General features: G+C 43.9%; 49 protein-coding genes, 3 rRNA genes and 2 riboswitches (2 of these 54 cut by a window edge). Of the genes, 3 read left to right on the forward strand and 49 right to left on the reverse strand.

Going from position 1 to position 57,671, the window contains the following annotated elements:
* From MKY93_RS16505 to MKY93_RS16540, 8 genes are all read right to left on the reverse strand, one after another.
* Positions 1 to 154: the 5' portion of an ImmA/IrrE family metallo-endopeptidase gene (locus MKY93_RS16505; RefSeq protein ID WP_155554846.1), read on the reverse strand. It extends 983 nt beyond the left edge of the window; the window shows 154 of its 1,137 coding nt (coding positions 1-154); it begins with the start codon at positions 152 to 154; its stop codon lies off the left edge, out of view.
* Between the two features lie 23 nt (positions 155 to 177).
* Positions 178 to 897, reverse strand: a complete 720-nt coding sequence (locus MKY93_RS16510; RefSeq protein WP_155554845.1) for a DUF5986 family protein — start codon at positions 895 to 897, stop codon at positions 178 to 180.
* Between the two features lie 283 nt (positions 898 to 1,180).
* On the reverse strand, positions 1,181 to 1,375 hold the full coding sequence (locus tag MKY93_RS16515; RefSeq protein WP_196406332.1) for a hypothetical protein: 195 nt from the start codon (positions 1,373 to 1,375) through the stop codon (positions 1,181 to 1,183).
* Between the two features lie 179 nt (positions 1,376 to 1,554).
* Positions 1,555 to 2,505 (reverse strand): DNA cytosine methyltransferase, encoded by a 951-nt coding sequence (locus MKY93_RS16520; protein WP_340760314.1) that lies wholly within the window; start codon positions 2,503 to 2,505, stop codon positions 1,555 to 1,557.
* Positions 2,506 to 2,713: 208 nt separating this feature from the next.
* The gene (gene rlmD, locus MKY93_RS16525) at positions 2,714 to 4,084 is read right to left on the reverse strand and encodes a 23S rRNA (uracil(1939)-C(5))-methyltransferase RlmD (protein ID WP_340760315.1); all 1,371 of its coding nucleotides are present in this window, start codon (positions 4,082 to 4,084) and stop codon (positions 2,714 to 2,716) included.
* Positions 4,085 to 4,151: 67 nt separating this feature from the next.
* Positions 4,152 to 4,286 (reverse strand): cytochrome bd oxidase small subunit CydS, encoded by a 135-nt coding sequence (gene cydS / locus MKY93_RS16530; protein WP_009498611.1) that lies wholly within the window; start codon positions 4,284 to 4,286, stop codon positions 4,152 to 4,154.
* A gap of 12 nt (positions 4,287 to 4,298) precedes the next feature.
* On the reverse strand, positions 4,299 to 5,324 hold the full coding sequence (locus tag MKY93_RS16535; RefSeq protein WP_009498612.1) for a cytochrome d ubiquinol oxidase subunit II: 1,026 nt from the start codon (positions 5,322 to 5,324) through the stop codon (positions 4,299 to 4,301).
* Positions 5,321 to 6,658 carry a cytochrome ubiquinol oxidase subunit I gene (locus MKY93_RS16540; protein ID WP_246602924.1) on the reverse strand — a complete coding sequence of 446 codons (1,338 nt, stop codon included), beginning with the start codon at positions 6,656 to 6,658 and terminating at the stop codon, positions 5,321 to 5,323. Before MKY93_RS16540 ends, MKY93_RS16535 begins: the two co-directional genes overlap by 4 nt.
* A 307-nt stretch (positions 6,659 to 6,965) precedes the next feature.
* Here MKY93_RS16540 and MKY93_RS16545 point away from each other — a divergent pair, with 307 nt between their 5' ends.
* Positions 6,966 to 7,397 (forward strand): NUDIX hydrolase, encoded by a 432-nt coding sequence (locus MKY93_RS16545; RefSeq protein ID WP_009498614.1) that lies wholly within the window; start codon positions 6,966 to 6,968, stop codon positions 7,395 to 7,397.
* Positions 7,398 to 7,508: 111 nt separating this feature from the next.
* Here the strand turns inward: MKY93_RS16545 and MKY93_RS16550 are convergent, their stop codons facing one another.
* The 35 genes from MKY93_RS16550 to MKY93_RS16720 form a co-directional block, all read right to left on the reverse strand.
* The gene (locus tag MKY93_RS16550; protein WP_221837310.1) at positions 7,509 to 8,432 is read right to left on the reverse strand and encodes a diacylglycerol kinase; all 924 of its coding nucleotides are present in this window, start codon (positions 8,430 to 8,432) and stop codon (positions 7,509 to 7,511) included.
* An 84-nt stretch (positions 8,433 to 8,516) separates the two neighbouring features.
* A complete protein-coding gene (locus MKY93_RS16555; protein WP_221837308.1) occupies positions 8,517 to 9,086 on the reverse strand; it encodes a thioredoxin family protein in 570 nt (189 codons plus the stop codon).
* Between the two features lie 107 nt (positions 9,087 to 9,193).
* Positions 9,194 to 10,624, reverse strand: coding sequence for an Asp-tRNA(Asn)/Glu-tRNA(Gln) amidotransferase subunit GatB (gatB, locus tag MKY93_RS16560; RefSeq protein WP_221837307.1), 1,431 nt, complete (start codon positions 10,622 to 10,624; stop codon positions 9,194 to 9,196).
* A 2-nt stretch (positions 10,625 to 10,626) separates the two neighbouring features.
* Entirely contained in the window at positions 10,627 to 12,090 is a 1,464-nt protein-coding gene (gatA, locus tag MKY93_RS16565) for an Asp-tRNA(Asn)/Glu-tRNA(Gln) amidotransferase subunit GatA (RefSeq protein ID WP_078818472.1), read from the reverse strand.
* 57 nt (positions 12,091 to 12,147) lie between these two features.
* Entirely contained in the window at positions 12,148 to 12,435 is a 288-nt protein-coding gene (gene gatC, locus MKY93_RS16570; RefSeq protein WP_078818473.1) for an Asp-tRNA(Asn)/Glu-tRNA(Gln) amidotransferase subunit GatC, read from the reverse strand.
* 89 nt (positions 12,436 to 12,524) lie between these two features.
* Positions 12,525 to 13,658, reverse strand: a complete 1,134-nt coding sequence (locus MKY93_RS16575; RefSeq protein ID WP_340760319.1) for a CamS family sex pheromone protein — start codon at positions 13,656 to 13,658, stop codon at positions 12,525 to 12,527.
* Positions 13,642 to 15,669 (reverse strand): NAD-dependent DNA ligase LigA, encoded by a 2,028-nt coding sequence (gene ligA / locus MKY93_RS16580; protein WP_445683496.1) that lies wholly within the window; start codon positions 15,667 to 15,669, stop codon positions 13,642 to 13,644. Before ligA ends, MKY93_RS16575 begins: the two co-directional genes overlap by 17 nt.
* A 28-nt stretch (positions 15,670 to 15,697) precedes the next feature.
* Positions 15,698 to 17,935 carry a DNA helicase PcrA gene (pcrA, locus tag MKY93_RS16585; protein ID WP_340760321.1) on the reverse strand — a complete coding sequence of 746 codons (2,238 nt, stop codon included), beginning with the start codon at positions 17,933 to 17,935 and terminating at the stop codon, positions 15,698 to 15,700.
* Between the two features lie 44 nt (positions 17,936 to 17,979).
* The gene (locus MKY93_RS16590; protein WP_340760323.1) at positions 17,980 to 18,678 is read right to left on the reverse strand and encodes a heptaprenylglyceryl phosphate synthase; all 699 of its coding nucleotides are present in this window, start codon (positions 18,676 to 18,678) and stop codon (positions 17,980 to 17,982) included.
* A 106-nt stretch (positions 18,679 to 18,784) separates the two neighbouring features.
* Positions 18,785 to 19,102 carry a YerC/YecD family TrpR-related protein gene (locus MKY93_RS16595; RefSeq protein WP_009498624.1) on the reverse strand — a complete coding sequence of 106 codons (318 nt, stop codon included), beginning with the start codon at positions 19,100 to 19,102 and terminating at the stop codon, positions 18,785 to 18,787.
* A 24-nt stretch (positions 19,103 to 19,126) separates the two neighbouring features.
* Positions 19,127 to 20,164 carry a DUF3048 domain-containing protein gene (locus MKY93_RS16600; RefSeq protein WP_340760327.1) on the reverse strand — a complete coding sequence of 346 codons (1,038 nt, stop codon included), beginning with the start codon at positions 20,162 to 20,164 and terminating at the stop codon, positions 19,127 to 19,129.
* A 9-nt stretch (positions 20,165 to 20,173) separates the two neighbouring features.
* On the reverse strand, positions 20,174 to 21,889 hold the full coding sequence (locus MKY93_RS16605; RefSeq protein ID WP_009498626.1) for an adenine deaminase C-terminal domain-containing protein: 1,716 nt from the start codon (positions 21,887 to 21,889) through the stop codon (positions 20,174 to 20,176).
* A gap of 422 nt (positions 21,890 to 22,311) precedes the next feature.
* On the reverse strand, positions 22,312 to 23,571 hold the full coding sequence (gene purD, locus MKY93_RS16610; protein WP_078818478.1) for a phosphoribosylamine--glycine ligase: 1,260 nt from the start codon (positions 23,569 to 23,571) through the stop codon (positions 22,312 to 22,314).
* Positions 23,572 to 23,592: 21 nt separating this feature from the next.
* Positions 23,593 to 25,128, reverse strand: a complete 1,536-nt coding sequence (gene purH / locus MKY93_RS16615; RefSeq protein ID WP_340760331.1) for a bifunctional phosphoribosylaminoimidazolecarboxamide formyltransferase/IMP cyclohydrolase — start codon at positions 25,126 to 25,128, stop codon at positions 23,593 to 23,595.
* 48 nt (positions 25,129 to 25,176) lie between these two features.
* Positions 25,177 to 25,749, reverse strand: coding sequence for a phosphoribosylglycinamide formyltransferase (gene purN / locus MKY93_RS16620; protein ID WP_009498630.1), 573 nt, complete (start codon positions 25,747 to 25,749; stop codon positions 25,177 to 25,179).
* Positions 25,749 to 26,804, reverse strand: coding sequence for a phosphoribosylformylglycinamidine cyclo-ligase (purM, locus tag MKY93_RS16625; RefSeq protein WP_009498631.1), 1,056 nt, complete (start codon positions 26,802 to 26,804; stop codon positions 25,749 to 25,751). The genes purN and purM overlap by 1 nt, the downstream gene beginning before the upstream one ends.
* An 11-nt stretch (positions 26,805 to 26,815) precedes the next feature.
* Positions 26,816 to 28,240, reverse strand: coding sequence for an amidophosphoribosyltransferase (gene purF, locus MKY93_RS16630; protein ID WP_009498632.1), 1,425 nt, complete (start codon positions 28,238 to 28,240; stop codon positions 26,816 to 26,818).
* Positions 28,216 to 30,447 (reverse strand): phosphoribosylformylglycinamidine synthase subunit PurL, encoded by a 2,232-nt coding sequence (gene purL, locus MKY93_RS16635; RefSeq protein ID WP_009498633.1) that lies wholly within the window; start codon positions 30,445 to 30,447, stop codon positions 28,216 to 28,218. Before purL ends, purF begins: the two co-directional genes overlap by 25 nt.
* On the reverse strand, positions 30,437 to 31,120 hold the full coding sequence (gene purQ, locus MKY93_RS16640) for a phosphoribosylformylglycinamidine synthase subunit PurQ (protein WP_009498634.1): 684 nt from the start codon (positions 31,118 to 31,120) through the stop codon (positions 30,437 to 30,439). The genes purL and purQ overlap by 11 nt, the downstream gene beginning before the upstream one ends.
* Positions 31,117 to 31,371, reverse strand: a complete 255-nt coding sequence (purS, locus tag MKY93_RS16645; RefSeq protein ID WP_009498635.1) for a phosphoribosylformylglycinamidine synthase subunit PurS — start codon at positions 31,369 to 31,371, stop codon at positions 31,117 to 31,119. Before purS ends, purQ begins: the two co-directional genes overlap by 4 nt.
* Before the next feature lie 45 nt (positions 31,372 to 31,416).
* A complete protein-coding gene (purK, locus tag MKY93_RS16650) occupies positions 31,417 to 32,538 on the reverse strand; it encodes a 5-(carboxyamino)imidazole ribonucleotide synthase (RefSeq protein ID WP_009498636.1) in 1,122 nt (373 codons plus the stop codon).
* Positions 32,535 to 33,023 (reverse strand): 5-(carboxyamino)imidazole ribonucleotide mutase, encoded by a 489-nt coding sequence (gene purE / locus MKY93_RS16655; protein WP_221837301.1) that lies wholly within the window; start codon positions 33,021 to 33,023, stop codon positions 32,535 to 32,537. Before purE ends, purK begins: the two co-directional genes overlap by 4 nt.
* 162 nt (positions 33,024 to 33,185) lie before the next feature.
* Positions 33,186 to 33,286, reverse strand: a riboswitch (purine riboswitch).
* Between the two features lie 128 nt (positions 33,287 to 33,414).
* Positions 33,415 to 33,600, reverse strand: coding sequence for an NETI motif-containing protein (locus tag MKY93_RS16660; protein ID WP_340760339.1), 186 nt, complete (start codon positions 33,598 to 33,600; stop codon positions 33,415 to 33,417).
* Entirely contained in the window at positions 33,597 to 34,124 is a 528-nt protein-coding gene (locus tag MKY93_RS16665) for a DUF2179 domain-containing protein (protein WP_009498639.1), read from the reverse strand. Before MKY93_RS16665 ends, MKY93_RS16660 begins: the two co-directional genes overlap by 4 nt.
* Before the next feature lie 381 nt (positions 34,125 to 34,505).
* Positions 34,506 to 34,621, reverse strand: a 5S ribosomal RNA gene (gene rrf / locus MKY93_RS16670).
* 71 nt (positions 34,622 to 34,692) lie between these two features.
* Positions 34,693 to 37,618, reverse strand: a 23S ribosomal RNA gene (locus tag MKY93_RS16675).
* A 253-nt stretch (positions 37,619 to 37,871) separates the two neighbouring features.
* A 16S ribosomal RNA gene (locus MKY93_RS16680) occupies positions 37,872 to 39,423 on the reverse strand.
* Together the 16S, 23S and 5S rRNA genes form the textbook arrangement of a ribosomal RNA operon.
* A gap of 342 nt (positions 39,424 to 39,765) precedes the next feature.
* Entirely contained in the window at positions 39,766 to 41,100 is a 1,335-nt protein-coding gene (locus MKY93_RS16685) for an NCS2 family permease (protein ID WP_040759841.1), read from the reverse strand.
* An 81-nt stretch (positions 41,101 to 41,181) separates the two neighbouring features.
* Positions 41,182 to 41,283: riboswitch (purine riboswitch) on the reverse strand.
* 241 nt (positions 41,284 to 41,524) lie between these two features.
* The gene (locus MKY93_RS16690) at positions 41,525 to 42,118 is read right to left on the reverse strand and encodes a hypothetical protein (protein WP_009498642.1); all 594 of its coding nucleotides are present in this window, start codon (positions 42,116 to 42,118) and stop codon (positions 41,525 to 41,527) included.
* Positions 42,119 to 42,260: 142 nt separating this feature from the next.
* Positions 42,261 to 43,814, reverse strand: a complete 1,554-nt coding sequence (gene guaA, locus MKY93_RS16695) for a glutamine-hydrolyzing GMP synthase (protein ID WP_040759842.1) — start codon at positions 43,812 to 43,814, stop codon at positions 42,261 to 42,263.
* Between the two features lie 203 nt (positions 43,815 to 44,017).
* Positions 44,018 to 46,183, reverse strand: coding sequence for a DUF4129 domain-containing transglutaminase family protein (locus tag MKY93_RS16700; RefSeq protein ID WP_340760344.1), 2,166 nt, complete (start codon positions 46,181 to 46,183; stop codon positions 44,018 to 44,020).
* Positions 46,180 to 47,364 (reverse strand): DUF58 domain-containing protein, encoded by a 1,185-nt coding sequence (locus MKY93_RS16705; protein WP_340760346.1) that lies wholly within the window; start codon positions 47,362 to 47,364, stop codon positions 46,180 to 46,182. The genes MKY93_RS16700 and MKY93_RS16705 overlap by 4 nt, the downstream gene beginning before the upstream one ends.
* Positions 47,361 to 48,308 (reverse strand): AAA family ATPase, encoded by a 948-nt coding sequence (locus MKY93_RS16710; RefSeq protein ID WP_009498647.1) that lies wholly within the window; start codon positions 48,306 to 48,308, stop codon positions 47,361 to 47,363. The genes MKY93_RS16705 and MKY93_RS16710 overlap by 4 nt, the downstream gene beginning before the upstream one ends.
* A gap of 256 nt (positions 48,309 to 48,564) precedes the next feature.
* A complete protein-coding gene (gene nadE, locus MKY93_RS16715; RefSeq protein ID WP_340760348.1) occupies positions 48,565 to 49,389 on the reverse strand; it encodes an ammonia-dependent NAD(+) synthetase in 825 nt (274 codons plus the stop codon).
* 18 nt (positions 49,390 to 49,407) lie between these two features.
* Positions 49,408 to 50,871, reverse strand: a complete 1,464-nt coding sequence (locus tag MKY93_RS16720) for a nicotinate phosphoribosyltransferase (protein WP_078818619.1) — start codon at positions 50,869 to 50,871, stop codon at positions 49,408 to 49,410.
* A 142-nt stretch (positions 50,872 to 51,013) separates the two neighbouring features.
* Between MKY93_RS16720 and MKY93_RS16725 the strand changes: the two genes are divergently transcribed.
* The gene (locus MKY93_RS16725) at positions 51,014 to 51,283 is read left to right on the forward strand and encodes a hypothetical protein (RefSeq protein WP_040759845.1); all 270 of its coding nucleotides are present in this window, start codon (positions 51,014 to 51,016) and stop codon (positions 51,281 to 51,283) included.
* A gap of 39 nt (positions 51,284 to 51,322) precedes the next feature.
* On the opposite strand, the gene MKY93_RS16730 is transcribed toward MKY93_RS16725, so the two are convergent.
* The 4 genes from MKY93_RS16730 to MKY93_RS16745 form a co-directional block, all read right to left on the reverse strand.
* Positions 51,323 to 52,039 carry a LutC/YkgG family protein gene (locus MKY93_RS16730; RefSeq protein WP_009498651.1) on the reverse strand — a complete coding sequence of 239 codons (717 nt, stop codon included), beginning with the start codon at positions 52,037 to 52,039 and terminating at the stop codon, positions 51,323 to 51,325.
* Positions 52,040 to 52,041: 2 nt separating this feature from the next.
* Complete coding sequence (locus MKY93_RS16735; RefSeq protein ID WP_078818501.1) at positions 52,042 to 53,463, reverse strand: LutB/LldF family L-lactate oxidation iron-sulfur protein; 1,422 nt, start codon at positions 53,461 to 53,463, stop codon at positions 52,042 to 52,044.
* Between the two features lie 22 nt (positions 53,464 to 53,485).
* The gene (locus MKY93_RS16740) at positions 53,486 to 54,205 is read right to left on the reverse strand and encodes a (Fe-S)-binding protein (RefSeq protein WP_078818502.1); all 720 of its coding nucleotides are present in this window, start codon (positions 54,203 to 54,205) and stop codon (positions 53,486 to 53,488) included.
* A 157-nt stretch (positions 54,206 to 54,362) separates the two neighbouring features.
* The gene (locus tag MKY93_RS16745; RefSeq protein ID WP_009498656.1) at positions 54,363 to 55,085 is read right to left on the reverse strand and encodes a FadR/GntR family transcriptional regulator; all 723 of its coding nucleotides are present in this window, start codon (positions 55,083 to 55,085) and stop codon (positions 54,363 to 54,365) included.
* 233 nt (positions 55,086 to 55,318) lie between these two features.
* On the opposite strand from MKY93_RS16745, the gene MKY93_RS16750 reads away from it, so the two are divergent.
* Positions 55,319 to 57,145 (forward strand): L-lactate permease, encoded by a 1,827-nt coding sequence (locus MKY93_RS16750; protein ID WP_340760353.1) that lies wholly within the window; start codon positions 55,319 to 55,321, stop codon positions 57,143 to 57,145.
* A gap of 110 nt (positions 57,146 to 57,255) precedes the next feature.
* Here MKY93_RS16750 and MKY93_RS16755 read toward each other — a convergent pair whose 3' ends face one another.
* Positions 57,256 to 57,426, reverse strand: a complete 171-nt coding sequence (locus tag MKY93_RS16755) for a hypothetical protein (protein ID WP_009498658.1) — start codon at positions 57,424 to 57,426, stop codon at positions 57,256 to 57,258.
* A gap of 15 nt (positions 57,427 to 57,441) precedes the next feature.
* Positions 57,442 to 57,671, reverse strand: partial view of a phosphomethylpyrimidine synthase ThiC gene (gene thiC / locus MKY93_RS16760; RefSeq protein ID WP_009498660.1) — the final stretch only. 1,546 nt of this gene lie beyond the right edge of the window; 230 of the gene's 1,776 nt are visible here — the last part of the coding sequence; its start codon lies off the right edge, out of view — the gene reads right to left on this strand; its stop codon occupies positions 57,442 to 57,444.

Consider the following 57,671-nt stretch of genomic DNA (forward strand, 5'->3'; position numbering starts at 1 on the left):
TTTGATATGTTTTAGCACTTGGCTGAGCATCGTTATGCTCATATTTCGAAATCATTTGTTTTGACACTCCAACTCTATCTGCTAGTTGGGGTATAGACATTTGTCTAAAACGACGCGCTTCCTTCAATCTATCTCCATTGAAAGATATTGTCATTGTATACCACTCTCTCTAATTACTTAATCATCTATAGTTTTAGTTATATCTTTTAATGTTACTAGTGACTGTGTTGACTCAACAGAATCACTTGTATTATCACTCATAATGTTATCGCCAAAATATTGAGTATCCAATAGATCAGAAATATCCCTCTCACTAGACAGTAAAAAATCAGAAGTATATTCTTGCAATAACGCTGCGATTGCTTCATCTTCATGGTAAGTGACGCTTACCATTTTCACCTTTTTTATATTCGCAGCATCTTTTCCAATCATTTTCTCAATATCTTTTTGTCTTTTGAGATTTAGTTCTTCTCTCTCCTCATCAGCAATCGGAATAAGCTCCAATTGTTCATTATCCATTGGCAGTAAACCTATGTTTTTCAGTAAAAAACTAACAGAATAATGGGAGCTTTCTCCTTTCTTTATATATTTATTTCTGACTTGAGACAAATTATTTTCGGAAAATAATAGATATAAGACTCCATTACTACGATCAAAAACAGGGTCAATTTGCCAAAGACTCGTCCTTTTAATATGAAAAACTTCGATTTCATCGAACTTACTAAATTGAGCATCCAAGTCATCACTTCTTCTTGCCCATACACTAGCATATAACCCATTTTTATTGCTTTTAGAAATTGCTTCTTCAAAATCATCTACAACATCTTTGCCAGTAATAGACATTGCATGTAAAATACCTTCTATAACGATTTGTTCCATATCGGTAGCGATAGCCAATAGAGACACTCCTAACTATGTAGTTTAGAAGTATCATACCATTAAGGTTGACTTTTCGCAATGTTTTTCTGATGCAAACTTACTATTAATAGGATTTAACACAAAAACGTCCCTGCATTTCAGCTTAAATAAAACTTATACAATAGAAATATTTATCTTCATAACAAACAATATTAATAGTATTGTATTTAAGACTGTATCAAAATTTTTATATTTTGAATGGCCTAATTCCACTTATCAATTAAGGCGGAGAACGAGAGTTATTCATTTAACATCACACTCCTTACGCTTCTTGAAAACGATAATCCACACGTCCATAAATCACACACCAAAAGACAACCATGGTTTCTCCATTTATATCACGTATCAATTTCCCATGAAGAAAAAACGGAAAGTCTTCAATCTCTATCTCATTTAAAACAAAATGATCGTCAATCCAATCCATCACTTTTGCTTCATTTTCTTCCAAAGAAATCACACTCCCCCTTGATTTAGACAATAAAAAAAGCATGACAGATAGAATTTGTCACACGGTAGTTGATTTATCTATAAAGCTTCTGCAATACCGGCCATGATATATTCTGCACACGGTACAGCAATCGCATTTCCAAGCGCTTTATATCTTGCATGATCACTAATTGTTTCATCTTTGTGTCCTTAAGCTGTCCAGCCTTCAGGTAATCCCATCAAACGTTCACATTCTAATGGGGTAAGCTGACGAATAAATCCTTCTTTTTCTTCTCCTTCGTACCAAAATGAAAAGTAATTTACAGCTCCTGCGAGCAAAGTTGGAAAAGGGTCATCGGTCCGTCCAAAACTTCCAATGAATCCTGTTTTGTTTTTGTCTTTTGCGGCACTTCGCATGCGTCTTTCTTGAAAGGGACGGACGATGGGTATTTTCCCCCTTGCTTTTTGAGTAGATATTCCACTTGTAATGGTGGAGGACAGCCTGCCCTTTCCGCAAGACGTAGGAAACGATTGCAAATCGCGGGCTTTAAATAATATTTCTTTGGCACGTTTTCCTCTAAAATCTGCCACGAGAAAGATACGTCTTCTTCTTTGAGCAAGTGTGGGCTTTCCCCAATATTGGGCGTCCAACAATCGCCAAGAGATATCAACATTATTCCCTCGGACCATTCCAGCGGTTGCCCAGATTCCAGAAGCAGGCATTGGAATTTCGGCATTTGTGAACGATTCAAGCACGACCTTAAAATCCAGCCGGTCATTTGATGAAAAAGCTCCCATGACGTTTTCCCAAACAGCGATAACTGGATATGTTCCATTTGTTGCACACCTCATTTCTTCAATAATTCGGATTGCATGAAAAAATAAACTGGATTGACTTCCTGCAAGACCCTCTCTTTTTCCGATATTGGATAAGTTCTGACAAGGTGAACCAAATGTAATAATATGAACAGGTGGTATTTCTCCGCCATTAACTTTTGTAATATCTCCCAAATGAAGTATTTCGGGAAAGTGTCGCTTCGTAATAGAAATAGGAGCCTGCTCAACCTCACTTGCCCATATTGGTGTAATACCGTAACAAAACGCTGCCAATGGAAATACCCCAATTCCATCGAATAAACTTCCTAAAGTTAGTTCCGTCATATTTCACCTCTATCCTACACTTTCTGGCATAAAAAAAGACGATCATTTTAATTGAACGTCTTAAAAAGTTTTTATTTTATTGTGTTCCCACACCCCAGATCAATTACCACTGAAACGGTAATGTGGTTTTTCAGTACTTTATTTCTGATTTTTTCACCTTCTCCTACAAACACGAAATGCTTGTGAAAGTGTTTAAAACTAAGGATTTCTATATAGTTTTTCTTTGTAGCAACGATACACACTCCACATGACTACTATGCGGAAACATATCCACCGGTTGCACTTCCTTCGTCCGATACCCGCCATCTTCCAAAATCCGTAAATCCCGAGCGAGCGTCCCTGGATTACAAGACACATACACAACTTTCCCCGGCTTGTACTTCAAAATCGTTTCCAACAGTTTCTCATCGCAGCCTTTACGCGGCGGATCAACGACCAGAACGTCAAAAAGTTTGCCTTCCGCATACCATTTCGGAATCACGTCTTCCGCCGCGCCTGCCTCAAAATGCGTATTCGTGATGCCATTCAATTCCGCGTTACGCTTCGCATCTTGTATGGCTTGTGGAACAATTTCGACGCCATATACTTCTTTCGCTTGTTTAGCCAAAAACAATGAAATCGTGCCGATTCCGCAATACGCATCGATCACTGTTTCATCTCCAGTAAGGCCTGCATAGTCCAGTGCTTGCTGATACAGCACTTCTGTCTGGACAGGGTTCACTTGGTAAAATGAACGCGCTGAAATCTCGAACTCGATATCTCCAATCCGATCGATAATGACGTCGGCACCATATAGGTTGATCGTTTCATTGCCCATAATGACATTCGTATTTGCTGTGTTGATATTTTGCATGACCGATGTGACATTCGGGATTTCTTGCTGGATCAATTCAACAACTTCTTGCTTCTGCGGGAACTTTTTATGGCGTGTCACGAGAACGACCATCACTTGATCTGTTTGCCGTGCCTTCCGGACAATCAAATGCCGCAACATGCCTTTATGTGTTCGTTCGTCATACGTCTCGATTCCAAGCTGCTGAATCTTACGCTTTAGCATCGCCATCAATTCATCCGCTTCTGTCGTTTGAATTATACAGACATCGGTATCAACGATTTGATGTGTGCGTGTTTTATAGAAACCTGCAATGACACGTCCATCTTCCGTGTCAAATGGAATCTGCGATTTATTGCGGTAACGCCATGGATCCTCCATGCCTTTGACTGCATGCACAGGAACATCCGGAAGTTTCGCGATACGATCCATGACATCACGGACAGACTTTCTTTTTTGGGTAAGCTGCGCTTCATAAGAGAGATGCTGCAACTGACACCCCCCACATGTCGGGAATACGTGGCACGGCGCTACAATCCGCTCCGAAGATGGTTCAATGACATCCAGCTTTTTAGCAAATCCATACTTCTTTAATGTCTTCAGCACATGGACTTTGACCGTCTCACCTGGTAAAGCACCTGGAATAAACAGTGGATAGCCATCTACTTTCGCTACCCCTGCTCCGTCATGTGTTAAATCCTCTATTTTCACTTGTAATTGATCGTTTTTATTGACTGCAAAGCTCATGTTTTTTCCTCCATCTTTCAGATACTCCTAGTGTACCATGCGGGGCAAATGAAAAAACAGACGAAAATCACACGTCTGTTTTTTCACTTTCTTTATATTCACTTCTCGTTACAGCATCATCTTTCAAGACGACAAAGAACGAGAGTACAATGCCTGCTATGACGACTAGAAATGGAGCGTAGAATATCAAAAACTCATTCATTCGAATGCCTCCTTACGCATGATGATCTTCCTTGCCTTTAACATAATCTTTATTGAATAAGAACATCCGCAACAGCAAGTAGAGTGATGGGATGAGCAGCAACAGGCCAAATACGAAAGCAATGATTAATGCAATCGCCATTGCATGATTCGTAAAACTATCGTAAATGGTCAAATAGGGGTAAAGCAAATATGGATAATGGGACGCCCCGTATCCGAAGAAGGCGAAGACGAACTGACCTGCAAGCATTCCGAATGCCGCTCCATATTGACGACGTTTCCAAATAAGGAATACTGTACCGAGAAACAGCAAGAACGACAGCAGGAACATCGGCCAGAAGCGCTGGATATTTTCGTAATGAAGCGGATTGTGTTTCCGCAGTTCGAAAATGATGCCTCCTGCCGTGATGATCGTCGGCAACGCCCAAATGAGCGCATACTTCCTTAATAAATCCGTCGCCTCCCGGTCACCTGCTTTATTGGCATACCACGTCAAGAATGCCGCCGAAATATATAGGGTAGCTGCAATACTCAAGACGACGATCGACCAAGTAAGCGGACTGGTGAACAACTTCCAGTAATCAAGCACCGGCTGTCCGTCTACTAATTCAACAAATCCACCCTCGGAAATGGTCAGTACGATGGATAACGATGCAGGCAACAATAGACCCGCTGCACCGTAGGCAAAGGAGTATCCCTTATGACCACGGGCACCGTAAGTTTCAAAAGCATAATATGAACCCCGTATTGCCAGCAGGATAATCCCGAAACTCACCGGAACGAGCAAGGTCGTTCCATAATAGAATGCAGTTTTCGGGAAGAAACCGATGATTCCAACGAAGAAGAACACGAGAAATACATTGGTGACTTCCCATACAGGTGACAGATAGCGTTGGATGACATTCGTCAAAATCCGTTGCTTACCAGTTAATACACTATAGGCATTGAAAAATCCTGCTCCAAAGTCGATCGCACCGATCATGATATAACCGAATAAGAACACCCACAATACTGTGATTCCAAGAATCTCGATATTCATTGAATATCACCGCCCTTCACTTGCTGCCGGTCAGCGATTTCCTGTTCTACAGGGTTCCGGATGAACATGCGGCGGAGCACGACAACGCTGCCGATGCCAAGTACTAAGTAAAGAAGTGCGAAGAGTACTAACATCGTAGGTACTTGCCCACTGCTTGTGGCACCTTCAGATGTGCGCATGATATTGCGCAAAATCCATGGCTGACGTCCAACTTCAGCTAACCACCATCCTGCTTCGAGTGAAATGAAAACCAGTGGACCACTTATGACAATAAGCCATCTGAATAACCGCGACTCAACAAATGACCATTTTCTCCACATACCGATCCAGAAAATAGCGGATAATGCGAGCAGCGTCATGCCAATCGTCACCATAATATCGAATAGATAATGGATGTAAAGCGGCGGTGTGTCTTCTTCAGGGAATTGATCCAACCCAATGACTTCAGCTGTCGGAGAGCCGTGTGCCAAGATTGACAAGGCGTATGGGATTTTAATGGCATATTTGACTTCACCATCGTCCAGCACACCATACAGCATCAATGGCGCATTTTCTTCTGTTTCAAAATGCCATTCTGCAGCCGCCAACTTTTCCGGCTGATATTCTGCTAAATACTTTCCTGACAAGTCGCCGACAAGTGCTGCACTTACACTGAATATGAAACCAACTTTCAACGTCAGATACAATGCTTTCTTGTGATAAATATGGTTCGACCCACGTAACAGACGAAATGCAGCGATCGCAGCCAATAAAAAAGCAGAAGTCATATAAGCCGTTCCAACTACGTGTGCCACTTTCGTCGGCATCGCCGGGTTAAACATTGCTACAAGTGGATTCACATTAATGAGCTCATTATTTACCAAGTTAAAACCTTGCGGCGCATTCATGAACGCATTCACTATTGTAATGAATACAGCCGAGAATGATGCCCCAAGTGCAACTGGAATGAGCAACAGGAAATGCTTCTTCTGATTTTCGAATCGATCCCATGTGTATAAATAAATACCGAGAAAAATTGCTTCAAAAAAGAAAGCGAATGTCTCCATGAATAATGGCAATGCAATAACATTCCCTGCAAGCTCCATAAAATTCGGCCATAGAAGCGACAGCTGTAAACCGATTGCCGTCCCCGTTACGACACCAACAGCTACAGTAATGACAAAGCCGCGAGCCCAACGTCTTGCAAGTAAAATATAATGTTCATCGTTTTTCTTAATACCAACCCATTGAGCCAACATGATCATGAGCGGCACCCCAACGCCAATCGTTGCATAGATAATATGGAATGAAAGCGTTAGTTCCGTTAACACCCTTGAATAAAAAACCGAATCCAAAAAACTCACCTCCAGAATTTACGAAAATAACCTTCCAATAATTGATATCAGCATAATACCGGCTACGCCAAATGCTAACCACATTAGCCGTCTTTCCTGTTTTTTATACATGAATTATCACTTCCTCGCACAGTCCTTCTATAGTCTTTCCCGCAAAGCCACTCTTCTTAACCTATTTGTTGAAATTTAGACGAAATTTTTCTCCTACAGTTCACGAAGTTGTTGTATACTGATTGATTAATACATTTTACTTGTCAATAGTTAAAATTTACAGTATAATGGATTAACTATAGAGAGGTGAAATATATTGAAAAAAGTCAAGAGAAAAGTATTAGCTTATATTACAAAAGGGGAAGGAAGACACCGGAAACTGCTAGTATATGAGCAGAAGGATCAGCCGGAGGCAGGTCTGCAAGTTCCAGGTGGCACGATTGAACGGAACGAACTTTTATTGGATGCATTATATCGAGAAATTGAAGAAGAATCCGGTATCCTTCGAGATGAACTTGTATTGGAAGGGAAAGTGAAAGCTTCGAAATTTTTCCCCGAAGACAAAAACGTCATTTATCAACGTACTATTTTCCATTTTTCTTATTTAGGAGAAGACAAAAACGAATGGGAATATCGTGTTGAAGGTGAAGGTAAAGACGCAGGTCTATTATTCAGCTATCGTTGGTTGCCATTGAATGCGGTTCCAAAACTAGCTGCTAAACAAGGAGAAGCAATTGAATACATCTGATATTGACCTGATACTTTGCTTAGTGCATAGTTCACGACAACTTAATCTTATGCAATAAAAGACTATTCCATCCGAACTTACGTCGATAATTGGAATAGTCTTTTGCTTTTTTTATTCGATTTCTTGTACTTTATCTTGTGGACGCAATCTCTGCAGCGGTACAAACATCTCGATGTGACGGTATAAGTTCTCAAAGGTAGCCGGTAACACTCCACCATACTCTCCATCCAAATTCAAAAGCACTTCATTTTTCGAAGTAACGACAACTTTCTTTGCTTTCGCTTGGATCACGAGTGGGTCATCCAAATGTTCTCCTCTGGAAGCAAGCGTCACCACTCGAATAAATTCCGCTATGTTACATTTTTTCAAAATGAGCAATGTAAAATATCCATCATTTATGCTAGAATCAGGAGCCAACTTTTCAAATCCGCCAACAGAATTTGTTAACCCGATCAAAAACATCATAGCTTCATCATCAAATACTTGCCCATCATACTCTATCCGCAAATGACTCGAGTGAATGGACGGCAACATTTCGATTCCTTTTAAATAATAGGCGAGTTGCCCTAGCACTGTCTTCAGTCGACTCGGCACTTCATAGGTCAGTTCCGTCATACGACCCCCGCCGGCAATATTAATAAAATAACGGTCATTCATAAGTCCAACATCCACTGGAGTCGTATCCCCATCACAGATAATATCGACAGCTTGATCAATATCTCTCGGAATACGTAAAGCCCTAGCAAAGTCATTGGTCGTTCCCATTGGGATCAATCCAATTTGCGGACGTTTTTCAAAATGTCCTACTCCCTCTACCACTTCGTTGAGCGTGCCATCACCACCTGCCGCAATCACGATATCAAAGCCTCTACGGACTGCTTCTTTCGCCGCTTCCGTCGCATCGCCTTCACAAGTCGTTGCATGGGCGGAAGTTTCATAACCGGCTTTCTCCAGTTTTTCGAGGACTTCTGCCAAATGCTTACGGAAGGCTTCTCTTCCTGCAGTCGGATTATAAATGATACGTGCACGTTTCATACACTTTCCCCTCGATCCTTTCATGTCTGAAAATACAGATAAAATTCAGACCTTTACCATCATCGTATGAATTGATATTTCTACTTAATTCGTTTGTTGTAAAACAGGCAACCATGTAGAGCGGATATCATCATAGACCGCTAGCCAGTTTGTCGGCTTCGCTGTATATTCTGACATCAACTGCGAATAAAACGCCTTTTGCTTCTCTTCAAAGTCAGCTGCATCTTTGTTCGGCAATTGAGCACGGCCCTTCATCACATACTCTTGAAGTATCGGTGCTCGCGGCCCCCACTTGGACAATACTTCACCGTCTGAATCCAATAATAAATACACTGGGATTGAACGTCCACCATTCGTCAAATAACGGTCAATCAAATCTAAATTTTCATCCCGCAGTACAGCACGGACATCAAGCATAGCAGCTTCTGCAACCCTTCGTAAAATTGGATTATTCAGCATGGCGTCGCCGCACCAATCTTCAGTGATGACTAAAATATGGGGTTGTTTTTCTTTCAGTATTTCAATAAATTCATCATCCTGTGGCACTTCATACTCATTATAGATCAAAAAACTATTGTCTTTATGTGTTTCCATTTGCTCCATATACTCTTGAAGTGATACGGCTTCTTCAAAATATTGCTGTTCTGTTTTCATGACAATCCCCTCCTGTTTGATGCATATCATTAAGTCAAAAAACGCCCAGGTCGGACTCTCTTTGTCTCTCCTGGAACGTTTTCGATTCACTTGATCAGCTTACTGTATTATCGTTTTTTTATTTCTTCCATCAATAGCTTATTAACAAGCGGTGGGTTCGCTTGTCCTTTTGTCGCTTTCATCACTTGACCGACTAAGAAACCAACTGCGCGATCTTTACCGTTTTTGAAGTCTTCGATGGATTGCTCATTCGCATCTAGGATTTCCGTGATGATCGTACGCAATGTACCTTCATCGGAAATTTGGACAAGTCCTTTTTCCTTCACGATATCTGCAGGGTTTCCGCCTTTTTTCGCAAGATCAGTAAATACTTTCTTAGCGATCTTAGATGAAATCGTTCCGTCCGTAATCAACTTCACAAGTTGCGCTAAATTTTCAGGCGTCAACGGTGTGTCATGCAATTCTTTTGATTCTGCATTCAAATAAGCAGAAACATCGCCCATCAACCAGTTGGATGCTAATTTCGGATCAGCTCCAGCTTTCACAGTTGCATCAAAGAAATCGGACATTTCCTTCGTCAATGTCAAAACATGTGCGTCGTATTCTGGAAGATCCAATTCTGAAACATAGCGTGCTTTACGGGCATCCGGCAATTCAGGGATTTCCGCACGTACACGATCCATCCACTCTTGTTCGATATGCACTTCAGGCAAGTCCGGATCATTGATGAAACGATAATCGTTGGCACTGCCTTTAATCCGCATAAGAACAGTTTCGCCTGTCGCTTCATCGTAGCGGCGTGTTTCTTGCTGAATCGTACCGCCAGATAGCAATACTTTTTCTTGACGCGCAACTTCATTTGCAATACCGCGACGGATAAAGTTGAAGGAATTCAAGTTCTTCAATTCCGTTTTCGTGCCGAATTCTTCTTGGCCAAATGGACGCAATGAAATATTCGCATCACAACGAAGCGAGCCTTCCTCCATACGTACGTCAGATACTCCCGTATATTGGATGATGGCTTTTAGTTTCTCTAAGAATGCATAAGCTTCTTCTGGAGAACGAACATCCGCCTCTGTTACGATTTCAATTAATGGTGTGCCTTGACGGTTTAAATCGACCAATGAATAGCCGTTTTCCGTGTGAGTCAATTTCCCGGCATCTTCCTCTAAATGCACACGTTCAACACGGATTTTCTTCTTCTTGCCTTCTACTTCGATCTCAATCCAGCCGTTTGACCCTACAGGACGCTTATCCTGAGAAATTTGATAGGCTTTTGGATTATCCGGATAGAAGTAATGCTTGCGGTCAAAGTTCATAATTGGCGCGATGTCACAGTTCAGTGCCATAGACGCTTTCATACCGAATTCAACTGCTTTTTTATTCAATGTAGGCAGGACACCAGGATACGCGATGTCTGTCACATGGATATTTTTATTCGGCTCCGCTCCAAAATGAGCAGGTGCAGGAGACATAATTTTCGTATCTGTTTTTAATTCTACGTGAATCTCAAGTCCGACAATTGTTTCGAAGTTCATGATTAGTTCCCCTCCCGAATCGCTGGAGTGCGCTTGTGGAAATCTGTTGCTTGCTCATAAGCATGTCCTACATTATAAAGAGTTTCCTCATCAAAGTGCTTGCCCATGATCTGCAATCCGACCGGCAGTTCATTTACGAAACCACATGGTACGGAAAGTGCTGGACGTCCTGTCAAGTTGGCAGGAACCGCTAATACATCATTTGCATAATGTACCAGCTGATCGCCTCCTGTTTCGCCAAGTTTGAAGGCAGTCGTTGCAGCAGTTGGCCCGATGACTACATCGTAGTTTTCAAATACCTTATCGAAATCCTGTGCGATCAATGTGCGGATTCTTTGTGCGCGTACATATAAATCTTCATGGTGGTCAGCACTCATCGCGTATGTACCAAACAATATACGCTTTTTCACTTCATCACCAAAACCTTCTTGGCGCGTGCGGAAGTACGCTTGCTCCAAGTTTTCTGCGTTCTCAGTGTGATAGCCATAACGCAAACCGTCAAAGCGGGAGAGGTTGGATTGTGCCTCAGATGAAGAAATCACATAATACGTAGTTGGTGCGTACTGGACATGCGGTAATTCCACTTCTTCGCAAACTGCCCCTAATGATTCCAATACTTTTAACGCTTCTTTGACAGTAGCTGCGACTTCAGCATCCACACCTTCACCTAAATAAGCAGATGGAACCGCCACTTTCAGTCCTTTTATATCTCCTGTCAAAGCGGCTTTATAATCAGGTACTTGCTTTGCAGAAGAAGAACTGTCATTGTCATCTTCTCCAGCGATTACGCCCAGCAACAACGCATTGTCTTCAACCGTACGTGAGAACGTACCGACTGAATCAAGTGAAGAACCGAAAGCTGTCAAACCAAAACGGGAAATTCGACCGTATGTCGGCTTCATTCCAACTACTCCACAAAAAGCGGCCGGCTGGCGCACTGAACCGCCTGTATCCGAACCTAGTGAAAGTGGTACTTCTCCTGCCGCAACTGCCGCTGCTGAACCGCCTGAAGAGCCGCCTGGTACATAGTCCGTATTCCAAGGGTTCAAGGTGTTACCAAAGAAAGAAGTTTCTGTTGTAGAGCCCATTGCAAACTCGTCCATGTTCAACTTCCCTACATTGATAGCTCCAGCAGCTTCTAATTTATCCATTACTGTTGCATTATACACCGGCACAAAATCTTCCAGCATTTTACTTGCGCACGTTGTCGTCATATCTTTTGTAACAATATTATCTTTAATACCGACCGGAACACCAAAAAGCGGGCCGCGTGCATCAGCAGGCGCCTGATCAAGTTGTTCCGCACGTGCTGTTGCTTCTTCTTTCGCTACATGAATGAATGCGTGGATCTGCTCTTCTGTCTTTTCGATCGTTTTTAATGTTTCATTCGTTAGTTCTGTAACCGTGACTTCACCTTTTTGTAAAAGCGCTTGAAGTTCTGCGGCTGTTTTACTTGTTAACGTCATCACTTTTCCTCCTACTATCATTGTGCCATGAATGTTCTTGTATACAGCAAATCCGTTTTATAGGATATCTGGTACTTTAATCAGACCATCTTCCTGGTCTTCTGCACTTGCAAGCATCTTTTCACGGTCCAAGATATCTTTTGGCTGATCTTCACGCAATATGTTGATCATAGGAACTGGGTGCGTCATTGGCTCGACACCTGTCACATCTACTTCTTTTAAGTTGCTGACACTCTCAATCAAATCTGCAATTTGCGCAGAGAAATTCTCTTTGTCTTCTTCGGATAGACCAATACGGACAAAATCCGCAAAATATTTGACGTCATCTTTCGAAAATGTTGTCATACATCGTTCCTCCTCATTCTGCAATCGTACAATTTATCATACCATCTAATTAGATAGTTGAAAAGTTCGTGATGCCAAGAACTGTCATGTTAATAACCGTAGACGTGCACCAATGGTTCGTTGTTATTCCCTTCTGTGACAATCAATACTTCCGGTCCGTTGACAGAGGTGACACTCACTTCGAGCGGGACATCTTTAAAATGCGTTTTCACTAGGGACGTTAGGTACTGAGAAAAGCCAATCAGCTCACTCTTGCCAAAAAACTGAATGGGAATTTCTATATGCAGCGATTTCAGCTTCTGATCTTTGTAAAACGCTGTACCGACGACATTTACAAAACTTTCAAAGTAATCATCGATATCCTGCTTGAAATTCTTGAACGTTGTATTCAAATCTCGATAGTTTCCTGTTGACGATGAAGCCGGGAGCAAGACATACGTTTCATCGACTTCTTTCCAACCAGTGAATTCACTTTTCCCCTTTGGAGCGAATGCAGTAGCAAAGTAGGTGCCCGGTACAATATCATTTCGACTCTTCTGTTTAAAGAGACCGACCGCAATCGGAATATCTGCCAGTTCCGGTTTATCACGTAGCCTCTTCAAAATAATATCGGCCATCTGCTTTCCTTTTTCCTCTATCGTCTTGTCATCAATTGAACGTTCATTTCCTTCTCTTGGATAATAAAGCGAATTCATCGCAAGACCGATCGACACGCCTGCCAGTTTCACTTTTTTATCAACCGTCATTTCCAAATAGTTTTGCTCTACTATATGTGCCAAGTAGATCGGTGCTTTTTCCGCTATCTGTTCTGGCGTCATATCATCTTTGATTGCAGGATTAAGTCCTGCTTCATAATTTGATTTTCGTGATAGCCACTCTTTTGCGGTATCCCGGTCAATATATTGGCCTTCTTGGAAGTAATAATTTTTCGGATCAAAATACTGCGTTGAAAGACGCAGCAGACCTTCTTCTGTTTCCTGCATATCGTATTTGGTGTTCAAGTTACTGACAACCAATCCTCTGCTCGCACTCTTCTTGAATGGCACAGGTGTCCGATAATATTCGTCTTTAATTTGCTCGTCGGGGATGAGGACCATTTCCTGATCGCTTTCCTCCGTCTCCTGAACTGCTTTTTCCTGGTCGCCACCAGGAGTCGGCAAGCATCCTGTCAGTAACAAGGCTGACAAAACACTGGGAGCGAGCCATTTAGTTGTTCTTTTCATTCTTATCCACTCCAAGGGCGTCAAGCATGGCTTGCTCGTCCCAAATTTCGATCTCTAGTTCCTTTGCTTTGGTTAATTTGGAGCCGGCATCTTCACCTGCGATGACCAGATCCGTTTTTTTGCTGACACTCCCGCTAACAGTTCCGCCGAGCGCTTCAATCTGCTCCTTCGCTTCACCGCGTGTTAATCCTGTCAATTTCCCGGTCAGTACAACTGTTTTTCCTGCAAATGGTCCAGTTGTCGGTAATTCTTCACGTGTGACACCTTTGTAAACGGTATTGACTCCGTATGCTCGCAGTTTGTTCATCACTTCTTGTACTTCATCCGTACTAAAATAAGTGACCACGGCATCCGCTACAATATCACCGATCTCAAAGATGTTCGTCAATTGTTCTGCCGTCGCCTTTTCAAGAGCATCAAGTGTGCGGTATTCTTCCGCCAGGATTCTTGCAACTTTTTCACCGACATGACGAATTCCAAGACCAAACAAAAGTTTTTCCAATGAATTTGCCTTAGATTGTTCGATTGCGTTTGAGATATTTGTTGCAGACTTATCACCAATTCGTTCAAGAGTACATAGTGATTCCTTCGTTAACGTATAAAGATCTGAGACATCTTGTACCAGGTTGGCCGCATATAATTGCTCAACAAGCTTTTCACCGACTCCTTCGATATTCATCGCTTTTCTTGAAACGAAATGAATGAGAGCTTCTTTCATTTGAGCAGGACATTTCGGATTCATGCAACGCAGTGCTACTTCGCCTTCGATCCGCACCAATTCTGAACTGCAGATCGGGCAATTGGATGGCATATGAAAAGGCTCTTCTTCACCTGTCCGCTGGTCTTTGATTGCCAAGACGATTTCAGGGATGATATCGCCTGCTTTACGCAGAACGACCTGATCACCAATTCGGATATCTTTTTCGCGAATCAAATCTTCATTATGCAAGGAAGCACGTCCGACAGTCGTTCCTGCTACACGTACTGGTTCTAAAATTGCGGTCGGGGTAACAACCCCTGTACGGCCGACGCTAAGTTCGATATCAATCAGTTTCGTCCGCACTTCTTCTGCCGGAAATTTATAGGCAATCGCCCAGCGCGGGCTTTTCGCCGTATAGCCAAGCTGTTCTTGCGCTTCAAAGTTATCCACTTTTATGACAATCCCGTCAATTTCATAATCGAGCGCTTGACGATGCTCTGTCCAGTATGCCACGTAATCCAAGACTTCGTCGATTGTCGCACAGCGTTTACGTTCTTCATTCGTCGTCAAGCCGAGCTGATCCAACTTATCAAGCGCGTCTGAGTGGCTGTCCAAATTATATGCTTCAGCATCTCCACCTACTGCATAAATGAATGTGGCCAAATTTCGACTGGCTGCTATTTTGGGATCCAGTTGACGCAATGAGCCCGCTGCCGCATTTCGCGGATTGGCGAATGGCACTTCCCCCGCTTCGTCACGATCTTCATTAAGCTTGGCAAAAGAGCGTTTGGGCATATAGGCTTCACCGCGCACTTCAATCGTCAGCGGTTGCTGCAATTGAAGAGGTACGGAGCGAATCGTTCTTAAATTTGCTGTGATGTCCTCACCTACTGCCCCATCTCCTCGAGTGGAGCCTTGCACAAGTCGGCCGTTCTCATATTGCAACGAAACTGCAAGACCATCGATTTTCAATTCACAAACATACACTACACTGCCAGCAGCTTCCTGCACACGTCTGTCAAAATCCCGCAAGTCTGCCTCATTAAATGCATTCGCTAAACTGAGCATCGGATACCGATGAACGACTTTGCTAAATACTTCGAGCGGTGTTCCGCCCACTCGTTGTGTAGGGGAGTCCGGATAAATTAAATCCGGATGCTCTTCTTCTATAGCGAGCAATTCCTGCATTTTTGCATCGTATTCTGAATCAGGAACGATTGGTGCATCCAAATCGTAATAAGCATGCCCATATTCATGCAAGATCTTATTCAGTTCCGCCACTCGTCTTTCTAGTTCTAACACATCATCCATCGGTTCTCTACACTCCTCATGGAACGGTTTATTCTTTTTCAATTGGTGCAAATTTCGCTAGCAGGCGCTTAATACCGACGGGATTCGGAAAGGCGATGTCGAGTTCCAGGTCATCTGCCGCTCCTTTGACACTGACGACTGTGCCGGTTCCCCATTTTTTATGTGTTGCTTTATCGCCGGGCTTCCACTGCAGCTTTTCCCCGCCGCTTTCATTATAAACAGGACGTTTCACTGCTGGTTTCGTTACTCTCGGTTTAGCAGGTGCCCTATCAAACGGTACACTCATGCCGTTGCCGTCCGCCAACATTTCTGTCAGTTCTTCTGAAATCTCATTCAGGAAACGTGAAGGTGAGTTGAAGTTAGAACGACCAAACAACATACGATAACCTGCACAAGTGAGGTAAAGCCGCTGTTCTGCACGGGTAATTGCCACATATGCCAGTCTGCGTTCTTCTTCCATTTCTTCAGAATCCGCAAGTGCACGAATATGAGGAAAGATGTTCTCTTCCATACCGATGACGAATACGACTGGAAATTCCAGACCTTTTGCTGCATGCATCGTCATTAGGACGATTTTTTCGGTGGAAGAGTTCTCTTCTTTATCTAACGTGTCAATATCTGCTACCAATGCGAGATCGGTAAGGAATGCAATCAGTGAACGTTCGCTTTCCTCTTCCTCTGCGCGCTTTTCAAATGCCTCCGTAACAGATAAAAATTCTTCAATATTTTCTAGACGGCTTTCCGCTTCAATGGACTTTTCCTTTTCCAACATGCTGCGGTAACCAGACTTTTCAATAACTTCCTTCACTAGTTCCGTAACGGATAGGTATTCTTGCATTTGACTGAAACCATCGATCAACTCGCGAAACTTAACGGCTTCATTTGCTGCTCTTGCAGGCAAGCCCATAAAATCGACTTCCTGCAACGAGTCGAAAATCGATCGATCATTTTCCATAGCAAATACAGCCATCCGCTCGAATGAAGTAGCACCAATGCTTCGTTTCGGTTCATTAATAACTCGCGCAAATGCGAGATCGTCGTCATTGTTTGCGATGAGACGAAGGTATGCAAGCAGGTCCTTAATCTCTTTTCGATCATAGAACTTTGTGCCGCCGACAATCGTATAATCGAGATTGGACTTCAATAAATATTCCTCAATTAGACGGGACTGTGCATTCGTACGGTATAAAATCGCAAACTGATCCAATGTTAATCCTTTTTGTTCTTTCAGCTCTATAATTTGCTGGACAACAAACTGTGATTCGTCTTTTTCATCCCGCGCTTTGTAGATGGAAATTAATTCACCCTCAGGATTGTCCGTTCTCAGTTTTTTATCATAGCGGCTTTTATTATTGTTAATCACTTCATTCGCGGCTTGTAAAATCCGCTTCGTGGAACGATAATTTTGTTCCAATAAAATTACTTTTGCTTCTTTATAATCTTTCTCAAATGATAGGATATTGCCAATATCGGCACCCCTCCATCTGTAGATCGATTGGTCAGAGTCGCCCACTACACACACATTACGGAATTTCGACGCCAGCATCTGAACTAAACGGTATTGTGAAAAGTTGGTGTCTTGATATTCGTCCACGTGAATATACTGGAACTTATTTTGATAATACTCCAATACATCCGGCACACGTTCAAACAACACAATCGTCATCATAATCAAGTCGTCAAAATCCATTGATTGGTTTTGACGCAGTTTTTTCGTATATCGTTCATAAATATCCGCGACAGTTCGCTCATATGGATTTTGCGGATTACAGTTCTTGCGAAATTCATCTGAATTGATGCATTCATTTTTTGCATTACTGATTGTTCCGAGCATCGCACGGGGATCATATTGCTTCGGATCAAGATTTAATTCTTTCAATACTCTCTTAATCGCTGACAATTGATCAGCACTATCTAAAATCGTAAAATTCTTGGATAGTCCAATGCGATCTACATTCCTGCGGAGTATCCGAACGCACATGGAGTGAAATGTAGAAACCCACATTCGCTCGCCAGATCCTGCGCCGAGCAATGCGTCAATCCTTTCACGCATCTCGCGTGCCGCTTTATTCGTAAATGTAATAGCTAAAATATTGGAAGGGTACACTTGCTTTTCCACAACCAAGTATGCAATTCGATGAGTCAGCACACGTGTCTTTCCGGAACCTGCGCCTGCCATGATTAACAACGGACCTTCTGTTGTTTTCACTGCACGCGCTTGCTCTGGATTCATGCCTTTTAGTAAGCTTTCTGATAGTTCTTTCATGTAAGTACCGCCTTCTTGGAACATTTGTTCTTATTATACTTTAATTAAACCGATAAAGGAACAGATTTCACAGCATTTACAGTAGCAAGTGCACTTTTCAAATCATCATATAAGACATTTCCTACAACTACTGTATCTGCAATTGCTGCCATTTCTTTCGCCTGCTCTTTCGTCCAGATTCCACCGCCGTAAAATAAACGTGTGTTTTCCAACAACTCTTTGGCTGCTCTCACAATTTTCGGATCGCCGTACTGTCCACTGTATTCCAAATAAAATATCGGTAAAGAAAATAAATGCTCTGCCATGCGTGCATAGGCTTGTACATCATCTTCATCCGGCACTTCCTTCACACCTGTCAGTTGAGCTGCTTTACAATCGGGGTTTAGGATACAGTAGCCTTCTGTAATAATTTCATCAAAATTCATCATATGACCGTACTCGCGAAGCGCTTCATGATGAAGACCGTTCAGCCATTTTGCGTCAGATGTATTTAAAACGGTCGGAATAAAATAGTAATCAAAACCTGGTGTTACGGATTCTACTGTGGAGACTTCCAATGCGAGGGGGACTGAGAAACGACGGAAACGCGCAAGTAAATCGAGAACATTTTCTAATGTGACTCCGTCAGAACCTCCGATTATAACCCCATCTGTTCCGGATTCAGCAATTGCTTCAAGCTGTTCATCCGTTAATTCTTTAGCTGGGTCCACTTTAAAGGCATGCCGCCATGTATTGTAGTCCATGTTTTTGTCCACCTTCTTTTTCGTAATTTTCATGTGTACTGAAAGCAGTTTACTTTATAAGCATTTTAAAAAACCGGTGGGAGGTTCCCCCGGCCGGTTGGGTTATTTATTTTTTCGGTTGGTTGTTTTTGAGTTCGGGATAGAGGCGGTCTAGCATGAGGTTATAGCCTCCGGATCCGTAGTCTACGCATCGGCGTATACGGGAAATGGTAGCTGTGCTGGCCCCGGTTTCTTGCTGAATACTATCGTACGTTTTTTTCAGCCTAAGCTTATGAGCGACGTCAAAACGCTGTGCTAAAGATTGGACTTCGCTCATCGTGCATAAATCATCAAAAAATTGATAGCACTCCTCTAAGTCATCCAACTCTAAGACCGCTTTAAATAATCGGTCTAGTTGTTCACCGCGTATTTTATCAATTTGCATGTCCTCACCCTCTCTTTGTCGATCTTATGGAGTATAAGTTACGGAAGTAGAAGGGCCTGAAATAGAGGGTACGATATGGATCCAAGATTTACCCGCCGTTAATTTAACAGGTAACCCTTGTTCTAACGGCGTTAAGAATCCATCGATGTTTTCCCACTCGATCGTTTTGGCAATCCCTTCATGGAATAGCACAGCCTTACCGCCTGAATGAAGATCAATTGCTTGTCTACCCTCTTGATCTACTGTTTGGTGATCCATTTCCATTACGATCACGTTCGCTAATTCAACTCGCCGTTCATTCAATTTATCGACCGTATCAATGCCATTGACAGAACGATAATAACGATTGGTCTCTTCATCAAAATGATACGTACTGCTAAAATTCGGATTCTTGCCATACGATACAATAACTGATGAAGCCATATCTCCTATTTTATCACTATCTTCAGGATTTAGGAAAGAAAAGACCGGCATCTTGGAGATCTTTTCGGACGCGCCCGTCGTTTCAAATGCCTGTGTTATATGTTCTTTGGAAATATATGAATTATGCGGTGCTTTTCGATCGGGAGACCGTTCAAATAAAGTGCCGTCATACTGCATACCGTTCACATAATCAACCGTTCCACTGTCCAGTAACTTTTTCGCTTCTGGACTGTAGCCATGTGCAATATAAAATGCATCCATTCCTTCGGCAAGGCGAACAAAATAATCACGCGCACTGCGGATTGGACCGATTTGGTCGGGTATCTCACTATGAAATAAGGCTAAGTATCGTGTTACTTCGCCTTCCGCCATAAATTCATAGATCAGATCTGCATCCGCGATCCCGGACTGTGGGCGGGCTAAAGGATGATTATTGATTGTCGCTACTATTGAACGATTCTCCCGCTTTTCCGTCAATTGTTCTCCGGTGAAGGGGGCCGGGTAGGACGTCGCAATTTCTTTTGGCTGTTCTTGTGACGATTCTTGCTGTTCTGTCGTGCTATTTTTCGAAGAACAGCCGCCTATATATAGAAGGCCTATCAGTGCTGCAAAAAGCAGCTTTCGTCCTGTCCATCTCAATCCAGTTTCCTACCTTTCTGTATTAGAAATTAAACACTCGTTTTTCAAGACTTGAATTAGGCCCATGGGAGTAATTCGAACATGAGGCAAATGGACAGATTGCATGAATAATAGCGTAAATACTACATCTCCATGGTGGTAGCCACGGTCTTTCAACGCTCGCTTCATAGTCAGCTCTTGTTCCATAATAACTTCCATTGGTTCGTCGGATAACCCGCCAGATATCCGAAGCGGCAAAGTTTCAACGATCTGTCCATCTTCCGCTACCGCCATGCCGCCACCATTCTTCTTAATTTCATTAAATGCTCGTTTCATCTCTTCCCAATTCTGACCAATTAATAATACATCACCTGTATTCGAATAGGAAGATGCAAAACCTTGCAGAGAATCAGCGAAACCTTTTAACACTGTATTTACCCGCCATTTCCCCTGCTTATCAAGCAACAGTAAGAAACACTCATTTCCTGAAGAAATAATAGGTTTCGTCAGATCTAGTTCTGTTTCGTACACTTTTGTAATGACATCATTCACCATTTGGATTCCAGTAGAAGAAGAGAATGAGAAATCGGCGTCATTCAACTCAAATGGCAAATCAAAAAAAGGAATCTTTGACCAATCCACTGCTCGGAACGTCTCCGTCGCATCACCATCACGCACTAACCATTGACCTTTCGATAATACATCTGTCGGTACTGGATTCCATTCGTCTTCCAAAAAGTTCAGCGTTGCATAGCGGCCCGTCCCAATTACACTATGCAAGTCGGTCATGTCATAGTACCTCGCGACATTATAGGATGCCATCTGATAGGCGTCAATCGGCGATACGCCAGCGTCCAACGCAATTTGAATACATTGATCCATCACACCATTCTTATAGAAAGATGGTGTGGAACCGTCTGTCGTCATCATCAAATGATCAAATACATCCCAGCCTCGTTCAAGAATTCCCGCCAATAAATCAGGCAAATCGGGACGGATCGATGAGTAGCGCAATGTAACCGCATACCCTTGTTGCAGACGTCTCTCGACTTCATCCACCGTCATTGCTTCATGATCACCGTCAGTGCCTAGCAACTTCATCCGGGCAAGTGTTCTTTCAGATGCGCCGGGAAAATGGCCTTCTATTTTCTTGCCTTCGCGTTTTGCTTCACCTAACGAACGCAACATATTTTGATCGCCTTGAAGCAACCGAGGCCAACTGGTCAGTTCACCTGCCATTAGAACATCGGGACGCTTCAGCCACTTTTCAATATCTGCCGGATTGAATAACTGTTGTTCGTTTTGCAAGACAGTCTGTGAATCGACGCGAGCCCACCAGTAAAAAGAGAATGGGAGTTCATTCAATTGTTCAATGAACGAAAAAGCCTTTTCTTGATCGAGCATGGTAAATAGCAAAAGATTGTCCGCTAATATGGTAGTTGTGCCTCGCCGAGAAGCGAAATCGGCAAATGTCTCAGGATTATAAAGCTGGAATGGATGCACATGCGGCTCAATATAACCCGGCACGATTTTCTTTCCAGAAGCGTCCACTCTTTCGGTTCCTTCCAGCTGGGCAGGCAGTTTCTGCCCCACATATACAATTCGATCTCCTGCAATCCATATATTTCCCTGCATCCATTTTTTAAATATTGAATGTAAATACGTTGCATTTTCTATCAATAAATCAGGTGCTTTCTGTCCGTTAATAATTGCGAGCTGTTCCTGAATTTCTTGTGCACTCCACATTTCGACACCATCCCTTTGTAATAGTAAGTTAGCTGTTTATTTATTTCATTGTTCTATCAATTCACGCTTTATATTAACATAGCAATCCGCCAGAGAATAGGCAAGCTACATTTTAGTTATCCACAACATCAAAGTGTAAATCCACATAATGTCAACAAGTTACCAACATTACTAACAGTTTATTCACGATTTACCCACTAGTAGTTCACAGTTTGGAAGAATCTTTGTGAGTATATGTCCTATAGCTGCGTTTTCCTAGGTTCTTTGTTTACTTGTTCAGATATAATAACTACTTTGAAATTCATCTCAAGACAAACAAATCCCTCTGCAATAAAACTGCAGAGGGATTTATTTATAAACACTGCAAGCACCAGCCTCTCGGAACGTTTCAGGCTAGACGGTGCTTTTCGCTTTTGGGTACGTCATTCAAATGTTCTCCACCCAATGTCGTGACGGTGGAAGAAACCGTTCCATTCTTGTGTCGCTAGTTCTTTGTAGACTTTTTCTTGGGCTTCTTTAAGATTTTCAGCTTTGGCAGCAGCAAGGAGTACTCGGCCGCCGTTTCCGATGAAGTGGCCATCCTCCAGTTTTGTGCCTGCGTGGAATACCTCCAGGCCATTTGCTGTCAGCGGATCTAAGTTCGGAAGCTTGTTGCCTTTTACGACATCGCCTGGATAACCATCTGCTGCGATGACAACGCCTAGCATCGCTTCTTCATGCCACTCCAAGTCGAAAGGTTCACCGGCCATCAAGGCTTTCATGAACTCACCGAAATCGGATGCCATACGCGGCAGGACGACTTGTGTTTCAGGATCGCCAAAACGTGCGTTGAATTCGATTACTTTCGGACCTTGCTCAGTCAGGATCAGACCAGCGTAAAGAATACCTGTGAACGGAATACCTTCTTCTGCCATCGCGTTGACAGTCGGAACTACCACGCGGTCATAAGCTTCCTGAACAATACCCTCTGAAATTTGAGGAACTGGTGAATACGCACCCATACCGCCAGTGTTCGGTCCGCGGTCCCCATCGTAAGCCCGTTTATGATCTTGTGCGATGACCATTGGATAGATCTGTCCGTCATGGACAAACGACATATAGGAAAATTCCTCACCATCCAAGAACTCTTCCACTACGACGCGAGAGGATGATTCACCAAACTTTTGATTGCCGATCATATCGTCAACCGCGTTCAATGCTTCCTGCAGATCCATTGCTACGATGACACCTTTTCCGGCAGCTAATCCGTCTGCCTTCACTACAATTGGTGCACCCTGCTCACGGATGAAATTCTTCGCTTCCTCCGCATCCGTGAATGTTCCGTACGTTGCGGTCGGGATATCGTATTTGTCCATAATTTCTTTAGCAAATGATTTACTGCCTTCGATACGCGCCGCTGCTTTAGTCGGCCCGAAAACAGTCAATCCTTTATCCAAAAAGAAATCCGCAATTCCTTCTGCTAAAGGCTGTTCAGGACCAACGAATGTCAGCGTGATTTGATTGTCGATAGCGAATTCTGCCAACGCTTCAAAATCTGTTGCATCAATCGGCACGCATTGTGCATCTTGCTTCATGCCATCGTTTCCTGGCGCTACAAATACTTCAGATACAGAAGGCGCTTGGTTAAATTGCTTAGCGATCGCATGTTCACGACCGCCACTTCCAATTACGAGTACTTTCATGACCATCTTCCTCCTGCCTTCTTAATGTTTAAAATGGCGCATGCCCGTAAACACCATCGTGATGCCATAGTCATTTGCTTTTTTGATGGAATCTGCATCCTTAACAGAACCACCCGGTTGGATGATTGCCGTGATGCCTGCTTTTGCAGCTGCTTCTACAGTATCATCCATAGGGAAAAATGCATCGGATGCCAGAGCGGCTCCTTTTGCACGTTCTCCTGCTTGCGTCAATGCGATATTCGCAGCTCCGACACGATTCATCTGCCCTGCACCGACTCCAATTGTCATATGTTCATCGGTTACGACAATCGCATTGGATTTCACATGCTTAACGACAGCCCATCCCAACTTCATCGCATTCCATTCTGCTTCCGTCGGCTCACGATCTGTTGCTACTTTAATATCAGCTTCTTCAAAACCGTAGGAATCTGGCTGTTGCATAAGCAACCCGCCTTCAACAGAAACCGTATTCCATTGATCATTTTTCTGCTGTTCAAATGAAATTGTCAATAAACGAATGTTTTTCTTCTTTGTCAATGTTTCAATTGCTTCCTCTGTGAATGAAGGAGCAATCACGATTTCAAGGAAGATGTCCGCAAGTTGAGCTGCCGTTTCCCGATCTACTTCCTTATTCAACGCAATGATCCCGCCGAAGATGGACACCGGATCCGCTTCATATGCTTTGCTGAAAGCTTCAGCAATTGTCTTGCCTGTCCCAACACCGCATGGATTCATATGTTTGACTGCTACTGCTGCTGGTTCTGCAAACTCTTTGACTATTTGAATCGCCGCATTGGCATCTTGGATATTGTTATAAGATAGTTCTTTACCATGGAGCTGCTCCGCATATGCGATCGAGAAGTCGGATCCTAGCGGACGGCTGTAGAATGCCGCTTGCTGATGTGGATTTTCACCGTAACGCAGCGGCTGTTTCAGTTCGTATGTATAGGTAACTTGTTCAGGGAATTGCTCACCCGCAAGTTCGGTCAGATAGCCGGAGATCAAGGCATCATAAGCTGCTGTATGACGGAAGACTTTTGCTGCCAGACGGCGGCGTGTCGGGAGCGTCGTGCTGCCTTCAGCCTTAAGTTCCTTTAATACATCTTCATAATCCGTTGAATCTACAATCACTGTAACATATGCATGATTCTTTGCAGAAGCGCGCAGCATTGCCGGACCGCCAATATCGATATTTTCAATTGCATCATCTTCCGTTACGTCTGGCTTTGAAATGGTTTCTTTAAATGGATAGAGGTTCACACACACGACATCGATTGGTTGGATTCCGTGCTCTTCCATCTGAGCTTGGTGTCCTGGATCGTCTTGTTTCGCGAGCAACCCACCGTGGATCATCGGATTCAATGTTTTGACGCGACCTTCCATGATTTCCGGGAAGCCTGTGATTTCATCGACTGCCGTCACACTTACTCCATTGTCTTTCAAATGCTTCATTGTGCCGCCCGTAGATAATAGTTCATAGCCGAGTTGCTCGAGTTCTTGCGCAAACTCCAAAATTCCGCTTTTATCCGATACGCTCAGTAATGCGCGCTTTTTCAAAAGAATCCCTCCATTTTATAAAAAAAGCCTGTCTTCACAACAGGCTGATCAGTTGTTAAATAAATCCTTTAACGTTTCCGCATACAATTCATGCTCCGTTGCATGAATCGCATAGGCGGTTTTTTGAGCATCATTGTCTACCACATCCACAGCTCGTTGTGCCAGAATCGGACCCGTATCCATTCCTTCATCGACTAAATGCACGGTGACACCTGTCACTTTAACTCCAGCAGCAACAGCTTGCCCAATGGCGTCCTTGCCAGGAAATGACGGCAATAGCGACGGATGAATATTAACGATGCGTTCAGGATATGCATTCAGTAAAACCGAGCCGATCAAGCGCATATAACCTGCAAGTATCAGCCACTCTGCCTGAGCTTCCTCTAGAGCATCTAGTATTGCTTGCTCATATGCTTGCTTCGTTGCAAAATCACGAGGACGTAAAGCAACCACTGAAATATTCGCCTGTTTTGCCCGTTCGACTACGAAAGCATCTGGTTTATCTGTGACGACCAGTACGATATCGGCAGGTATATCGCCAACAGAACAAGCTTTGTTCAAAGCGGCAAAATTACTGCCACTGCCTGACGCGAAAACCGCAATACGAACATTTTCCGCCATTACGCCAAGCTCCCGTCATGATCGCCAACGAACTTGACGCCTTCCTGACCATTTACATGTCCAATTACATAAGCTTGTTCGCCATGTGCTTTTGCGATTTCTACCGCTTTTTCAGCATCTGCTTCGGGCAGTGCGATAACAAAACCAATCCCCATATTGAAGACACTGTACAAGTCACGATCTGTCAGCTCGCCTTTTTCCTTCAACATCTGGAATACCGGAAGTACAGACCATGCGCCCAACTCTACTTCCACGCCAAAACCTTCAGAGAACATACGCGGTAGATTTTCAAAGAATCCGCCACCCGTAATATGGCCCATCGCATGAACATCTAACTGCTCGTGCATTTCTAGAATAGGCTTCGCATAAATTTTAGTCGGTGTCAGCAAAGCATCCGCTACCGTTCCTAGTCCTTCAAAGCCTTCAATCGTACTATTGATATCCAGACCTAATTGTTCAAACACGATATGACGAACGAGAGAATATCCATTGGAATGGATTCCACTAGAAGCAATTCCTACGAGTACATCACCTTCCTGTACACGCTCTCCTGTCACTAGCTTGCTCTTTTCACAAGCCCCGACTGCAAAACCAGCTAAATCATACTCATCTTCTTCATACAAACCAGGCATTTCTGCTGTCTCGCCGCCAATCAATGCTGCTCCGGATTGCATACAGCCATCCGCTACCCCTTTGACGATCGCTTCGACTTTCTCAGGCACTGCTTTTCCAAGAGCAACATAATCCAAGAAGTACAATGGCTCTGCGCCTTGCGCTACGATATCGTTGACACACATTGCGACACAGTCGATACCGATCGTGTCATGACGATCTGCCATGAAAGCCAATTTCAACTTCGTACCGACTCCATCTGTACCTGAAATCAGCACAGGTTCTTTATATTCGAGCGCAGACAGGTCAAACATTCCGCCGAATCCACCAAATGCACCTGCAACTCCTTTACGAGTCGTTCGTGCTACGTGGGACTTCATCCGTTCCACTGACTCATAGCCAGCTTCAATATTGACTCCCGCTTTTTCATACGCCTTCGACATGGAAAGGCCTCCTATCGTACGATTTCTTTTTCGTGCGGCATTGCCGTATCCGAATAAATTTCAGTTGGATACTCTCCTGTAAAACAAGCTAAGCATTGACCGCAATTTTTCATTTCAGGCGATCGGCCATTCGCTTCCAGCATTCCATCAATGGAAAGGAAATGCAGCGAATCCGCGCCGATCTCGTCCCGCATTTGTTCCAAGCTTCGTCCTGTTGCAATCAATTCGGAATCAGAACTGATGTCGACTCCGTAATAGCAAGGTGCGATGAGAGGAGGGGATGCAATGACCACATGGATTTCTTTTGCACCAGCTTCTCTCAGCATTGCCACAATACGTTTCGACGTCGTACCGCGAACGATGGAATCATCGACCATCACTACGCGTTTTCCGTGTACGACTTGATGAACAGGCGACAACTTCATCTTCACGCCTTTTTCTCTTAATGCTTGAGAAGGCTGAATGAATGTCCTGCCGACATAGCGATTCTTAATTAGACCTAGTTCATACGGGATGCCACTTTGCTCGGAGAAACCAATCGCAGCAGAAATACTGGAGTCCGGAACTCCCGTCACAACATCCGCGCTAATTTGAATTTCACGAGCAAGCTGCTTGCCACAACGTTTGCGCGCAGCGTGAATGTTGATCCCATCGATATCCGAATCAGGACGAGAGAAGTAGACATACTCCATCGAGCACATCGCACGCTCTGCTGGTGCTGCAAACCGTTCAGACGTCAAACCTTTGTCGTTAATGATCAATAGCTCTCCCGGCTCTACTGATCGAACGTGCTCGGCACCGATAATATCGAATGCACATGTTTCAGATGCCACGACCCATGCATCCCCAATTTTGCCGATAGACAACGGACGCAAGCCATTCGGATCCTGCGCTACCATCAAGCCTTCATCTGTCATTAAGACAAATGCGAAGGCACCTTTTAAGATGCTAAGTGCTTTTTTCACTTTATCCCGCTGATTCAATGAGCCGCTACTGCGTTTGATCAAATGCGCCAGTACTTCTGTATCGGAAGTAGTCTGGAAGATACTTCCCTGACGCTCCAAATGTTCTTTAAGATCTCTTGCGTTGATCAAGTTCCCATTATGTGCAATAGCAAGACTTCCTGTTGTCGAACGAAACACAAGCGGTTGGACGTTTTCAATGCCGCGTCCCTGCTCTGTTGTGTAACGGACTTGTCCAATCGCCCCGTGACCTTTAAGTGTATTTAAGTTGTCACCTGAGAAAACTTCATTGACCAGGCCTTCTCCTTTAACTGCATGAAGACCATCATCGCCTTTTACAACGATTCCAGCCCCCTCTTGCCCCCGGTGCTGAAGTGCATGCAACGCGTAATAGCTAATTTGCGCTGCGTCTTCATGCCCCCAAATACCAAATACGCCGCACTCTTCGTTTAATCCTCTGAGTTCAGCAAGCATGGAATTGCCCCTTTCCAAGCAGCGTGGAATTGTTCTACCGTCCCTTCTACTAGGACAGATCCTTCTGCATCTTTGATGACAAGTTGTCCGCCATCTGTCACTGTTCCGATTTTCACAGCGTCTTCGACTTTCTCTTCAAACTCTGCCACCTGATCCGCCTTCACAGTTACCAAGAAACGCGATTGCGTCTCGCTGAATAAAGCCGTGACCGCAGAACCTTCAACCGTCACTTCAGCACCCAGTCCATCGGTTGCAAATGCCTTTTCACAAAGAGCTACGGCAAAACCGCCTTCGGATAAATCTGCTGCTGATTGGAGTAAGCCTTGCTGAATAGCTGCAAGCAATTGCTTCTGACGCTTAACCTCTACGTCCAAATCGATTGCAGGCGCTTTACCGAAGATTTTTCCTTCGATCATTTGCTGCAGTTCACTACCACCAAATTCTGTCTCTGTTTGACCGATAATGTAGATCGCATCTCCAGCTTGTTTAAAGCCTGGCGTCGTCACTTCTTTTAAATCATGGACGATTCCGACAAGACCAATTGTCGGTGTCGGGTAGATCGGCACTCCATTGACTTCATTCGAAAGCGAAACGTTGCCACCAATGACCGGCGCGTTAAGTTTACGGCAAGCTTCCGATATGCCGTCTGCAGATTTTTCAAGCTGCCAGAACACTTCTGGTTTATCCGGGCTCCCGAAGTTCAAGCAGTCCGTCAATGCAATCGGCTCAGCTCCTGAACAAACGAGGTTACGAGCAGCTTCTGCGACTGCGATCTTACCACCTGTTTCCGGATCCAAATAGATGAAGCGTGAATTACAATCTGCTGTCATCGCAATTCCTTTATTCGTTCCTCTGACACGGATAATCCCGGCAGACGCTCCTGGAGCTAATACGGTATTTGTGCGAGCACCCGTATCGAATTGGTTATATACCCACTCTTTTGATGCAATTGTTGGACGTTGCAATAAATCGAGTAAAGTTTCCTTTAAGTTTTCTACTTGAGGTTCTTTATTTTCAATTGCTTGATTCGCCGCAAAGGAAGCAGGTTCTTTGGATTCCTTCTGGTAGCTCGGCGCATCTTCAGCAAGCAAATCTGCAGAGACTTCCGCCACCACTTCTCCTTTATGGAGCAAGCGCAACATCTTATCATCTGTTACTTGACCAATTGCCGCTGCATTAATTCCATATTTCGTAAACAATGCAATAACTTCTTCTTCACGGCCTTTTTTCACGACGATCAGCATCCGTTCCTGTGACTCGGACAGCATCATTTCGTATGCCGTCATATTGTCTTCTCGCTGAGGTACCAGATCCAAGTTCATCTCCACGCCATAGCCTGCTTTCGATGCCATTTCTGCTGCTGATGAAGTTAGACCTGCTGCACCCATATCCTGGATACCAATCAAAGCATCGGATTTCACAAGTTCCAAGCAAGCTTCCATCAACAGTTTCTCAATGAATGGATCTCCTGCTTGCATGACCGGCAATTCTTTCTCTTCTTCGATAGATACTTCAGAAGAAGACATCGTTGCGCCGTGAATTCCATCACGTCCAGTTGTTGCGCCCGCATACAGAACTGTATTGCCGACACCTGCTGCCAATCCTTTTTGGATATCTTCGTGATTAAGCAATCCAACCGCCATCGCATTGACTAGTGGACGCTTGGAATAGCATTGATCAAATTGGACTTCCCCAGCCACTGTCGGGATGCCCATCGTATTACCATAGCTCGCAATCCCTGCAACTGCTTCTTCAAACAAAAACTTATCGCGCGGCTCTGTCAAATCACCGAAACGGAGCGAGTTAACCAATGCAACCGGACGTGCGCCCATGGAAAATACATCGCGGATAATCCCACCTGCACCTGTTGCAGCTCCAATGAAAGGTTCAATAGCTGACGGAGAGTTATGAGACTCCATTTTGAACACAGCAGCTTGATTGTCACCGATATCTACAATCCCTGCACCTTCACCTGGTCCCTGAAGTACGCGTTCACCTTCAGTCGGGAATTTACGCAATACAGATTTGGAACTCTTATAGGAACAATGCTCCGACCACATAGCGGAAAATAGACCGGTTTCCGTATAATTCGGAGTGCGTCCAAGCTTTTCCACTGCACGCTCGTACTCTTCATCTGTCATGCCCATCTGAAGATACAGACGTTGTTCCTTAATTTGTTCAGCCGTAGGTTCATGATTAATTGACATGCTGTTCACTCCAATTGTTCAAGATTGAATGGAATAACGGTGTTCCACCTGTACCGCCGATGATTTCCTCAACTGCTCGTTCCGGAAGTGGCATCATTCCAAGAACATTGCCTTTATCATTGGTGATGCCTGCAATAGCTGATATACTGCCGTCTAGATTTTCATCCGCATAAGTGAAAATAATTCGGTTTGTTTTTTTCAGTTCTTCCACTGTCGCCTCATCCGCATAGTAATTGCCGAAGTCGCTTGCCACAGGAAGTTGAATTGTTTGGCCTTTTGCATAGTCTTTTGTGAAAACAGTGTTATTGTTTTCCACCTTCACCGTTTCAAGCGCAGAGCGGAATTTGAGGCTGTTATTGCGCAAAAACCCACCCGGAAGAATACCAGTTTCCACTAAGATATGAAAGCCATTACCTACGCCAAGAACCGGCTTCCCTGTTTCTGCAAACGCCTGAAGATGTTTGCAGGCAGGTGAGCTTTTAGCTAACGCACCTGGGCGCAAATAGTTTCCATAAGAAGTGCCTGTCGGTAATAGAACCGCATCGAAGTAATCGAGTTGATCGGCTTCAGTATGCCAAACGTACTCTACTTCTTGCTTCACAGTCTCCTCGACCGCATAATACATATCTAGATCACAAGTAAGACCTGGGAATACTAGGACAGCGAACTTCATTTGCCGGCGACCTCCCCGATTTCAAAGCGATAATCTTCAATGACTTTATTGATCAATAACTCATCGCACATTTCTTTCACACGTGCTTCTACAGCTTGTTCAGAACCGTCCATCTCTAGCTCGATCAGTTTACCAACCCGTACACTTTTCACTTCTTCAAAGCCCATTTTCTGTAGTGCATCTGTTGTCGCGATGCCTTGTGGATCTACAACACTTTCACGTAATGTTACATAAATAGTTACTTTCGTCATTGTTGGTTCCTCCCAAAGTGGAAATAGTTGTGTAGTGCAATTTATTTAGTCTTCCCAAATACCTGATTGTTCAATTTCAAGCAAAGTGGCTTCTACGTTATTTGTCATCATGGTAACGTGACCCATTTTGCGTTTTTCTTTCGCTTCTGCTTTACCATATAAATGAATCGACCAATCTGGATAATCTGCAATGCGCTGTTTAAGCGGCTCAACATGTTCACCCAGCACATTTACCATTACGACGGAATCCCATAACTTCGGATCGCGCAACGGCCATCCACAGACAGCACGGATATGTTGATGGAATTGCGAGATATTGCATGCTTCGATTGAATAATGTCCAGAATTATGCGGTCGCGGTGCTAATTCATTGATAATAATTTCACCACTCGGCAATACAAACATTTCAACTGCCAAGGTTCCTACCAACTCAAGTTGACTCGCGATTTTCTCAGCTTCCAGTTGGGCCTGTTGCAAAACCTTTTTTCCTACACGAGCAGGCACAATTGATTCATGCAGTATATGATGTCGATGAATATTTTCAGCAATCGGCAGACAATAGGATTGACCCGCAGGATTTCGCTGTATGATTACTGAAATTTCTTTCTCAAATGGAACGAACGCTTCCGCTATACAAGCCGAATGTTTAAAAAGGGATTGAGCCTCTGTCAATTGCCCTTTTGATTCTAGCTTGACTTGCCCCTTGCCGTCATAGCCGCCAAAAGCAGTTTTGACGATGCATGGAAAACCGAGTTCATCGATTTTGTCTGTTAACTCTTCATACGTATCCGCTGTTATGTAATTAGCAACCGGAGCCCCAGCAGCTTGGATAGCTGCTTTTTCATGTATTCGATTTTGCGTAATGCGGACTAGCTCAGCTCCTTGAGGAACATACGCTTGCTCCGTTAAACGTTTCAAACCTTCATAATCAATATTCTCAAATTCAAAAGTGATCACATCGCTGACTTCACGCAATTCAGCTAGTGCTTCTTCATCATTATAAGAAGCCACAATCTCGATATCTGCTATCTGACCACAAGGTGAATCAGTTGTAGGATCCAACACTGCGATACGAAATCCAGCTTCTTTCGCTGCAAGTCCCATCATTCTTCCTAACTGTCCACCACCGATAATCCCTATCGTCTGTCCAGGCTTAATTAATTTCACTCTAACTCACCACTGCTTTCCAACGAGACTTGTCGCATTTCATCACGTCTTTGCTGTAGTTTTTTTCGCAACTCCGCATCTTGTACGCTAAGCATTTGCGCAGCCAGCAGTCCTGCATTAGTAGCACCCGCTTTACCGATTGATACGGTTGCCACGGGAACCCCGCCAGGCATTTGTACGATAGATAATAAAGAATCCATTCCATTCAATGCTTTGGATTGTACCGGAACACCGATAACAGGTACCAGTGTTTTTGCTGCAACCATTCCTGGCAAATGAGCGGCTCCGCCTGCACCGGCAATAATAGCATGAAGTCCCTTTCCTTCTGCCTGTTCTGCATATTCGAACATAAAGTCAGGCGTACGGTGGGCTGAAACCACGTTCTTTTCATAGGGAACGTCTAGCTCATCCAATACCTCACATGCATGCTTCATTGTTTCCCAATCACTTTTACTGCCCATAATCACACCGATCTTCGGTTCCAAATCCAATCCGCTCCTTCAATCCATACTTTATTATCAATATCATACAAAAAAAGGTCCTTGAAAACTCTACTTTTCACATGCACAAAAAGCAGAACTTTCAAGGACCCTTAACAAAAGAAGGCAATAGCTGAATATTCTTCTGCTATCACACTTAGTTATCCAAGAAAAATTGCTTTCCCACATAGTGTAGACATTTACGGTGTCTTGGTAGAAACGCTGCAGCCAATTCTGCGGCATATACGGGGAACTCATTTACTCTTATTATAGTAACAATTAATATTTAATTCGTCAACCAAAAGACGAACATTGTTTAATAACTCTTTTTCAATCATTCGTCTTTTGAGCATTTAATGAATGAAAACATACCGGCTTCTCATTCACTTGAATAGTATTAGCTATTTTTAACTCCTTGAAACTGCGTCTGCTGCTTAATTGGAATGTACTCCTCTCCCACTTGTTCAAATTGAGGCTTCTCCCTCCTAGCCACTACGCTATAACCTAAACCTTGTATTCGTTCCACACATTGTTCCAATGTTTCATCGTCCTGTTTATCAAACCATATTTTTTTAGTACTCATTTAAATAGCTTTCCTCTTTTCACACTCTTCACCCAGAAGCCGCCATGTATTTTCTTTGGCTCATATGAAATGATAAACGCCTTCGGATCAAGATCTGTTATTGTCTTGTAGAGCTGCAATTCATATTTACGCGGTGTCAAAATCTCCATAGTTGAACGGCCGCCGCTTAATCCGTTAGCCGACCAATCCGTCACCCCATATCCCGCTCGTCGCAATACTGCAGGCATTTCTTTATCAATATCTGAAGTAATCACATTGACCGTTATATAACCTAAGGCCAATCTCTCTTCAATTTTAGATCCTATCACTACACCTGAACCATACCCCAAAGCATAAGCTATTAGGTTTTGAATTTGGTCTAAATTGTCAAGTACTAAACCAAGTCCGATGACATAGATGACAATTTCTATCATACTGACAACTGCAGCAATATATCTGTAGCCTTTTAACGTCATTATCATACGGACTGTAAAAAAGGAAACATAGACAATATTGATTACAAAGATTATTAACACCATTCCCATAGCAACTTCTCCTTTCTACAATAGGGTTTATCGTATCGCGCCTCACTAAATAATTCAAGGAAAGTCTTTTAATACTGATTAAGCTTTTACACGTCTATCTACGTATCTGCATGACACTCTGAACATTCAATAGGATGAGTAACTCATGCATTGTATCAAGGACCCTGAGACCCGCACTATATACTCATCGAATCATCATAATCCACTACAGTACGAGCCATTCGCCTTTCACGCCACACTTTCCGTCTTTGCAAACAAATCAATCTCTCACTGCGCTCACCCACAGCTTCATTCAAGACAGGCTCCCTTCATTCTGCATATCCTTATACGAAAATACAAAAAAGCCATTCACTATGATGACCATAGTGAATGGCTTCGCATGCCTAGCAACGTCCTACTCTCACAGGGGGAAGCCCCCGACTACCATCGGCGCTGAAGAGCTTAACTTCCGTGTTCGGTATGGGAACGGGTGTGACCTCTTCGCCATCGTTACTAGACAGATGAGTAAAGCTTGTTCACTCAAAACTGAATAAAAGACATTGTGTACCTCAAGTAGTACTTCTTAAAATAGGTTAAGTCCTCGATCGATTAGTATCTGTCAGCTGCACACGTCGCCGTGCTTCCACCCCAGACCTATCCACCTCATCATCTTTGAGGGATCTTACTTACTTGCGTAATGGGAAATCTCATCTTGAAGGGGGCTTCATGCTTAGATGCTTTCAGCATTTATCCCGTCCATACATAGCTACCCAGCGATGCCTTTGGCAAGACAACTGGTACACCAGCGGTATGTCCATCCCGGTCCTCTCGTACTAAGGACAGCTCTTCTCAAATTTCCTGCGCCCGCGACGGATAGGGACCGAACTGTCTCACGACGTTCTGAACCCAGCTCGCGTGCCGCTTTAATGGGCGAACAGCCCAACCCTTGGGACCGACTACAGCCCCAGGATGCGACGAGCCGACATCGAGGTGCCAAACCTCCCCGTCGATGTGGACTCTTGGGGGAGATAAGCCTGTTATCCCCGGGGTAGCTTTTATCCGTTGAGCGATGGCCCTTCCATGCGGAACCACCGGATCACTAAGCCCGTCTTTCGACCCTGCTCGACTTGTAGGTCTCGCAGTCAAGCTCCCTTATGCCTTTGCACTCTACGAATGATGTCCAACCATTCTGAGGGAACCTTTGGGCGCCTCCGTTACTCTTTAGGAGGCGACCGCCCCAGTCAAACTGCCCACCTGACACTGTCTCCTGCCCGGATCACGGGCATGGGTTAGAAGTCCAATACAGCCAGGGTAGTATCCCACCAACGCCTCCTCCGAAGCTGGCGCTCCGGAATCCAAGGCTCCTACCTATCCTGTACAGGCTGCACCGGAATTCAATATCAGGCTACAGTAAAGCTCCACGGGGTCTTTCCGTCCTGTCGCGGGTAATGCGCATCTTCACGCATATTATAATTTCACCGAGTCTCTCGTTGAGACAGTGCCCAGATCGTTACGCCTTTCGTGCGGGTCGGAACTTACCCGACAAGGAATTTCGCTACCTTAGGACCGTTATAGTTACGGCCGCCGTTTACTGGGGCTTCAATTCAGAGCTTCGCTTGCGCTAACCCCTCCTCTTAACCTTCCAGCACCGGGCAGGCGTCAGCCCCTATACGTCACCTTACGGTTTTGCAGAGACCTGTGTTTTTGCTAAACAGTCGCCTGGGCCTATTCACTGCGGCTCTCTCGGGCTATTCACCCTACCAGAGCACCCCTTCTCCCGAAGTTACGGGGTCATTTTGCCGAGTTCCTTAACGAGAGTTCTCTCGATCACCTTAGGATTCTCTCCTCGCCTACCTGTGTCGGTTTGCGGTACAGGCACCTCCCGCCTCGCTAGAGGCTTTTCTTGGCAGTGTGAAATCAGGGACTCCGGAGACAATTCTCCTTGCCATCACAGCCTAGTGTTATATGAGAACGGGATTTGCCTCGTTCTCCACCTCACTGCTTAGACACGCAACCAACTGCGTGCTCACCCTATCCTACTGCGTCCCCCCATTACTCAAACGGCGGGGAGGTGGTACAGGAATATCAACCTGTTGTCCATCGTCTACGCCTATCGGCCTCGACTTAGGTCCTGACTAACCCTGAGCGGACGAGCCTTCCTCAGGAAACCTTAGGCATTCGGTGGAAGGGATTCTCACCCTTCTTTCGCTACTCATACCGGCATTCTCACTTCCAAGCGCTCCACCAGTCCTTCCGGTCTAGCTTCAACGCCCTTGGAACGCTCTCCTACCATTGACTTGCGTCAATCCACAGTTTCGGTGATCCGTTTAGCCCCGGTACATTTTCGGCGCAGCGCCACTCGACCAGTGAGCTATTACGCACTCTTTAAATGATGGCTGCTTCTAAGCCAACATCCTGGTTGTCTGGGCAGCGCCACATCCTTTTCCACTTAACGGATACTTGGGGACCTTAACTGGTGGTCTGGGCTGTTTCCCTCTCGACGATGGATCTTATCACCCACCGTCTGACTCCCAAACATAAATCATCGGCATTCGGAGTTTGTCTGAATTCGGTAACCCGGGATGGGCCCCTCGTCCAAACAGTGCTCTACCTCCGAGATTCTTTCGTTTGAGGCTAGCCCTAAAGCTATTTCGGAGAGAACCAGCTATCTCCAGGTTCGATTGGAATTTCACCGCTACCCACACCTCATCCCCGCATTTTTCAACATACGTGGGTTCGGGCCTCCAGTCAGTGTTACCTGACCTTCACCCTGGACATGGGTAGATCACCTGGTTTCGGGTCTACGACCCCATACTCATGCGCCCTATTCAGACTCGCTTTCGCTGCGGCTCCGCTTTCTCAGCTTAACCTTGCATGGAATCGTAACTCGCCGGTTCATTCTACAAAAGGCACGCCATCACCCATTAACGGGCTCTGACAATTTGTAGGCACACGGTTTCAGGTTCTATTTCACTCCCCTTCCGGGGTGCTTTTCACCTTTCCCTCACGGTACTGGTTCACTATCGGTCACTAGGGAGTATTTAGCCTTGGGAGATGGTCCTCCCGGATTCCGACGGAATTTCACGTGTTCCGCCGTACTCAGGATCCACTCTGGAGGGAATGCACTTTCGACTACGGGGCTGTTACCCACTGCGGCGGATCTTTCCAGATCGCTTCGTCTAATGCATTCCTTTGTAACTCCGTATAGAGTGTCCTACAACCCCAGGAAGCAAGCTTCCTGGTTTGGGCTCTTCCCGTTTCGCTCGCCGCTACTAAGGGAATCGATTTTCTTTCTCTTCCTCCGGGTACTTAGATGTTTCAGTTCTCCGGGTGTGCCACGATCACGCTATGTATTCACGTGAACGTACTGTCCCATTACGGACAGTGGGTTTCCCCATTCGGAAATCTTCGGATCAAAGCTTACTTACAGCTCCCCGAAGCATATCGGTGTTAGTGCCGTCCTTCATCGGCTCCTAGTGCCAAGGCATCCGCCGTGCGCCCTTTCTAACTTAACCTATAAAAGGTCCAACGTCTCTCTAGCGATAGAAAGAACGAAGGTTAAAAAGTTTACATGAATCAAACAAAATGTTCGATTCGGTTGATTACTTGATTACTTTCAATGTCGTTTTATCCAGTTTTCAATGAACAAGTCTAAAGAAAAAAAGCTTTGAACACTCAAAAAATGAGCCTTCAAAACTGAACGCAAAACGTTAACGTGACGGATCGAAGATCCATCTTCCGAATGCCAAGATGGCATACTATCCTTAGAAAGGAGGTGATCCAGCCGCACCTTCCGATACGGCTACCTTGTTACGACTTCACCCCAATCATCTGTCCCACCTTCGGCGGCTGGCTCCCGTAAGGGTTACCCCACCGACTTCGGGTGTTACAAACTCTCGTGGTGTGACGGGCGGTGTGTACAAGACCCGGGAACGTATTCACCGTGGCATGCTGATCCACGATTACTAGCGATTCCGGCTTCATGCAGGCGAGTTGCAGCCTGCAATCCGAACTGGGAACGGTTTTGTGGGATTGGCTCCCCCTCGCGGGTTTGCAGCCCTCTGTACCGTCCATTGTAGCACGTGTGTAGCCCAGGTCATAAGGGGCATGATGATTTGACGTCATCCCCACCTTCCTCCGGTTTGTCACCGGCAGTCACCTTAGAGTGCCCAACTGAATGATGGCAACTAAGATTAAGGGTTGCGCTCGTTGCGGGACTTAACCCAACATCTCACGACACGAGCTGACGACAACCATGCACCACCTGTCACCGCTGTCCCCGAAGGGAAAGGCATGTCTCCATGCCGGGCAGCGGGATGTCAAGACCTGGTAAGGTTCTTCGCGTTGCTTCGAATTAAACCACATGCTCCACCGCTTGTGCGGGTCCCCGTCAATTCCTTTGAGTTTCAGCCTTGCGGCCGTACTCCCCAGGCGGAGTGCTTAATGCGTTAGCTGCAGCACTAAGGGGCGGAAACCCCCTAACACTTAGCACTCATCGTTTACGGCGTGGACTACCAGGGTATCTAATCCTGTTTGCTCCCCACGCTTTCGCGCCTCAGCGTCAGTTACAGACCAGAAAGCCGCCTTCGCCACTGGTGTTCCTCCACATCTCTACGCATTTCACCGCTACACGTGGAATTCCGCTTTCCTCTTCTGTACTCAAGTCCTCCAGTTTCCAATGACCCTCCACGGTTGAGCCGTGGGCTTTCACATCAGACTTAAAGGACCGCCTGCGCGCGCTTTACGCCCAATAATTCCGGACAACGCTTGCCACCTACGTATTACCGCGGCTGCTGGCACGTAGTTAGCCGTGGCTTTCTGGTAAGGTACCGTCAAGGTACAGGCAGTTACTCCTGTACGTGTTCTTCCCTTACAACAGAGCTTTACGATCCGAAAACCTTCTTCACTCACGCGGCGTTGCTCCATCAGACTTTCGTCCATTGTGGAAGATTCCCTACTGCTGCCTCCCGTAGGAGTCTGGGCCGTGTCTCAGTCCCAGTGTGGCCGATCACCCTCTCAGGTCGGCTACGCATCGTGGTCTTGGTAGGCCGTTACCCCACCAACTAACTAATGCGCCGCGGGCCCATCTCACAGTGACAGCCGAAACCGTCTTTCAACATCTCTTCATGCGAAGAAATGGATTATTCGGTATTAGCCCCGGTTTCCCGGAGTTATCCCCATCTGTAAGGTAGGTTGCCCACGTGTTACTCACCCGTCCGCCGCTAATCTTTAGGAGCAAGCTCCCAAAGATTCGCTCGACTTGCATGTATTAGGCACGCCGCCAGCGTTCGTCCTGAGCCAGGATCAAACTCTCCATAAAAGAGAAATTCGAGTTAGCTCGATTTCTTGCTGGCATCATTTAAGATACTCATTGTGTTTATGTCACCGGCAGAGCCGATGCACAAACGTATAATTCGTTAACGTTTTGCTGTTCAGTTTTCAAGGTTCATCGCAGTCGCTTTCTTGACTGTTCCACTACTATAACAAAGATTTTTAAAAACGTCAACACTTTTGGACAACTTTCTTTTAAAAACATGTTTATTTTTAAGTCTCACTGAAAACCTCATACTAAAATAAAGCAAATCTCTACAAACAATCCTATAAAACATCAAAAAAACCGTTCCTCTGTTAATTGAAGGAACGGTTTCTTCATTTGTATTCTCTATTTAATGTATATGAAATACAAAATAAATATCACGAATAACCCATACATTATTGGATGTATCTCTTTTCTCCTGCCGCTAACCAGCATAGTGATCGGATAAAACACGAAACCGATTGCGATACCCGTTGCGATACTATACGTCAAAGGCATAGCGATGATCGTAAAGAATGCAGGAACGGCAATTTCAAAACGAGACCATTCGATGTTCCCTAACGTGGATACCATCAATACGCCTACAATGATTAAAGCTGGTGCAGTGACTGCTGGCGTAATAACTAGTAGCAACGGTGAGAAGAATAAAGCCAATAGAAATAACACCGCGGTAACAATAGAAGCAAAGCCCGTTTTTGCACCTGCTGCGACACCTGCTGTAGACTCAATAAAAGACGTCGTAGTAGATGTTCCCATTACAGCTCCTGTTACCGTCGCTAATGAATCCGAGATCAACGCTTTGCCCGCACGCGGCAAACGATCATTTTTCATTAAACCCGCCTGCGTAGCGACAGCGACTAATGTTCCCGCTGTGTCGAAGAAATCAACAAACAAGAACGTAATGACAATGACCAGGAACTGAGTCGTCATCAATGAAGAAGGTTCATTAATGATGGCATCAAACGCTGCACCAAATGTCGGTGCCACCGAAGGTATTTTATCCACCACTTTGTGAGGTACTTCTATCAAGCTGACAAACATACCTAAGACCGTGGTCATAATCATTCCATAGAAGATAGCACCTTTGATTTTACGTACCATCATAATGATAGTTACTACCAATCCAAAAATCGTCAGTAATGTGGGACCAGCTGATAAATCACCCAATCCAACCAGAGTATTCTCATCAGCTACAATGATTTGGGCGTTCTGCAATCCCAGGAACGTAATGAATAATCCAATCCCAGCACCCACTGCAAATTTCAGTTGGGCAGGAATTGCGTTGATAATCAATTCACGCAGACCTGTTAATGAAAGAACGATGAAAATCAAACCAGAAAACAGAACACCCGTTAAACCTGTTTGCCATGGAATTCCATAAGTTAAAACAACCGTGAAAGCAAAAAACGCATTTAACCCCATACCAGGTGCTAAGCCAATTGGATACTTGGCAATTAACCCCATGAATAATGTTCCGACTGCAGCTGAAAGTGCTGTTGCTACGAACACTGCCCCTTTATCCATTCGCATGGAATCAGGTAGATCGGGTATTACATCCAGCGACAACATAATCGGGTTGACCGCCAAAATATAAGCCATTGCTAAAAATGTAGTGACTCCCCCAATAATCTCCCGACGATAATTGGTACCTAGCTTATCAAACTCAAAATATTTTTTCATTGTGACCTTCCTTATGCTCATTATGTAAAAAAAGAGGCATACGAAATCAGTTCGTATACCTCCAGTCAATCCAATAGAAAAAACTCTTCTATTCAGGATCGTAGTCGAAACATTTACGGTGTTTCGGTAGAGACTTCCAGGCCATATTCCTAGCGTTATACGATCGTATTCAATTGTAATGCAATGCCGGATTTTATTTCAGCTGCACATTTAGTTATAGACAGTCGGCGACTGCATTTTTTTAATTACAATATAATAAATAGTAGCACGATATTGTTAAATATACAAAACAATTTTTGTTCATTTAACACTCCAATTATTTACACGTCAGGAGATATTTTCAGCCTTCCCTGTTATTCCTCAATCGCCGCCATTTTTATAAAACCATCAAGCGCCGGATTGCCCGTTTCATCAAAACAACGGTTTATTCATTAAACATCTTTTCAATCCTGGTGAGCTCTATTTTCTCTTCTTCTTTTCGATAATCGCGATACTCATTTTCTTCAACTATTTGTATCAAACCGTTTTGGAAAAAATGCAATAACCTCACCGCTTCTTTTATGATCTTTGATTTCACATTACTCAATATTTCTCTTTTACTCTTAAATTCGTTTTCATCCCATTCACCTTCATGCTTCAGCTTAGGAATTCCATCAATTCCCGTGATATAACTAAGCCCTAAATACCGCAAAAATGAGTATCCACTGCAATAATCATCATATAACTGTTCTAAGTTTTCTACGATATCTTCTTTTTCATATATGATGTTTTCCAAAAGCGCAATAATCCTCTTCTGTTCAAATTCATCAAAAGGAATTTCCGGCTCAAGCAGCCTGTCTAAATCATTTTTTATATGTTTCTTTCTATAATCCAGATCTAGTAAGTCGAAGTAAAAATCTTCGCCGTAAACAATTTCAATATCTTGTGCTCTATAGAGCCATTCTTCAAACTCTGAAATACTGATGAGTCCTTTATAAATTTTATAAAACTGTTTTTGTATATTCGTTTTACTGTTCACACTTTTAATTTCTCCTCAATTAATGATTACCTCTCACCTATAATGCCCCTGCGCCGATCTATATAAAAACTCCCACTACTTGATGTTATCAAATAGAAGGGAGTTCAACTTACCTATAAAAATTTGCATGTGAAGACAAAGATTACTCCCACTCAATCGTGCCAGGTGGTTTTGCCGTAATATCATATACAACACGATTCACTTGGTCAACTTCTGTTGTAATACGCGTACTGATTTTTTCCAATACATCCCAAGGTATACGTGCCCAGTCGGCCGTCATACCATCAACCGAATGAACTGCGCGAATACCAACTGCATAGTCGTAAGAACGCTTTTCGTTACGAACGCCGACACTTCGAATATTCGGAAGGACTGCGAAGTATTGCCAGATTGAACGGTCGAGTCCTGCTTTTGCAATTTCATCACGCAAAATCCAGTCTGCATCGCGAACAATCTCAAGCTTGTCCTCTGTAATTTCTCCAAGTACACGAACTCCTAGTCCAGGGCCCGGGAATGGTTGGCGATGAACGATTTCATCCGGCAAACCAAGCTCTGCACCAACCGCGCGAACTTCATCTTTAAATAGCGCACGGAGAGGTTCGATTAATTCAAAATCCATATCTTCCGGTAATCCACCGACATTATGATGTGATTTGATTGTAGCGGAAGTTGCTGTACCGCTTTCGATGATATCTGCATAAATTGTTCCTTGTGCCAGGAACTTAATGCCGTCCAATTTTGCGGATTCTTCATCGAAGACATAAATGAATTCATTGCCGATAATTTTACGCTTTTGCTCAGGGTCCGTAATGCCCTCAAGTTTGTCCAAGAATCGTTTGCGTGCATCCACTTTAATGAAATGCATGCTGAATTGTTCACTAAATGTCTTTACAACACTTTCAACTTCGCCTTTACGGAGTAGTCCATGGTCGACGAAAATACAAGTTAGCTGATCCCCAATTGCACGGTCGATCAAAGCCGCTACTACTGATGAATCAACTCCGCCGCTTAATGCGCAAAGCACTTTACGATCTCCAACAGTCGAGCGGATTTTTTCCACTTCAATTTCAATGAACCGTTCCATTGTCCAATCGCCTTTTGCTTTACAAATATCAAATACAAAATGACGCAACACTTCTTTGCCTTGTTCTGAGTGGTGAACCTCAGGATGGAATTGAACTCCATAGACCTGTTGCTCGTCGTTTGAAATCGCTGCAATATTACCAGCAGAATCTTTTGCGGACGCAGTGAATCCTTCGGGTAATTGCGCAACATGAGCGCTTTGCCCCATCCAGACGCTTTGCTTCTCTGTTTGCCCAGCAAACAATGTAGATGTGGTATCTGCCGTAATGGACTCTTGTCGGTAAGTGCGATCTGCCAGCTTTTCCAATGTACCGCCAAAATGATTCACGATTAGCTGAGTCCCATAATTGACGCCTAAGACAGGAATACCTAATGTGAAGATTTCTGGATTGATATCATAAGCAGCAGAATCCCCAACGGAAGATGTTCCACCAGAAAGGACAATACCAACCGGATTCATTTTCTTCAATTCATCAACAGTCGTTGTATGTGCATGAAGCTCACTATACACACCGAATTCACGGATCGTACGCGTGAGAAGCTGATTATACTGACTGCCGTAATCGAGTACCACAATTTTTTCTTGTTCGACTAACAAAGGAGCGTTTGACAACTGATCCACCTCTTCCAATTTAATAGTGCCGATTCATGCCTCAATCACAAAAGACGCGTAAGAAAGTAACTTTCCACGCGCCTTTTCCGCCAAAGAATACATATAACGTAATACAATGGCAGTCAACGTTCGTTATAGCAAGATATATGAGGTCATATCAAGCATTCATTCGCTACATATTTTACGCATGTTTTTTAAAAAAATCAACAAGTTGAACCAATGATTAAATCTTCCCACACTTCATTTAATTTAATCCAATCCTGCGACGTCCGATCATTTCCGTAAATTGCCTTTTCATATGCATCTGTCAGCATACGCATACGTTCGCCACCGTATTGTTCATCAACTAGTATGGCGTATTGAGAGAGTGTCATTCCTGGCTCTTTCGGCAAGCCAGCGCGTGATAATTGTTTTACTAGTTGGATGTACTGCTGTTCGAATTTCTGCCAGCCATCCGGTCGCTTTCGAAGTTGCTTCACTCGCCATTTCGGCAGCCAGCTTCTTCGCTTTTGATAAGCCAATACTATACCGCCAACTAATAAAAGTACAAGTACTGCATACAACCACCATTGAGTGAAGAACCATATGAATTGTCCTTTCAACTTGCTGAACATCGATGGTGTTGTGTTCTTCTTTTTCTGTTGCTGTTCTTTTTCTACTTGTTCTTTTTCTGGTTTCTTCTTAATTTGCTCTTCTTCATCTTTAGTTACGACGTCAAATTTTATTTCAGTCGGATGGGTAAATCCTATTGTCGGCTCAAAGGGCATCCATCCGACATCTGGAATATACGCCTCTACCCACGAATGTGCCTCATCATTCGTCACGCGGTAGACAGTTTTTCCCGACGCTTTATACGAAAGCTCACCTGGTGCAAAGCCTTTCACCCAACGTGTCGGAATCCCTGCCGAACGCAACATTACAGCCATAGATGTTGAAAAATTATCACAGTACCCTTTTTTCGTATCGAATAAAAATTGATCTACATAATCCTGATTGGGACTTGGATATGCTACATTCTGTGTCTCATAAGTAAAGCCATTCCTTTTAAAATACTGTTCCACCGCTTTGGCTTTATCATACACACTCGTTTCCTTCTCCGTAATAGACAAAGCCAAATCTTTTACACGTTTTGGCAATTCGTCAGGAAGTTGCATATAGCTATTCAAATTTTCCGGCGCGGTTTCATACGCGATCATTTCAGTTTTCTTTAAAGTAGACATGGAATACTTAGGTGTTACGTACTCCACTTCATAATTATCCAATTCTTCTTGGACACCCATCAGCATATACAAACGGTTTGCATCTATTTCGTGCATGATGGAAAGCGACTCTGGATAGAAAAACTTTTGCGTACCGTAAGGCGAAACCAAGAACGGCAAATGCTCTGAGAATTGTAATTTCGCGTAGGACGGCTCTGCATCTTCTGATTCCCATAAATCTTCATTTGTATGCAAGATTTCAGAATCGGACTCTTGATTTTGTACCCAACCTTTAGACGTGTACGTATCCTTGGTCTCAATTCGCCAATACTGTCGTTTTTGCACATCCGCCTCAAATACCAACTGATGGTCTTGGACGAAAGCTCCGCCCAATTGTGAATCGTCCGGGTCATAGCCGGCCTTTGAAACACCTTCGCCATCCTTATTCCCTGACATATCACTCATCGATAATAAAAAGGGCACGGGATCAGGCCAAGCGGGCGGGTGAACAGGAGCATTCTTCGATAGCAAACCAACAGAAGCAACGAGTAGTAACAACGGTAATGACAACAGCAACAATCGTTTCGGACGAATCGGAATTCGTTCTTTTCCTGTCAATTTAATGAGTGTTAAATAGCCAACAATCAACAGTCCCACCATCATAATCCGAACGATGGAAGCGGATGCATCATATGAACTGAACGTATCGAGCAGCGCGATAAACACAACCGTGATCGCAAAAAACATCATCATGCTATTGCGCACTTCTATCCAATGTCGTATTAAATACGAAATCATCCAAATTAATGTATATAGTAAAACAGTGCGAAATAGATTCGACAGCTCGCCTATATCGCCTTGGAATAAAAACATCAAATTCTGTTTAAGATCTATGAAAATAAGGCCGATCGACTCCATAGAGTAAAACAGTTGATCAAAATATATGTAGTGGAGTGTCCACAGTATATAAAGGAGTTGTAATGGAGCATTTAGCCACCAAGGCACGTCGAATAAAGCTAAGACAAAGAATAATAGTAAATAAATAAAGAAAAGAGAAGGATAACCGAAGTCGGTCAACTCCATGATAGGTATAAACCATTCCCAAAGCATTACAATGCTCAACGCGTATAAAAATACGAGTACCTTCCAGTTCAAATTGTTTTTTTTCAAGATGTCACCGCCTCTTTCAGCGCAGATGAAACATTCGTTTTACTGATAATCTGAACCGTAATTCCCAGTCGTCTGGCCTGCTCAATTATCACTTGAAGATTTTCCGATTCATCGTTCTGGGTTACAAAGCACACAACGGAAGCAGGATTCGGGCAGAACTGAAGAACACTATGGATAAACTCCATTCGCAAATTCCCTGTAATGACCAGCAACTTACTACTCGCATCCATTTTCTGTAATGGCATAGAAACGCTCCCCGTCCCATCTGATTGGATCTTCGCCAAATGAACGAGTGCTTGCTGCATTTGATCGCCCGATTGAATCGCCGGAAATACCGCAGGCCGATCGCCGCTAATCATCAAAGTAAGCATAGCTTGATGATTTCTGGCTGCGGTTAGGATGGAAGCTGCGAGTTCCACTGTGTCCTCAAACGTTTCCGAAGAAGAACTGTCCAGTAACACTGTATACTGTTCAGAGTGCTGTTCGTCGAATTCTTTCGTCATAAGTTTATTCGTACGCGCAAATGATTTCCAATGAATCCAAGACATCCGATCACCTGCAGCATATTCTCGGACGCTTGACGGTATAGTCGCATCTTTTGCCAGCATGTAGGCAGACATCTTCTGTCCTTCACTTGTTCGTGAATTCGCTGATTCATACAGCACATCGGTCATTTTCGGGTACACCAGAAATGAATCTTGGAGCGCATAGACGCGTCGCTTTCGAATCCAATTAAAAAAGTCCACCACTTCAATTTCCACAGCTTTCAACCGATATTCGCCACGCTGAATATTCGTCAGAGTATATGAATATTCATACCGTCTTCGAAAGCCCCACAACACGATTTGCTGTACTGTCCGTTCCTTGTTGGCATGCTCTCTTTTATCTATAATTACTGTATACAACAAAGGCATCGGCAACTTTCGTTCAATAATCAAACGAACGATTACCCGTCCCCCGCGTGTCAATTGTTCAGCTGAAATCTTCCGTTTCACAGTGAAATCTCGTAACGGATAAAAATAAAGCAGGATAGAATACAATACAAATGGCAACAGCATATAGAAGATAAACCAACTGACGAATCCACCTTGAAATTTCGCAAAAATATAGGACGCTACACCAATCCCAACGACTCCGACAATACTACCAATCGATTTTAAGCGCTTAATCAGTTGCTTCATACAGAAGTTGGCCGCTGAACTGGCACTTCCAAACGAGATAAAACCTGTCGGATGAGCTCACTTGGGTCCATTCCTTTATATTTAGCTTCCGGCTTTAAAATCAAGCGGTGTGAAAATGCGTAGGGAGCTAGAAACTGCACATCATCCGGTAAGACAAATGAACGACCTTTAATAAATGCATATGCTTGACAGGCTTTCATGAGTGCGAGAGACCCCCGTGGACTTACGCCTAACGACACAGATTCATGATGACGCGTCGCTTCAGCACAATCTACTATGTAGGAAACAACCGTATTGTCTACAACGACTTCTTGGACTTTCTGCTGCAATTCCAATAACTCTTCTATCGTCACAATAGGTCCTATCTGCTCAATCGGTGTTTGCTGCTCTGCCCGCTTTAAAATATCCATTTCTTGTTGCTTTGATGGATAGCCCATTTTCAATTTGAAAATAAAACGGTCCAGTTGAGCTTCCGGTAACGGATACGTCCCTTCATATTCAATTGGATTTTGCGTAGCCATTACGAAAAATGGTTTAGGAAGTTGAATCGTCGTGCCATCTACAGTAATCGATGCCTCTTCCATGCCTTCCAATAAAGCTGCTTGTGTTTTCGGTGATGTCCGGTTAATCTCATCCGCCAACACAATATTGCCAATCAGTGGGCCAGGTCGAAATTCGAACTGCATCGTTTGCGGATTATAAATCGAAACCCCCGAAACATCGGACGGCAATAAATCGGGCGTAAATTGTATTCGTTTAAATTGTGCACCAATCGATGTTGCAAGCGCTCTCACTAACATGGTTTTTCCAACGCCTGGCACATCCTCAAGCAGCACATGGCCACCCGCCAGCAATGCCGTAATGCTTAACTCCGCAACTTCTCGTTTGCCGACAATGACTTTCTCTATATTCCCCAGTACTTGTTCGATCCACTGTGAATGCATATCGTTTCCCCCTCAATTCACTAACTCATCCCATTTATCTTTATTCAGCAGGTGTTCAAACACCCGCTGAATGAGGATAATACCTTCGGCGGATGTCACAGATTTTGAAAGGAGTGAATCGGACATGCTCGATTCAAAATCTGGACGCAATTACGCTGAGGCGTAATTGATCTGTATTAAACTATCATACCTGAAACTATTAGGTCCGACAAACAGAAAAACTGCCGCCTTCTGTTAAACAAAAGGCAGGCAGTTCTTATTTCCAAAAGTCATCGAATACTGTAATCGGTAAGTGTCGTTTGTGAGCAGAACGCAAATAATGCCCTTCTATTCGCTCGCGTGCCTCATCAGAGACTTCTTTACCTTCCAAATAGTCGTCAATTTCATCATACGTCACACCCAGTGCAATTTCATCGGGTATAGCCGGTTTATTCCCCTCGAGGTCAGCAGTCGGGATTTTATTGTACAAGTGCGGCGGACAATCCAGCGCCTGCAACAGCTGTCTTCCCTGACGTTTATTCAGGCGATAGATCGGCATAAGATCCGCCGCACCATCCCCGAACTTCGTGTAAAAACCTGTAATTGCTTCTGCGGCGTGATCCGTTCCAAGAACAACGGCATGATGAACTGCTGCCACTGAAAATTGGACTTTCATTCGTTCACGGGCCTTTTCATTCCCTTTATCGAAGTCCGTAAGATGCAGGCCCGCATTGGCAAGGGCGCGCTCACTGGCATCTACCGCTTCTTTTATATTCACGGAATAGACGATCGATGGCTGGATGAAATTTAACGCATCCTGACAGTCATCTTCGTCAAACTGGACACCATATGGCAAGCGAACCGCATAGAAGCGATAGTCTTCTTTACCCGCTTCTTCATTCAACTCGTTTATTGCCATTTGTGCAAGCTTGCCGACTAACGTTGAATCTTGACCGCCCGAAATCCCTAAAGTAAAGCCTTGCAAAAATGTATTCTTCTTCAAATAAGCTTTTAAAAATTCAATGGAAGTCCGGATCTCTTGCTGCGGATCGATTTCCGGCTTCACTTTTAGTGCTTGGATAATTTCTTGCTGCAATGTCAACGCTCCCACTCCTTTGCTTCATTTAAAGTTATTTACCATCTCATGAACTTCTTCAATGTTACGTCTTTTATTGTCCCAACATTTCTGACTGAGATCGACAGGATACTCCTCTGGATTTAATGAACGTTTATATTCTTCCCATAACAGTTCGAGGTTCTGTTGTGCGTATGCACGGATGTCATAAACGGCCGGATTCTCATAAATCACTTCGCCTTTACGGATCACTTGTTCATGTAAATTGACCGCCTTGAAATTCGTAACAAATTTCGAGATGAATGTGTGTACCGGATGGAACATTTTAATCCGTTCCTCTTGTGTCGGATCCTCGTCATGCATCGTAATGTAATCACCCTCCGCTTTGCCGTTTTCCAGATCGATAATCCGGTACAGTTTTTTGCGTCCTGGTGTTGTCACTTTTTCCACATTGGCCGAGATTTTAATTGTATCTTCCATCTCACCATCACTGTTTTCAATAGAGACAATTTTATAGACCGCTCCAAGCGCAGGCTGATCATAAGCAGTAATCAATTTGGTGCCGATCCCCCAAATATCAACTTGCGCGCCTTGTGCTTTTAAGTTCAAAATCGTGTATTCATCCAAATCATTGGAGACGACAACTTTCGCGTCCGGGAAGCCCGCTTCATCAAGCATACGGCGAGTTTCTTTTGACAAGAACGCAATATCTCCGCTGTCGAGCCGAACACCGATAAAATTGATGCTGTCGCCAAGTTCTTTGGCAACTCTAATCGCAGTAGGTACACCGATTTTCAAAGTATTGTAAGTGTCCACTAAAAATACGCAGTCCTTATGACGTTGTGCGTAGACTTTAAAAGCAGTGTATTCGTCTTTATACGCTTGAACGAATGAATGCGCATGGGTACCGGAAACTGTCAGGCCAAAGCGTTTTCCAGCCCGCACATTACTCGTTGATTCGACACCGCCGATTACAGCAGCCCGTGCTCCCCAGATCGCCGCATCCATTTCGTGTGCACGTCGACTGCCGAATTCCATAACGATATCATCCTTTACAACCTGCTTAATCCGACTAGCTTTCGTGCTGATCAACGTCTGATAATTGATGATATTGAGCAATGCCGTTTCAATCAGTTGTGCTTCAAGCAATGGTGCTTCAATACGAATCATTGGTTCATTCGCGAAGACCAGCTCGCCTTCTTTCATGGAATAAACATCCCCAGTAAAGCGAACATCTTTCAGATACTCCAAAAAGTCATCAGCAAATCCAAGTTCTTCACGCAGATATGCTAAGTCGCTTTCAGTAAATGAAAACTCCTGCAAATATTTCAATACATGTTCAAGTCCTGCAAAAATAGCATAGCCATTTCCAAACGGGATCTTTCTGAAATACAATTCAAAAATAGCTTTCCGTTCGTGTATGCCATCCGCCCAGTAGGATTCCGCCATGTTTAATTGATAAAGATCTGTGTGTAACGCTAGGCTATCGTCTGAATATGATGAGGTCATAGTCGTCTCCTTCTTCCGCTGCAATGATGGTACCATTATACACTATTTCCCCTTTTTCTTCGTAAAGTAACCATCTTCGTCAGAATTCATTCTTGAAACTTTTTGACTTTCACTTCGTACAGAAGTATAAGGAGTGATAATATTGAATATAATCTTGCTTGTGTCCGTTATCGTTGTTTTCGGCTTTTTAATTTTAACTAAGTTAGATGCCATTGAAAGACGCCTGGCTCGGCAGCAGTCAATGCTGAATCAATTGACACAAAATTTCCCCGAGCCGCCTGCAAATGATGAAATCCTTTCATTGATCCATGCCGGTGAGAGTATAAAAGCAGTGAAACTATCAAGAGAAATGTATGGTTTCTCTTTATTGGAAGCAAAAGAATATGTAGATCGATTAAAAGAAGATATATGAGAAAAAACCTTCCTAAGTTGGAAGGTTTTTCAACGACAATCAACAGTCATTTACTATTATATAAGCAGCTTTCACAGGACCATGTACTCCGATTACCAAATTCATTTCAATGTCTGCAGAGTTACTGGGACCCGTAATGAAGTTGATGCAGGAAGGCACTTGTTCGCCGTTATCTATTTTCTCTCGTATCAAGTCTGCCGCCTGGGTGATTCTTGGAACGAGCGTACTTTTCGGAATGATCGCGATATAATTCGTAGGCAACAAGCTAACGGAACGTCCTTTATCAGAACTGCTTAACAGCACGACGGTACCCGATTCCGCAAGAGTCATATCACTGAATGTAATTCCAATATTCGCTTGTTCCGCCAATTCGATATTCTTCTCACCGAGTGTAGTGTCCCAGCTATTCACTTCTATATTTTCCGCCGGCCATTCATTTTCAATTAAATTGGTCAACCCGTATTTGTCAAAACGCTCATCTTTCCATAACGACAACGGTCCACCGCCGTATAATTTGACGGCTTCAGCCAAGGTTTTTGGAAGATCTGCCAACTTTGTCTCAATTAAATCCGTATGAATTTGCAGACATTGATTGCGCAGCACTTCTAACAGTTCATCTGCTGAAGCGTCCTTTAATACCGCGCGTTGCGGCTGATGTTTCCACACGGGTTTCTGCACGTTCAATTTAGGTTCCCGACCTAAACGGGTGGCAATTTCAGTAAGGAAGGTGTCTCGGTTTCGAATCGTTCCTGTCATGATTATTTGCCTCCTTTCTGATCATAGAACCAATCGCGGAAACGTTGATTGCCTACAGCAGGAAACTCACGCAAGTCCGTCCACTCTTTAAGCGGACCCGGTCCTTTTGAGATGCGATCGTTTTTCGTCAATGGTCTCATCGCAGTGGAAGCAACTTTCGCTCCCATGGAATACAAAGGATTGGATGAGGCTCCAATTCCAAACGCTTTCATTGCAAGTCTTTCGGAAATCGGTGCTCTGCCTTCTTCTTCCACGATGACTTGACGATGCTGATGAAGCAACTCATGAAGCGGAATCTTTACCGGACACGCATCCGTACATGCTCCGCATAACGTAGAGGCATACGGCAGTTCCTTGAAATCATCATAACCGCCAAGCAAAGGTGACAATACTGCACCAATCGGCCCCGAGTAAATCGAGCCGTAAGAATGCCCGCCAATATGACGATAGACAGGACAGACGTTGACGCAAGCAGCACAACGGATGCATTGCAAAACTGATTGGAATTCAGTACCTAGAATTTCCGAACGTCCATTGTCTACGATCACTAAATGAAATTCCTCAGGACCATCCACATCCCCTTCGCCTCTTGGGCCTGTCAACGCGGTCACATAGCTTGTCAATTTTTGACCAACCGCACTGCGTGTCAAAAGGCTGACCAGTACTTCGAATTCTTCAAAGGAAGGAACGACACGCTCCATACCCATCACTGTAATCTGTGTTTTCGGCAATGCGGAAACAAGCCGTGCATTCCCTTCATTGGTCACGAGACTGATCGATCCCGTTTCTGCAATTGCGAAATTACAGCCAGTAATGCCGATATCCGCTGCCAAAAACTCTTTGCGAAGCTTTTCACGTGCATGTAATGCCAGTTCCTCCGGCTTGGATGTTTTATTATAATCCAATTTCTCCGCAAAAACATCACGGATTTGATCTCTATTTTTATGTAGCGCCGGCGCTACGATATGAGATGGCGGATCGTGATCATCCACCTGCAAAATGTATTCACCTAAATCCGTCTCGATGACTTCACATCCAGCTTCTTCGAGAACTGAATTCAAATTAATCTCTTCCGTCACCATAGATTTAGATTTAACGACTTTCTTACCTTCTTTTTTCTCTACAACGTCCCGGATATATACGCTTGCTTCTTCCGCCGTTTTGGCAAAGAATACACGGCCGCCACGTTCGGCTACATTTTCACTGAGCTGATGCAAATAGAAGTCAAGATTTTCTAGGACATGCTGACGGATTTCTTCTCCATGAGAACGCCATTCCTCCCAGTTTCCGAGCTCTTCAGCAGCATCCAATCGACGACCGTGCAACCTTTCTTGTGCCCCTGCCACTGCCTTGCGCATAAAATCATCTGAAATATTATCTTTCGTTCGATCCGTAAAGTTTTTCGTACTGAATTTCATTGCCATAAAGCTTCACCTCATTTCTGAATTACTCGTGACTATTCAATACTTGCGCTATATGCATAACACGGATTGGCTTTCCTGTCCGTTCCGCACGTCCTCCAATATTCATCAAGCAGCCGCAATCCGCCCCGATTAAATAATCAGCCTCTGTTTCAATCGCACTGTTTACTTTTTCATCTACCATCTGTTCAGAAATGTCACCCATCTTGACCGAAAACGTGCCGCCAAAACCACAGCAATTATGAGCGTTTGGTAACGGAACCATTTCAAGACCTTCGACTTGCTCAAGTAATTTTTTTGGTGCTTCCTTGACGCCTAGCAATCTAGTCATATGGCAGGATGGATGATAAGTTGCTTTCCCAGATAGTTTTGCTCCGACATTCTCTACTTTGAGTACATCTACAAGAAACTCTGTGAATTCATACGTTTTATCTGCAAGCTCTTGAGCTTTCGTTCTCCATTGTGGATCATCTTTGAAAACTTCAGGATACATCTTGAACATCGTTGCGCATGATCCAGATGGCGTAACAACAAATTCCGCGCCATCAAACGTTTTGATCATATTTTTCATCGCCGATTTAGAATTTTCCACGTAGCCACTATTGTAGGCAGGCTGCCCGCAACATACCTGGCCTTTGGGGAAGGATAATTCACAGCCTTGCCTTTCCAATACTTCTACCATGTCTTTTCCTGCATCTGCATAAAACATGTCTACGAGACATGTAATAAATAAGCTGACTTTCATTTTCATTCACCTCTCTGGGATAGACTTTTCAGAGTCAACAGGTCATCAGATGACTTATAGTTATTTCATAGCATACTACAAAACTTTCAGGTTTAATAGATGTTCTCTATATTTTCTGTTAAAAAATTTCACCCGATTGCAAATCGGGTGAAATTGGTTACTCGCTTAGCGAGCGCATATAATTAGATAAAACCGATTCTACGTTAAACAAATGTTCTTTCATACTTGTAGCGGCTAGATCGGGTGATTCATTTTTAATTGCCAAGAAAATTGCTTCATGCTCTTCATGCAAACGGTCTACAGTCGTCGTTTCAGTGTACAGACAAATTCGGCGGGTTTCCCTCATCGATTCCCCCATCAGGTCAGATACTTGATTCATTAAACTGACCAAAATAGGATTTCCGCTGGCCCTGGCAATAGCAAAATGAAAGTCTAAATCTGCTTTTTCTCCGAGAAGAATATCTCCTGCGTGTTCCTTCATTTCGTTCAAGGCTTTTTCCATCTTAATTAAATCTGCTTCCGTACGTTTTTCAGCAGCAGCATATGCAGCACCGGCTTCTAATATCTTTCTGACCTCCAGTAAATGAAAGACATCTTCCTCGCCCATTAACATCGCACTATGCAGAGGGAACACCAAATCATCTGATGAAAATTCCATAACATATGTCCCTTCACCTTGACGCATTTCAATCAATCCCATTGCACGTAAAGAAGTCAATGCTTCGCGAATAGCTGAACGTCCCACATTAAAGCTTTCCGCCAATTGCTGAACAGATTCTAGTTTATCTCCTGGCTTCAACTCCCCCGAGCGGATCGAATTCAATAACGCTTCAGCTACTTCTTCATATATTTTCTTCGGCTTGATTTGCTTATATTTCAAGAATCTTCACTCCTGTCTTCTACTCTCATTATAATCCATAATGCATTATTATGACTTAAAACGTGTAAACAAAGCATGTAATCTAAAAATATAAAAAATTGCTTGTCTTTTAATATGGTAGTCTATATAATCGTGAAAAGAGTTATCAGTCATTAGGTCATCAGATGACCTAATGATCTAACACTATTTGAAAACGCTTTCCAATCTAACCTATCAAAAAGGAGGCTATTTATTTGAACTTATTGATTTTATCGCTGATTGCTTTATTGCCTATTGTCACGATTTTAGTTTTTCTTGTCTTATTGAACTGGCCTGCTAGCCGGGCTATGCCTATTGCTCTCGTTGTCACTGCTCTCATCGCTATATTCATCTGGGGAACAAAAGGTAATATCGTTGCAGGAGCTGCATTTAACGGTTTAATTACTGCCTTGGAAGTTATATTTATCGTCTTCGGTGCAGTATTACTGTTAAATACCATTAAAGAAAGCGGTGCCATACATACAATTCGGAACGGTTTCACTTCGATTTCACCTGACCGGCGAATTCAAGCGATTATCATTGCGTTCTTATTTGGTTCCTTTATCGAAGGTGCATCAGGTTTTGGCACGCCCGCTGCTGTTGCTGCCCCACTGTTAGTTGCCGTAGGTTTCCCTGCACTAGCTGCTGTCATGGTATCACTCGTTATTCAAAGTACTGCCGTTTCTTTTGGAGCCATTGGTACTCCAATACAAATCGGCGTAAATACTGGTCTTGCGGATCAACCAGCCGTTATGACGGCATTGGATAAAATGGGTATGAGCTTCCCGGAGTACTTACTCCAAATCACTACCAACACGGTTTTGATCCATGGCGTAGTCGGCTCATTGATCCCATTATTTTTGGCAGCTTTACTGACTCGCTTCTTTAGTCCCAGCAAGTCATTCCGTGAAGGTTTAAAAGTCTGGAAATTCGCTCTATTCGCAGGGTTGGCCTTCACTATTCCGTATTTCCTGATCGGCCTTACATTAGGTCCTGAATTTCCTTCTTTACTTGGCGCACTCGTGTCATTGATCATCGTCGTTCCTGCTGCTCGTAAGGGATTGTTCATGCCTAAAACAGAAGATTCGTTTGAATTTCCACCTCGTGCCCAGTGGGAGGAGGATTGGTTCGGCAAGCTGAACCATGAAGCTGCCAAGCCTTTGGATGAAAGCCGTAAGATTTCTATGTTAAATGCATGGATGCCATATGTCGTACTTGCAGTATTACTCGTCCTATCGAGAACGGCAGAGCCTTTCGAAAGTTTATTGAAACACTCAGCTATTACGTTGAAGTTTGAAGACATGTTCGGTTCAGGTATCACCACGGTCTCGACACCTTTATTCTTGCCTGGCTTTTTCTTTATTGTAGCTTCACTGTTTGGTTACTTCTTTCATCGAATGAAACCTAGGGAGTATTTATCAGCATGGAAAAGCTCATTTATCACGGCGGTAACCGCGGGGGTGGCACTGATCTTTGCTGTACCGATGATCAAAATATTCTTGAATACTTCGCTTGCAGCAGGTAAAGCAGCGGCTGATAGTACATCATTAATAGGCGAAAACATGCCGTTAGTTTTAGCTGAAAGTGTCTCTGTCGTCGCTGGAGATTTCTGGCCGCTCGTTGCTCCAATTGTTGGTGCGCTCGGCGCTTTCATAGCAGGAAGCAATACGTTCAGTAATATGATGTTTTCTCTGTTCCAATTCGGCGCCGCGGGCAATATCGGTTTGGATACGACACAAGCCGGAATTGTCGTTGCAATGCAGGCCGTGGGAGGCGCTGCCGGTAACATGATCTGTGTGCACAATGTCGTTGCAGCTTCGGCGACAGTTGGGTTAATCGGTAAAGAGGGTCTGTTGATTCGCCGTGTACTGTTCCCGCTCAGTTATTATTTATTGACAGCTGGATTCTTCGGCATGGCATTTATCCACGGATTCCTAAATATCTGGTTGATCCTCGCTATTGGAATTATGGCGGCATATATCATCAAAATGGCGACAGATAAACGGATGTTGTCAGTAGAATCATTGCGTCAACCATTGTAATTATAGAATGCAAAAAAGAGCCACTGATTGGCTCTTTTTTGTCATGGTTAAATTTTATTTACTCGGTTCGCGTCTACTCTGATACGTTACGTACTTCCTGCAACCTATTTTTAATAATGAATACTCTCCACCTTCTGGCACTTTTCACATTCTCTATGTGTCGAAGTTTCTATATATTCATGAATACATTCGGCTTGCAACTTATATAACTTTTCCTCTAATTCACGTAGACCTTGGCGCTGCACAACAATATGACGAACTAACTGTTTTGCTGAAGTCATCTAACCCACTCCTAATCAAAGATAGATTTTAGCACCAGATCTTTTGAATTCTTCCGCTTTTTCCTGCATTCCTTTTTCGATTGCCAGATTCTCTTCTGGACTATTTTTATCCACGTACTTTCGAATGTCGTGAGAAATACGCATACTGCAGAATTTCGGCCCGCACATTGAACAGAAATGAGAGACTTTCGCCCCTTCTGCCGGTAACGTTTCATCGTGATATTCCATCGCTCGTTCTGGATCTA

It is taken from the genome of Sporosarcina sp. FSL W7-1283 (assembly GCF_038003105.1).
Lineage (GTDB): Bacteria > Bacillota > Bacilli > Bacillales_A > Planococcaceae > Sporosarcina > Sporosarcina newyorkensis.

Bases quoted from the DNA above. Each gene is read 5' to 3' on its own strand.
- MKY93_RS16740 (WP_078818502.1), bottom strand. From the start codon at position 54,205: ATGAAAGTCAGCTTATTTATTACATGTCTCGTAGACATGTTTTATGCA.
- gatC (WP_078818473.1), bottom strand. From the start codon at position 12,435: ATGACAACATTTTCGAAAGATGACGTCAAATATTTTGCGGATTTTGTC.
- MKY93_RS16755 (WP_009498658.1), bottom strand. From the start codon at position 57,426: ATGACTTCAGCAAAACAGTTAGTTCGTCATATTGTTGTGCAGCGCCAA.
- MKY93_RS16550 (WP_221837310.1), bottom strand. From the start codon at position 8,432: ATGAAACGTGCACGTATCATTTATAATCCGACTGCAGGAAGAGAAGCC.
- purM (WP_009498631.1), bottom strand. From the start codon at position 26,804: ATGTCGAAGGCGTATGAAAAAGCGGGAGTCAATATTGAAGCTGGCTAT.
- MKY93_RS16575 (WP_340760319.1), bottom strand. From the start codon at position 13,658: ATGAAAAGAACAACTAAATGGCTCGCTCCCAGTGTTTTGTCAGCCTTG.
- MKY93_RS16720 (WP_078818619.1), bottom strand. From the start codon at position 50,871: ATGACCTCATCATATTCAGACGATAGCCTAGCGTTACACACAGATCTT.
- gatA (WP_078818472.1), bottom strand. From the start codon at position 12,090: ATGACGTTAACAAGTAAAACAGCCGCAGAACTTCAAGCGCTTTTACAA.
- MKY93_RS16660 (WP_340760339.1), bottom strand. From the start codon at position 33,600: ATGAGTACTAAAAAAATATGGTTTGATAAACAGGACGATGAAACATTG.
- MKY93_RS16555 (WP_221837308.1), bottom strand. From the start codon at position 9,086: ATGAAAACAGAACAGCAATATTTTGAAGAAGCCGTATCACTTCAAGAG.
- MKY93_RS16685 (WP_040759841.1), bottom strand. From the start codon at position 41,100: ATGAAAAAATATTTTGAGTTTGATAAGCTAGGTACCAATTATCGTCGG.
- MKY93_RS16705 (WP_340760346.1), bottom strand. From the start codon at position 47,364: ATGAAGCAACTGATTAAGCGCTTAAAATCGATTGGTAGTATTGTCGGA.
- cydS (WP_009498611.1), bottom strand. From the start codon at position 4,286: ATGAATGAGTTTTTGATATTCTACGCTCCATTTCTAGTCGTCATAGCA.
- MKY93_RS16730 (WP_009498651.1), bottom strand. From the start codon at position 52,039: ATGACAGGAACGATTCGAAACCGAGACACCTTCCTTACTGAAATTGCC.
- purD (WP_078818478.1), bottom strand. From the start codon at position 23,571: ATGAAAGTACTCGTAATTGGAAGTGGCGGTCGTGAACATGCGATCGCT.
- MKY93_RS16590 (WP_340760323.1), bottom strand. From the start codon at position 18,678: ATGGACTACAATACATGGCGGCATGCCTTTAAAGTGGACCCAGCTAAA.
- MKY93_RS16710 (WP_009498647.1), bottom strand. From the start codon at position 48,308: ATGCATTCACAGTGGATCGAACAAGTACTGGGGAATATAGAGAAAGTC.
- MKY93_RS16535 (WP_009498612.1), bottom strand. From the start codon at position 5,324: ATGAATATCGAGATTCTTGGAATCACAGTATTGTGGGTGTTCTTATTC.
- MKY93_RS16605 (WP_009498626.1), bottom strand. From the start codon at position 21,889: ATGTGGAGTGCACAAGAAATTCAGGAACAGCTCGCAATTATTAACGGA.
- rlmD (WP_340760315.1), bottom strand. From the start codon at position 4,084: ATGAGCTTTGCAGTCAATAAAAACGATCAATTACAAGTGAAAATAGAG.
- ligA (WP_445683496.1), bottom strand. From the start codon at position 15,669: ATGGATGATGTGTTAGAACTAGAAAGACGAGTGGCGGAACTGAATAAG.
- gatB (WP_221837307.1), bottom strand. From the start codon at position 10,624: ATGAACTTCGAAACAATTGTCGGACTTGAGATTCACGTAGAATTAAAA.
- purL (WP_009498633.1), bottom strand. From the start codon at position 30,447: ATGTCAATTAATCATGAACCTACGGCTGAACAAATTAAGGAACAACGT.
- MKY93_RS16665 (WP_009498639.1), bottom strand. From the start codon at position 34,124: ATGGGAATGGTGTTAATAATCTTTGTAATCAATATTGTCTATGTTTCC.
- purF (WP_009498632.1), bottom strand. From the start codon at position 28,240: ATGCTTGCTGAACTCAGAGGATTAAACGAAGAGTGCGGCGTATTTGGT.
- MKY93_RS16595 (WP_009498624.1), bottom strand. From the start codon at position 19,102: ATGCAAATTGATAAAATACGCGGTGAACAACTAGACCGATTATTTAAA.
- purQ (WP_009498634.1), bottom strand. From the start codon at position 31,120: ATGAAGTTCGCTGTCCTAGTATTCCCAGGTCTTACTTGTGATCTAGAT.
- MKY93_RS16520 (WP_340760314.1), bottom strand. From the start codon at position 2,505: ATGACGGAACTAACTTTAGGAAGTTTATTCGATGGAATTGGGGTATTT.
- purN (WP_009498630.1), bottom strand. From the start codon at position 25,749: ATGGCGGAAAATGTTCGTATTGCGGTTTTCGCGTCAGGCAGTGGCAGT.
- MKY93_RS16735 (WP_078818501.1), bottom strand. From the start codon at position 53,463: ATGGCAATGAAATTCAGTACGAAAAACTTTACGGATCGAACGAAAGAT.
- purS (WP_009498635.1), bottom strand. From the start codon at position 31,371: ATGACGAAAGTAACTATTTATGTAACATTACGTGAAAGTGTTGTAGAT.
- pcrA (WP_340760321.1), bottom strand. From the start codon at position 17,935: ATGAAAGAACTATCAGAAAGCTTACTAAAAGGCATGAATCCAGAGCAA.